This is a genomic window from Streptomyces aquilus, from assembly GCF_003955715.1.
Classification (GTDB): domain Bacteria; phylum Actinomycetota; class Actinomycetes; order Streptomycetales; family Streptomycetaceae; genus Streptomyces; species Streptomyces aquilus.
In genome coordinates this window covers 4107484-4164839 of sequence record NZ_CP034463.1, presented here as the reverse complement: position 1 = coordinate 4164839, position 57356 = coordinate 4107484, and the positions used below count along the sequence as shown (strand labels likewise).

Below are 57356 nucleotides of genomic sequence, written 5' to 3'. Positions count from 1 at the left end.
CACCGGCACCCCTGCCGCGGCCACCGTCTCCTTGGCGCGGATCTTGTCGCCCATCAGGGAGATGGCGTCCGCGGGCGGGCCGATGAAGACCAGCCCGGCGTCGGCGCACGCGCGCGCGAAGGCGGCGTTCTCGGCGAGGAAACCGTAGCCGGGGTGGACGGCCTGGGCGCCGCTGCGGGCGGCCGCCTCCAGCAGCCGCTCCACCGACAGATAGCTCTCGGCGGCCGGCGCCGGGCCCAGTCGTACCGCCGTGTCGGCCTCCCGGACGTGCCGGGCGTCCGCGTCGGCGTCGGAGAAGACGGCCACCGAGCGCACGCCCAGGGCGCGCAGGGTCCGGATGACGCGGACGGCGATCTCGCCCCGGTTGGCCACAAGTACCGTGTCGAACATCCTCGTAAAACCCCTCATCACATCCGGAAGACGCCGAACTGGGGGTCACCCAGCGGGGCGTTCGCACAGGCGGTCAGGGCCAGGCCCAGCACCTGGCGGGTCTCCAGGGGGTCGATGACCCCGTCGTCCCACAGGCGGGCCGTCGCGTAGTAGGCATTCCCCTGGCGGTCGTACTGCGCACGGATCGGGTCCTTGAAGGCCTCCTCGGCCTCCGCGGGCCAGTCCTCGCCCCGGGCCTCCAACTGGTCCCGCTTGACGGTAGCGAGGACCGAGGCGGCCTGCTCGCCGCCCATGACGGAGATCTTGGCGTTGGGCCACATCCACAGGAAGCGGGGCGAGTAGGCCCGGCCGCACATGGAGTAGTTGCCCGCGCCGTACGAGCCGCCGACCACGACCGTCAGCTTCGGTACGCGTGTGCAGGCGACGGCCGTGACCATCTTGGCGCCGTGCTTGGCGATGCCACCGGCCTCGTACGAACGCCCCACCATGAACCCGGAGATGTTCTGCAGGAACACCAGCGGGATGCCGCGCTGGTCGCACAGCTCGATGAAGTGGGCGCCCTTCTGGGCGGACTCGGAGAACAGGATGCCGTTGTTGGCGACGATGCCGACCGGGTGGCCGTGGATGCGGGCGAAGCCGGTGACCAGGGTCTGCCCGAACTCGGACTTGAACTCCGCGAAGCGGGAGCCGTCGACCACGCGCGCGATGACCTCGCGGACGTCGTAGGGGGTGCGGGAGTCGACCGGGACGGCGCCGTAGAGGCCGTACGGGTCGACCTTCGGCTCGACGGCCGGCTCGACGGACCACGGGAGCGTCCCGCGCGCGGGGAGCGTGGCGACGATGTTCCGCACGATCCGCAGCGCGTGCGCGTCGTCCTCCGCGAGGTGGTCGGTCACCCCGGACACGCGCGCGTGGACCTCACCGCCGCCCAGCTCCTCGGCCGTGACGACCTCGCCGGTGGCGGCCTTCACCAGGGGCGGGCCGCCCAGGAAGATCGTGCCCTGGTTGCGGACGATCACGGCCTCGTCGCTCATCGCGGGGACGTACGCGCCACCGGCCGTGCAGGAGCCGAGGACGGCGGCGATCTGCGGGATGCCGGCGCCGGACATCCGGGCCTGGTTGTAGAAGATCCGCCCGAAGTGCTCGCGGTCCGGGAAGACCTCGTCCTGCATCGGCAGGAAGGCGCCGCCGGAGTCCACCAGGTACAGACAGGGCAGGCGGTTCTCCAGGGCGACTTCCTGGGCGCGCAGGTGCTTCTTCACCGTCATCGGGTAGTACGTGCCGCCCTTGACGGTCGCGTCGTTGGCGACGATCACGCACTCGCGCCCGCTGACCCGCCCGATCCCGGCGATCACGCCGGCGGCCGGGGCCTGGCCGTCGTAGAGCCCGTCGGCGGCGAGGGGGGCCAGCTCCAGGAACGGCGAACCCGGGTCGAGGAGCGTGTCCACCCGGTCGCGCGGCAGCAGCTTGCCGCGCGCGGTGTGCCGGGCACGCGCCTTCTCACCCCCGCCCAGGCGGGCGGCGGCCAGCTTGCCGCGCAGCTCCCCGACGAGCGCGAGGTGCGCCTCCTCGTTGGCCCTCCAGGCCTCCGACGCGGGGTCTGCCGCGCTCGTCAGCTCCGGTGCCTCGTGCATCCTGCGGTCCCCTCACCCAGTGGTCGACTGTTAATGAGCGTTAACCATTTCCTTCAGGTTAACGACCGCTAACCTCCCTGTCTAGAATTGCTTTCATGGCCACCAGAACCGACGCCCCCACCCGCCGCGAGCAGATCCTCAAGGAGGCCGCTCGACTCTTCGCCGAGCGCGGCTTCCACGGCGTCGGCGTGGACGAGATAGGGGCCGCCGTCGGCATCAGCGGCCCCGGCCTCTACCGGCACTTCGCGGGCAAGGACGCGATGCTGGCGGAGCTGCTGGTGGGGATCAGCGAACAGCTGCTGCGGGGCGCGAGGCGGCGGCTGGCCGAGGCGGACGGTTCCTCGGCGGCGGACGTCCTCGACTCCCTCATCGAGGGCCACATCGACTTCGCCCTGGACGACCGGCCTTTGATCACCTTGCACGACCGCGAGCTGGACCGCCTCCGCGACAGCGACCGCAAGCTGGTCCGCCAGCTTCAGCGGCAGTACGTCGAGCTGTGGGTGGAGGTCGTCCGCGAGGTGTACCCGGCCCTCGCGGAACCCGCCGCCCGGTCCGCCGTCCACTCGGTCTTCGGCCTGCTGAACTCGACCCCGCACCTGGGCCGCCCCGGGGCCCTGCCGGGCCGCGCGGTCACGGCGGGGCTGCTGCACCGGATGGCCCGGGGGGCGTTCGGAGCCGCGGGGGAGTGACGAGCGTTACGGACGGGTTCCCCTGGACGGCCCTCCCTACCGGCCGGTACCTTTGTCTTCTGAGCAAGCGCTTAGACAAGCGACCCTGAGCCAGGTGGAGGTGGCGGCGGTGCGCCGTACGGTGTTCAACGAGGATCACGAGGCGTTCCGGGAGACCCTCCGGGCCTTCATCGAGGCCGAGGTCGTCCCCGTCTACGACGAGTGGTTCGCGGCCGGTCAGGCGCCGCGCGAGTTCTACTACAAGCTCGCCGAGCTGGGCCTGTTCGGCATCAACGTGCCGGAGGAGTTCGGCGGCGCCGGCATCGACTCGTACAAGTTCGAGGCCGTGATGTACGAGGAGACCGCCCGCGCGGGCGTCCACTTCGGCGGCTCCGGTGTGCACGTGCTGCTCGCCCTGCCGTACATCAAGATGCTCGCCACCGACGAGCAGAAGAAGCGCTACCTGCCCAAGTTCGTCTCCGCCGAGGAGATGTGGGCGCTGGCGATGACCGAGCCGGGCACCGGTTCCGACCTCGCGGGCATGAAGACCACCGCCAAGCTGAGCGAGGACGGCACGCACTACGTCCTCAACGGCGCCAAGACCTTCATCACCGGCGGCGTCCACGCCGACCGCGTGATCGTGGCCGCCCGTACCGCCTCCTCCACCCCCGAGGACCGCCGCCACGGCATCTCCCTCTTCGCCGTCGACACCAAGGCCGAGGGCTACTCCATCGGGCGGAAGCTGGACAAGCTCGGTCTGCGCACCTCCGACACCGCCGAGCTGGCGTTCGTCGACGTGAAGGTTCCGGTCGAGGACCTGCTCGGCGAGGAGAACAAGGGCTTCTACTACCTCGGCCACAACCTGGCGTCCGAGCGCTGGGGCATCGCCTTCGGCGCCTACGCCCAGGCCAAGGCCGCCGTCCGGTTCGCCCAGCAGTACGTCACGGACCGCACGGTCTTCGGCAAGCCCGTCGCCACCTTCCAGAACACCAAGTTCGAGCTGGCCGCCTGCAAGGCCGAGGTCGACGCCGCCGAGGCGGTCGCCGACCGCGCCACCGAGGCGCTGGACGCGGGCGAGCTGACCCCGGCCGAGGCCGCCTCCGCGAAGCTGTTCTGCACCGAGGTCGCGCACCGCGTCATCGACCGCTGCCTCCAGCTGCACGGCGGCTACGGCTTCATGAACGAGTACCCGATCGCCCGCCTGTACGCGGACAACCGCGTCAACCGGATCTACGGCGGCACGAACGAGATCATGAAGACGATCATCGCCAAGGACATGGGCCTGTAAGGTCCCCGCAATCGCTGACCAGTAGAAATGACTGCATGAGTCAGGCACTACAGGGTCTCCTCGATCTGCTCGACCTGGAGCAGATCGAGGAGAACATCTTCCGCGGCCAGTCCCGGCCCGCCATCGTCCCGCGCGTGTTCGGCGGTCAGGTCGCGGCCCAGGCGCTCGTCGCCGCCGGGCGCACGGTCCCCGAGGACCGTCTCGCCCACTCCCTGCACGCGTACTTCCTGCGCGCCGGGGACCCGGGCGCGCCGATCGTCTACACGGTCGAGCGCATGAACGACGGCCGCTCCTTCACCGCCCGCCGGGTCGTCGCCGTCCAGCACGGCCAGCCGATCTTCGCCCTGTCGGCGTCCTTCCAGAAGCACGAGGAAGGCTTCGACCACCAGGCCCCCATGCCGGCCGCCCCCGACCCCGCCACGCTCCCCACCTCGCAGGAGCGGCTGCGCGGCTACGACCACATCGCGCCGGACGTCATCGAGAAGTTCCTGGAGGCCCGCGAGGCGATCGACCTGCGCTACGTCGACGAGCCGCCGTACGGGAGGTTCGGCGAGCCGCGCGAGCCGCACTCGCAGGTCTGGTTCCGCACCAACGGCAAGCTCTCCGACGACCCCCTCCTGCACGTCGTCCTCGCCACCTACGTCTCCGACATGACCCTCCTCGACTCGATCCTGCTCGCGCACGGCCGCGGCGGCTGGGCGACCGGGGACGTCGTCGGCGCCTCCCTCGACCACGCGATGTGGTTCCACCGGCCCTTCCGCGCCGACGAATGGCTCCTGTACGACCAGGAGTCGCCGTCCGCGCACGGCGGCCGCGGGCTCGGCCAGGCGCGCATCTACACGCAGGACGGGCAGCTCGCCATCTCGGTGATCCAGGAAGGCGTGGTCCGGGCTCCTCGGCAACACTGAGGGGCATGACGGAAGCGGAAACAGCGGAACAGGGCGGCGGCGAGAGCACCTTCACGGTGATCGTGGCCGCCGTCGCCAACCTCGGCATCGCCCTCGCCAAGGCGGTCGCCGGTGTCATCAGCGGCTCCAGCGCGATGCTCTCCGAGGCCGCGCACTCGGTCGCCGACACCGTCACCGAGGTGCTCCTGCTCACCGCCCTGAAGCGCAGCGAGAAGCCCGCCGACGAGGACCATCCGCTCGGCTACGGCCCCGAGCGCTACATCTGGGCGATGCTGGCCGCCGTCGCGACCTTCGTCGGCGGCGCGGTCTTCTCCCTCTACGACGGCATCCACACCCTCGTCGAAGGCGAGGAACTCGGCGACCCGCTCGTCTCCTACATCGTCCTCGGCGTCGCCTTCCTCCTGGAGGGCTACTCGCTGCGGACGGGACTGAAGCAGGCGCGCGGCGAGGCGGCCCGCTTCCGGGCGCCGTTCAGGCTCTACCTCCGGAACACCCCCGACACCGCCGTGAAGGCCGTCGTCCTGGAGGACTCGGCCGCGCTGATCGGCCTGGTGCTCGCCGCGGGCGGGCTGCTCGGCGGGCAGCTCACCGGCTCGGGCGTGTGGGACGGGGTCGCCTCGCTGCTCATCGGGCTGTTGCTGCTGTGCGTGGCGTGGGTGCTCGGGCGGTCCAACGCCGAGCTGCTGATCGGCCGCCCGCTGCCCAAGCCCATGCGGGAGCGGATCAGGGCCGAGCTGGTGGCGGTGGAGCACATCGAGGCCGTACTGGAGCTGACGACGCTGGTCCAGGGGCCGCGGGAGGCGCTGGTCGCCGCCAAGGTCGACTTCCGGGACGTGTCGACGGCGGCGCAGATCGAGTGGGCCTGCGAACAGGCCGAACTGCGGCTGCGGGCCGCGTTCCCCGGCGTGACCAGGGTGTACCTGGACCCGACGCCGGGACACGCGCAGCAGCGGACGGAGGGGCTGAACCCCTGGCCGTAGAGGTGTAGGGGGCTACGGGAGGAGTCCCGCCTCCGCCAGCAGATACGCCGTCATCGGGTCGTAGTGGCGCGGGCTGACGACGTGGTCGTCGAGGGGGACCGTCACCTGGACGGTGCCCTCCGCCTCGCCGACGAAGAGGGCGGGGTCGTTGCAGTCGGCGTACCCGACGGAGTCCACGCCGTGCTGCCCGGCGTACCCCGCCCACCCGTGGTCTGCGACGACCAGGTCCGGCAGCGGACGCCCCTCGCGCTCAAGTCCCGTCAGGATGGCCTTCATCGGATCGCCGGAGTGGGTGTGCCACAGCGTGGCGCCGTGCTCCAGGACGGCCACGTCCGCGAACTGCATGACGTACCCCTCCTCCGTCTGGAGCCCCTCCGGGATGACGACGATCTCGCAGCCGGCGGCCCGCAGCGCGGCGGCCGTGGAGTGGTGGACCTCCAGGAGCCCGCCCGGGTGACCGGTGGCGAACAGCACCCGCTGCTGCCCCTCCGCCGCCTTCCGCAGCCGCGCCGCCATCCGCTCGAGCCCGTCGACCGTCAGCTCGGGGTCGATGGTGTCCTGGCCGTACCGGTACTCGGGATCGTCGTTGACACCCACCCGCTCCGCCATCACCGCGAGCACGTCCTGCTCGTCGCTCCAGCGGTCGCCGAGCTCCAGGCCGAGCCAGTAGTGGCGGTTGCCGTTCGCGAGCTGACGGTAGTGGGAGAGGTTGTTCTCTCGGGGCGTCGCGACGTCGCCCGCGATGCGGGTCCGTACGAGGTGGTCGACGAGCTCGGCGCGGCTGGGAGTCCCGGGTATCGGCATGGGGTCCATTGTGAGGCAGGCGACTGTGCGCGTGCGGGGTGTCCCGGACGCTGGGACACGGGTCACTCACGCAGGGCGAACCACAACTCCATGCGTACGTCGGGGTCGTCGAGGTCGGCGTCGAGCAGCGCCGCGCACTTGGCGACCCGCTGCCGCACGGTGTTGCGGTGCACGGCCAGGGCGACCGCCGTCCGGTCCCAACTGCCGTGCAGGGACAGCCAGGTGCGCAGGGTGTCGAGCAGGGCGGGGGAGCCGGCGATCGGCGCGAGGAGGGCGCGGGAGTGCGCCTCGGCGGCGTCGGGCGCGACCAGGGCGGCCAGGCGCGGGCGGCTGTCATGCCGGACGAGGGCGGCGCGGGTGGCCCGGGCGCGGGCCAGGGCACGGGCGGCCTGGGTGTCGGCGGCGACCCAGTCACGCGGTTCCACGGCGGCGCTCACGCCCAGGGTCCAGCCGGGCTGCGGCGAGGCCGGCTCCCGCTCGGCGGGCACGAGCACCCGTACGACGTCCTTCGCGAGGTCGACCAACGACGACCCGAGCGCGGCACCGAGCGCCGAGGCCGCCACGGCGTCCGGCGTCTGCGCATCGGGGCGGGCGTGCACCACGACCCACCTCCCGGCCCCCAGCAGCACCGCGACCTCCTCCGGCGAGGCGCCCAGCAGCAGCCGTACCAGCGCCGAGGACCGGGCCGCTCCCGCGCCGCTCTGATGCTCGCCGGTGAGGAGCGAGAGCAGGACGGCGGCGACCGAGGCGATGGTGTGGTCGCCGGGCTCACGGGCCGGAGCGGCCACCCCGAGGACGAAGCCCTGACCGGCGCCGAGGGCGTAGGCGGCGAGATGGGTGCCGGCGGTGCTGTGGGTGGCGGAGGTGGGGGTGCCGGGGCCGGAGGGGCGGACGACCTGGGCGAGCTCGGCCAGCGCGGCCCCGGCGGCGTCCTGCACCACGCGCCCCGCGCTCGCGATCTCCGTCCCCTCCGGCCCGTACAGCACCGCCCGCCCGGCGAGCCGCTGGGCCAGTTGCCGCAGCACGGACGGCACCGGGTCCGGGCGGGACGCGGCGGCGGCGAGGCTCTGCTGGGCCTCCGTCACCCGGCGCAGTTCGGCGAGGCGGGCCTGGGCCATGAGCTGCCAGACCGCGCGGGCCACCCCGGAGAACGTGGTCTGCGGCGGGACCTCGATGAGCGGGAGCTCGTACGCGTCGCAGGCCTCCACCAGGGCGCGCGGGACCGTGTCGTGCACGGGCGCCACACCGAACCCGAGCGCCGCCCCGCCCGCCGCGACGATCCGGGACACGTAGTCGTCGAAGTACGCCCCCGACCCCGCCGCCTCCGGCACGTGCACGCCCGCCGTCAGCAGCAGCTCGCCGCCCAGCAGATACGGGTACGGGTCGGCCATCTCCGAGGTGTGCGCCCAGTGGATGACGGCGGCGGGGTCCACGGGGCCCGCGATCTGCCGCAGCGCGAGGTCCTCGCGGGCCAGCAGCGCGGCCAGCGGGACGGGTGGGGTGGGCGGGACGGCCGGGTCCGGCATGGTGTGCGTTTCCTTCACTCCGAACGGCCTCGATGGATGAAACGTACACTTCGCAGCCGCTTTCCAGCCACCTACTGTCGGTGCTCGTCACCCGCCGGCGACACCGACACCGTGAGCGAAGGAGGCCCTCCATGGCCATCGACTACACAGTCATCGTCGTCTATCTGCTCGGCATGCTGGCCATGGGCTGGTGGGGCATGCGCCGCGCCAGGTCCAAGAGCGAGTTCCTGGTCGCGGGCCGTCGTCTGGGCCCCGCCATGTACTCCGGCACCATGGCCGCCATCGTCCTCGGCGGCGCGTCCACGATCGGCGGCGTCGGCCTCGGCTACCAGTACGGGCTGTCCGGCGCGTGGATGGTCTTCACCATCGGCCTCGGTCTGCTGGCGCTGAGCGTCTTCTTCTCGGCCCGCATCGCCCGCCTGAAGGTCTACACCGTCTCCGAGATGCTGGACCTCCGCTACGGCGGCCGGGCCGGCGTCATCTCCGGCGTCGTCATGTGGGCGTACACCCTCATGCTCGCGGTGACCTCCACCATCGCCTACGCCACGATCTTCGACGTCCTCTTCGACATGAACCGGACCGTCGCGATCGTCCTCGGCGGCTCGATCGTCGTCGCGTACTCGACGCTCGGCGGCATGTGGTCGATCACCCTCACCGACATGGTCCAGTTCGTGGTGAAGACGGTCGGCGTCCTGCTCCTGCTGCTCCCGATCGCCGTCGTCAAGGCGGGCGGCTTCGGCGAGATGAGGGACCAGCTGCCGACCTCGTACTTCGACCCGCTCGGCATCGGCGGCGAGACGATCTTCACCTACGTCCTGATCTATACGTTCGGCATGCTCATCGGTCAGGACATCTGGCAGCGCGTCTTCACCGCCCGCAGCGACACGACGGCCAAGTGGGGTGGCACGGTCGCGGGCACCTACTGCCTCGTGTACGCCCTCGCCGGCGCCGTCATCGGCACGGCGGCCAAGGTCCTCTATCCCAAGCTGGGCAGCGCCGACGACGCCTTCGCCACCATCGTCAAGGACGAACTCCCGGTCGGCGTGAGGGGCTTGGTGCTGGCCGCCGCGCTCGCCGCCGTGATGTCGACGTCCTCCGGCGCGCTGATCGCCTGCGCCACCGTCGCCAACAACGACATCTGGTCGCGCCTGCGGGGCAAGGTCACCGGCGGCGAGCGCGACGAGGTGGCGGGCAACCGCGCCTTCATCCTCATCATGGGCGTCGGTGTCATCGGCACGGCGATCGCCCTCAACAACGTAGTCGAGGCGCTGACGGTGGCGTACAACCTGCTCGTCGGCGGACTCCTCGTCCCGATCCTCGGCGGTCTGCTGTGGAAGCGCGGCACCGTCCACGGCGCGCTCGCCTCCGTGATCGTCGGCGGCCTCGCGGTCATCGGCCTGATGGCGGGCTACGGCATCCTCGCCAACGAGCCCGTCTACTACGGCCTGCTGCTCTCCCTCGCCGCCTATGTGGCGGTGTCCCTGGCGACCCCCGCGACCGACGAGGCGGTCCTCACGGCCTGGCGCGAGCGGCTGGCCGGCCGGGGCGCCCCCGAACTCGTGTCCGAACCCGTCCCGGCTCCCCAGTAGAGTCGACAACACATTCCGCATATACGCGATGAAGCGTAGGAAAGAAGGCATTACCTCATGAGCAGCAACGAGACGCCCCGCGGCCCCGTCGACTCCTCCCGCATCCCGCGGTACGCCGGCCCCGCGACCTTCGCCCGGCTGCCCCGCCTCGACGAGGTCGGCCGCGCCGACGTCGCCGTGGTGGGCGTGCCGTTCGACTCGGGCGTCTCGTACCGGCCGGGCGCCCGCTTCGGCGGCAACGCGATCCGTGAGGCGTCCCGGCTCCTGCGCCCCTACAACCCGGCGCAGGACGCCTCCCCGTTCGCGCTCGCGCAGGTCGCGGACGGCGGGGACATCGCGGTGAACCCGTTCAACATCAACGAGGCCGTCGAGACGATCGAGGCCGCGGCCGACGACCTGCTCGGCACCGGCGCCCGCCTGATGACCCTCGGCGGCGACCACACCATCGCGCTGCCGCTGCTGCGCTCGGTCGCCAAGAAGCACGGCCCGGTCGCCCTGCTGCACTTCGACGCCCACCTCGACACCTGGGACACCTACTTCGGCGCCGAGTACACGCACGGCACGCCGTTCCGGCGCGCGGTCGAGGAAGGCATCCTCGACACGTCCGCCCTCTCCCACGTCGGCACGCGCGGCCCGCTCTACGGCAAGCAGGACCTCACCGACGACGAGAAGATGGGCTTCGGCATCGTCACCTCGGCGGACATCTACCGCCGCGGCGCCGACGAGGTCGCCGACCAGCTGCGCCAGCGCATCGGCGACCGCCCCCTCTACATCTCCATCGACATCGACTGCCTGGACCCGGCCCACGCCCCCGGCACGGGCACGCCCGAGGCGGGCGGCATGACGTCCAGGGAACTCCTGGAGATCCTGCGCGGCCTGGCCTCCTGCAACCTGGTCTCGGCCGACGTCGTCGAGGTGGCCCCCGCGTACGATCACGCGGAGATCACGTCGGTGGCCGCGTCCCACACGGCGTACGAACTCACCACGATCATGTCCCGTCAGATCGCCCAGGAGAAGGCAGCGAAGTGACCCACGACCACGACCTGGTGCTCCGCCCCACGGAGGCCCAGACCGCCGCCGCCCTGAACCCGCCCGCCGGCCGGAACGGCGGAGACCTGGTCGTGGAGACCCTGGCCGCGCTCGGCACGACGACGGTCTTCGGCCTGCCGGGCCAGCACGCGCTCGGCATGTTCGACGCGCTGCGGCGCAGCGATCTGCGCTATGTGGGCCTGCGCGTGGAGAACAACGCCGGGTTCGCGGCGGACGCGTACGGCCGGATCACGGGCGAGGCGGCCCCGCTGCTGCTGTCGACGGGCCCGGGCGCGCTGACGTCGCTCGCCGCGCTCCAGGAGGCGGCGGCGGCCTCGGCCCCGGTCCTCGCGATCAGCAGCCAGATCCCTTCCGCCGGCCTCGGCGGCGGCCGCCACGGCTACCTCCACGAACTCCCGGACCAGTCCGCGTCCTTCCGGGGCGTGGTGAAGTCGGTCCACACCGTGCGCACCCAGTCCCAGATCCCGTCCGCGATCGAGGCGGCCTGGAAGTCGGCCCTGACGGCCCCGCACGGTCCGGTGTGGGTGGAGATCCCGCAGGACGTGCTGCTGGCCGAGACGTCGATCCCGGTGGTGACGGGCGGCGACGCGTTCCCGGAGGAACTGCCGCCGCGCGTCGAACTGACGGCGGTGGCGGCGGACCTGCTGTCGAAGGCGGCCCGCCCGGCGATCATCGCGGGCGGGGGAGTCGTACGGTCGGACGCGAGCGGGAAGCTGCGGCAGCTGGCGGAGCTGGTGCAGGCCCCGGTGGTGACGACGCCGGGCGGCAAGGGGGCGTTCCCCTGGACCCACCCCCTGTCCCTCCAGTCCTGGATCGAGGACCGGTACGTCACGGACTTCCTGGAGGAGGCGGACGTACTGCTGGTGGTCGGCTCGGGCCTCGGCGAACTGTCGTCGAACTACCACACGTTCAAGCCGCGTGGCCGGGTGATCCAGATCGAGGCGGACCTCGGCAAGCTGGAGTCCAACCACCCGGCGCTGGGCATCCACGCGGACGCGCGGCTGGCGTTGCAGGCGCTGCTGGAGACGGTGTCCCCGAGGACGGACGAGACCGCGCCGGAACGGGTCCGTGAGGTCCTGACCCGCGTCGCGGACCGCATCGCCGCCCAGGAACTCACCCTGGAACAGGACGTGTTGGCGTCGGTACGCCGTGCCCTCCCCGCTGACTCCCCGTCCTTCTGGGACATGACGATCCTGGCCTACTGGGCCTGGTCCGCCTTCGACGCCAAGGGCCCCAACCTCCTCCACTCCGCCCAGGGCGCGGGCGGCCTCGGCTACGGCTTCCCGGCGGCGCTGGGCGCGGCGGTGGCCGACGGTTCGCGGCCGGTGCTGGCGGTGTCGGGGGACGGGGGTGCGCTGTACTCGATCGCCGAGCTGGCGACCGCTCGCCAGTACGACCTGAACGTGACGTGGCTGATCGTCGACGACGGCGGTTACGGCATCCTGCGCGAGTACATGACGGACGCGTTCGGCGAGGCCACGGCGACGGAACTGACGCGGCCGGACTATGTGGCGCTGGCGGAGTCGTTCGGGGTGCCGGGGGTGCGGACGTCGGCGGAGACGCTGGAGACGGACCTGACGAAGGCGCTGTCCGAGCCCGGGCCTTCGGTGGTGGTGCTGCCGGCGGTACTGCGGATGTTCGCGGCTACGCATTCGGAGTGACTTCGACTGGTCGGCCAGAACAGGTGGGGACCGTGCCATGACATGGACTTCCTGAGCGCAACCGGAGAGGCGTCGAACTCCCCATGGGAAATGGGGAGTTCGACGCCTCTTCCGCAGCGGCTGCCGGCTACCAGATCGCCTCGACCCACTCCGGGTGGTCGATGAACGGGTTGCGGTTGTGCTGGTAGGTGTCGTAGATGACCTGGTTGCGGCGCTCCTCGAAGGCACTCGGCGGGTCCGCCTCGTTCCAGGCCTTGAGGACGGAGAGCTTGCCCATGTACGGGTTGGAGCCGTTGCCGACCTTCTCGTTGGGTTCCAGGTCGGCGAAGCCGTCGTCACCCTCGTAGCGCACGGCCATGTAGAGGATCATGCGGGCCACGTCGCCCCGGTCCGCGGCGCGCGGCGCGAAGGAGTCGGAGTCGACGGTGGAGCCGCCGCCGTTGGTGACCGCGCTGCCGCCGTTGTCGAAGTCCAGGTTGCCGCGGGTGCTGTTGACCTGGACGTCACAGGCGCGCAGATGGTGCAGGTCGGTGCCCGGGCCGACCACCTCGCCGAAGTCGCCGTGCGACTTGGCCCAGGTGTGCTCACGGTTCCAGTCGCCGACGTCACCGCCGTTGAGGGACTTGCTGCGCGAGACGCCGCTGTACAGGAGCAGGACGTTGCTGGTGTTGTTCGGGTCCTGGTCGGTGACCTTGAGCGCGTCCCAGACCGCGGAGTACGAGATCTTCGAGACGTTGGCGCTGATGATCGTGTGCAGGGACGACTTCAGGCTCGTGCCCGTCTTGCCGATCGCGTTCTTGTAGTACGTCGAGTCGTACGCCGTGGTCGTGGCGGCGGCCGGGGTCGCGGTGAGCGCCGGGGCGCAGAGGCCGGCCATGACGGCGGCCGTGGCCAGGGCCACCGACTTCCAGCGCCGTATGCGTGTCGCCAGCATAAAGAGGGTCCCATCTACGCGGGTTGAATGGAGGCGGCAAGCGAGAGAGTGACATGGACATGCGGCCCTGTAAATGGAATCTGCGTGTCCATTGGGTGACCGGGAACGGCAAATCGGCCCTTGTCTACGCGAGTTGACGTGCCAGAACGGCCCCCGACCGGATGGGCGGGGGCCGTTGAGGCCGTACTTCAGGTCCTGCGTCTGGCCGTACGTCAGGTCGTCAGCCGACGTCCGACGGGTCGAGGCGGTAGATCGTCGACGTGGCGGAGTCGGAGGCGGAGTCGGAGGTCGACTCCGTCGTCGAAGTCGAGGCGTACTCGCTCGCCTTCACCGCCGTGCCGTTCTTCTGCACCCAGCTGGTGATCTCCTGGTTGAGGCTGCTGTTGCCGCCCATGCCGCCACCGCCGAGCTGGATGTAGTGCAACTCGCCCTTCTTCACCAGCTCCTTGAGCTTGGCCAGGGTCATCGCCTGGTCGGAGCCGGTGAAGCCCCACATGGAGATGACGGGCTTGTGGGTGCTCAGGATCAGCTGGCCCGCGCTCTGCGAGTTGGAGACCGCGAGCAGCCACTTGGCGCCGTCCTGGTGCTTCTCCAGGTACGCGATCAGCTCGCTGTCGACGCTGCCGCCGCCCATGGGGCCGCCACCGCCGCCATCGCTACCGCCACCGCCGAAGCCGCCGCTGCGAGCGCTGTCACCGCCCGGGAACTCCCCGTTCGCGCCGCCCGGTGCGCCACCGCCCTGCGGAAGCTCGCCGCCACCGCCACCGGGCTGCATCCGGCCATCGCCACCGGGGAACTCCCCGCCCGCCTGACCGCTGCCCTGCCGGGCGCCGTCCGGCATGCCGCCGGGGCCACCTCCGTCGCCGCCCCGGCCGCCACCGGGCCCGCCCATGCCGTTCCCGGTCGACGGGCCCGCCGTGGGATTGGTGCCTCCCATGCCGCCGGAAGCGGAGTCGAAGGCCGGCGAGGCGGCGTACGCCGTCGGACCGGCGAGGCCCGCCACGACCGCCGCGGCCAGGGACACGGCCAGCAGCCGGGCCCGGGTCCCGGAGCCCGCCGTACGGAAGACGAACAGGCCCACGATCGCGAGCGCCATGACCACGCCGACGACCGGCCACAGCCAGGTGTTCCAGCCGGTGGCCCGGCGCAGCAGCACGACCGCCCAGACGCCGGTGACCGCGAGGCCCGCGGGCAGCACCCACGACCAGCGGGCGTCGCCACCGCGGAAGGCGCGCCACAGCATCACGCCGCCGCCACCGGTGAGCGCCGCGATGCCCGGGGCGAGCGCGGTCGTGTAGTACGGGTGCATGGTGCCCTCGGCCAACGCGAAGGTCAGGTAGTGCAGCACCAGCCAGCCGCCCCACAGCACGAGCGCGGCCCGCGTCGGGTCGGTGCGCGGGGCCCGGCCGCGCAGCACCAGACCGGCGGCGAGCGCGAGGAAGGCGAAGGGGATCAGCCAGGAGATCTGGCCGCCGAGGACGTCGTTGAACATCCGCCCGATGCCCGCGGTGCCGGCGAAGGTGCCGCCTCCGCCGCCTCCGCCGCCGCCCCCGCCGTTGCCCTCGCCACCGAGGACCCGGCCCAGGCCGTTGTAGCCCATGATCAGGTCCCAGGCGGAGCCGTCGGTCGAACCGCCGATGTACGGCCGGTCGTCGGCCGGGACCAGCGAGACGGCCGCGGCCCACCAGAAGCTGGCGACGGCCAGCGCGACGGCGGCCAGGGCCAGGTTGACGGCCTTCTTCCGCCAGCCGGGCTTCGAGGCGTACACGTACACGGCGAAGACGGCGGGCAGGGCGATGTAGCCCTGGAGCATCTTGGTGTTGAAGGCGAGCCCGAACAGGACCGCGGAGCCGATGAGCGGCAGCAGCCGGTCGGTGCGCAGGGCGCGCAGCGCCAGGGCCGCGCCGCCGACCATCAGCAGGACGAGGATCGTGTCGGGGTTGTTGTCACGGTTGATCGCGACCGTGATCGGGGTGAGCGCGAGGACCAGCGCGGCGATCGCGGCGGCGGCGTGCCCGAAGGCCCGCTTCACGGAGCTGTGCAGGATCCAGATCGTGCCGAGCGCGGCAGCGATCTCGGGCGCCATCATCTGCCAGGTGCCGAAGCCGAGGACGCGGCACGACAGGCCCATGACCATGAGGGCGAACGGCGGCTTGTCGACGGTGATGAAGTTGCCCGCGTCGAGCGAGCCGAAGAACCACGCCTTCCAGCTCTGCGTACCGCTGTAGACCGCCGCGCTGTAGAAGCTGTTCAGGCTGCTGCCGGACAGGTTCCAGGCGTACAGGACGCCGGCCAGGACCAGGATCGCGAGCAGCGCGGGCAGTGACCAGCGGGGGGCTTGGTCCGGAGGTGCCGCCGGTGGGCCGGGTGGCGGCCGGTCGGGAGAAACGGCCGTGGTCTCGGGGTGGGGGTGTGGATCGGTGGCAGATGTCACCCGAGCATGGTGCGGAGCCGGGGTGGGTGCGGGCTGTGCCGTACCTGGGCCCTGCCTGTGAACTCCTCCTAGTGTGCTGCGTCACTTTCGAACACGCATGCAACCTTTCACTCCCGTCCGTGAGTCAAGAGGGCATGACTCACGGCATATCCAGACGCGCCAGATGGGTGGCGGGGGGCGCGCTCGTCGCGTGTGTGGCCGCAGCCGCCCCCGCCACCGCCGCCACGGCCCCCACCGTCAGCTGTACGTCGTCCAAGGCGGGCCTCGCCGACAAGCTGAAGCGGGACATCACCTCGGCCCTCGCCAACCGCAAGGGCACGATCGCCGTCGGCCTCTACGACCGCAGCACCAAGACGACCTGCACCCTGCGCGCTTCGTCGGCCTACGACTCCGCGAGCGTCGTCAAGGTCACCGTCCTCGCCACGCTGCTGTGGGACGCGAAGCTGCACAACCGCTACCTGACCGACCGCGAGACCACCCTCGCCAAGGCCATGATCACCAAGTCGGACAACAGCGCCACCAGCACCCTGTGGAAGCAGCTGGGCCTGACGAAGATCAAGGGCTTCCTGAGCGCGGCCGGCATGACCCAGACCAAGCCCGGCGCCGACGGCTACTGGGGGCTGACCCAGATCACGGTCACCGACGAGCAGAAGCTCCTCAAGCTGATCACCGCGTCGAACACGGTCCTGAGCGACAACTCCCGCACGTACATCCGCAAGTTGATGAGCCAGGTCATCTCCTCGCAGCGCTGGGGCACCCCGTACGGCGCCCCCTCCGACGTCACCGTGCACGTCAAGAACGGCTGGCTGCAACGCTCCACGCACGGCTGGCGCGTCCACAGCGTCGGCACCTTCAAGGGCGGCGGCCACGACTACATGATCACGGTGCTCACGCACGACAACAGCACCATGAAATACGGCATCACGACCATCCAGGGCGTCGCCAAGGTCATCCACAGGGACCTCGCCGCGAGCTGACCGCACCCGGAGGCGCGCGGGTTACTCTGGGCGTGGTGGTTCCGGCCGCCTCCGGGTCCGCGGGCAGGGCTGCAAGCTCACCGGTGCACGGCGATGATCGACCACCGGTCTTTCCTGCCCGACGTCGCGGACCCGCGGGCGTGAGGAAGGACTACGGTGTCCGATCGCTCCCGTTCCCTGCCCGGCCGCCCGAGCCTGCGGTATCTCAAGATCGAGGCCAAACGCCGGTTGCGTGCCGGTGAGTTCACCACCCTGGACGAGGCGCAGCTGACGATCGCCCGCGAGCACGGAGCGCCGAGCTGGACGGCGCTCAAGCGGCTCGTCGAGAACCGCGTCACTCCCGGGCGACGACACGCGAGCCGGCAACTGCGGTGGATCGCCGCACGGTTCGCGGACGCCGACGCACCCGCCTGGCACGCGCCCGCCGAGGAGGAGCTGCGCGAGCACTTCCACGAGCAGCTCCTCGAAGCGACGCCGCCCGAGGAACTGCTGCCGAGGCTCATGAAGCTCGCGCCGCGTCTGCGCGGCCCCCGCACCGGCGCCCTCGCTCTCGTCGAGGACACCCCCACCCACGCCCTGGCCCGGCTCGACTCCGCCGACCTGGCGGCGGTCACCCAGATGCAGGCCGTCGTCGAACGCACCCCGCCGTACCGGCTGGTGGAGCTCCGCGTCCACCCCACCGCCGAGATCGACGACCCGCGGCTGACCGCGCCGGGCACCCGTACCGAAGGCCGGGTCCCCACGCCGGCCTCGGAGGTGGCGGCGCAGGTCTTCGCCGAACTCGGCCTGCCGGGGCTGGCGTTGGCGGCCGCCGACCCGCGAGGCACGGTCTGGGCCCTCGCCCGCGGCTGGTCCGCCCTCGATCCGGTCGAGCCGCTGACGACCCGGCACCGCTTCCCCGCCGGTTCCGTCACCACGCTGGTGACGGCCACCGCCGTGCTGCGCCTGGTCGCCGACGGCCGCGTCGGCCTGGACGACCCCGCCGACCGGAACCTGCACACCGTCCGCCTCGCCGACCCCGCCATCACCGTCCGGGAGCTGCTCGGCCACACCGGCGGCGTGGACACCCCGTCCGAACGGCTCACCGACCAGGTGCCGGACCCCCTCGCCCTGTTCGGCCCGGTCATCCCCTGCGGCGGACCGCGAGGCCGGCACGCGCGCAGCGACGCGGGCTACGCCGCGCTCGGTCTGCTCGTCGAGAACCTCACCGGATCGCCCTTCCCGCAGGCCGCCGCCGACCTCGTACTGCGGCCCCTGGGCATGACCGACTCCTTCTTCCCGGCCCACCGGCCCGCCGCGTCCGGCGAGACGCACACGGTCACCGGGTACGTCGCCTTCGAGGACGGCACTCTCATCCCCGTACGGGAACGGGTGAGCACCATGCCCGCCGCGGCCGGCCTGTGGACGACGGCACCCGACCTGGTGCGCTTCGGCCTCGGCTGGCACACCCTCCTCCCCGACGATCTGGCGCGCCAGGCCCTCACCCCGCAGACCGCCCTCCCCGGCGCGGGCCACGCCGGCCTGGGCTGGGAGCTGGACCCGAGCGGGGAGGTCGCGGGACGCACCGGCCACCTCCCCGGCGCCTCCGCCTCCCTCGCCGTCCACCTGCGCGACCGGCGGGTCCACGTCGCCCTGACCAACCGGAGCACGCCCCTCGAACCGGTCAACGGCCGCATCCTGCGCGCCCTCGGCTGAGAGTCTGTGGCGCCCCCGGAGCCGGGCTCCCACGGCTCGGCAGGGGGGTGCGTTTCGGCGGACTCGTGCGGTCTGGCGGGCTCGTGCGGTTCGGCAGATCTGCACACCTGCCGGACTCCCGCCCGTCACCGACCCGCCCTACGGTGGCGCCCATGCGCCTGAGAACCGTACTCGCGACCACCACCGCGGCCCTGGCGGCGACCACCTGTCTGTCCGCCGCCGGGCCCGCCAACGCCTCGACCACCCACGCCTGTTCGCCCTCCGTGTCCATCGACCGCTTCTCCGACGCGCTCGACAAGACGTCGTACGACGGGACGTTCGTCGGGAACTTCTCCGCGCTGGCGGTGGACCGGGACGGCTCGCTCGCGGCCCTCTCCGACCGGTCGTCGCTGTTCTCGTTGGACGCGCGGACCCTCGCCCCGAGGGGTGTGGTGGCGCTCGCCGACGAGAACGGCGCCGCCCTCGACTCCGAGGGCCTGGTGATCGACCGGGACGGCACCCGGCTGGTGACGTCGGAGACGGAGCCGTCCGTACGCCGGTACAGCACGGACGGCCGCGTCCTCGACCGCCTGCCGGTGCCGGACGCGCTGCGGGTGGCACCGGCGGGGCGGGCGGTCGCCAACGGCACGTTCGAGGGGCTGACCTGGTACCGCGGGGGCCGGTCCTTGCTGGCGTCGATGGAGTACGCGCTGTCCGGTGACACCTCGGGCGCGGTCCGCTTCCAGACCTGGCGCCGGACGGGTGCGGGCTTCGCCCTGTCGACCCAGTACGCCTACCAGCCCGACGCAGGCCTCGGCGTCCCCGAGGTCCAGTCCCTCCCCGACGGCCGCCTCCTCGTCCTGGAACGCGGCTTCACCTCCGGCGTCGGCAACACCGTCCGCCTCTACCTGGCCGACCCGCGCCACGCGACGGACACGAGCGGGGTGGAGAACCTGACGGGCCAGGACGGCGTACGGCTGGTGAGGAAGACCCTCCTCACGGACATCGCCACCTGCCCCACCCTCGGCGCCACCGCCAAGCAGCCCCAGCCGAACCCACTGCTCGACAACATCGAGGGCATGACGATCACGGGCCGTGGCAAGGGAGCGTGGAAGGTGCTGCTGGTCAGCGACGACAACCAGAACGCGGTGCAGACGACGCGGTTCTACTACCTCAGCGTCAAGCCCGCGCGCTGACGGGCCCGCACTCGGACGCCACCCCGTCCCCTCCGAAATATTGCGGCGGGATGAAATCCCCGCCCTTCCGCGTTGTCCCCTTCCGGCAGACCAGCAGAGCGGAGGACGGGCACGTGAGACAGCGGGGATGGGCACGGCGGCTGGCCGGATACGCCTGGCGGTATCCGAAGGACGTCGTCCTGGCCCTCGGGTCCAGTCTCGCCGGTATGGCGGTCATGGCGCTCGTGCCGCTGATCACGAAGGTGATCATCGACGACGTCATCGGTGATCACAGCCGGGACATGGCCCCCTGGGCCGGGCTGCTCATCGCCTCCGCCGTGCTCGTGTACGTCCTCACCTACATCCGCCGCTTCTACGGCGGCCGTCTCGCCCTCGACGTCCAGCACGACCTGCGGACCGAGATGTACGGCACGATCACGCGGCTCGACGGGCGGCGGCAGGACGAGCTGTCGACCGGGCAGGTCGTGGGGCGGGCCACCAGCGACCTCCAGCTGATCCAGGGGCTCCTCTTCATGCTGCCGATGACCATCGGCAACTTCGCCCTGTTCCTGATCTCCCTGGTCGTCATGGCCTGGCTGTCCATCCCGCTGACCCTGGTCGCCCTCGCGGTCGCGCCCGCCCTCGCCTGGATCGCGAAGCGCTCCCGCAGCAAGCTGCACCCCGCCACCTGGTACGCCCAGGCCCAGGCCGCGGCCGTCGCCGGGGTGGTCGACGGTGCCGTGGGCGGCGTGCGGGTGGTCAAGGGGTTCGGGCAGGAGGAGCAGGAGACCGGGAAGCTGAGGGAGGTCGGGCGGCGGCTCTTCGCGGGGCGGCTGCGGACCATCCGGTTCAACAGCAAGTACACGCCGGCGCTCCAGGCCGTCCCCGCCCTCGGGCAGGTCGCCATGCTCGCGCTGGGCGGCTGGCTGGCCGTGCGTGGGCACATCACCCTCGGTACCTTCGTCGCCTTCTCGACCTATCTCGCCCAGCTCGTCGGGCCGGTCCGCATGCTCGCCATGGTCCTCACCGTCGCCCAGCAGGCCCGCGCCGGCACCGAGCGGGTCCTGGAGCTGATCGACACCGAGCCGTCCATGACGGACGGGCGCAAGGAGCTGCCCGCCGACGCGCCCGCGACCGTCGAGTTCGACGACGTGTCCTTCGGGTACGAGGACGCCTCCGGCAAAACCAGCCCCGTCCTCCAGGGGCTCTCCTTCGAGATCCGGCCCGGTGAGACCCTCGCCGTCGTCGGCTCCTCCGGCTCCGGCAAGTCCACCGTCTCCCTCCTCCTCCCGCGCTTCTACGACGTCACGCACGGCGCCGTCCTCGTCGGCGGCCACGACGTCCGCGAGCTGACCCTCGACTCGCTGCGGGCCGCCATCGGGCTCGTCCCCGAGGACTCCTTCCTCTTCTCGGACACCGTCCGCAACAACATCGCGTACGGCCGTCCCGAGGCCACTCAGGAGCAGATCGAGACCGCGGCCCGCGCCGCCCAGGCCGACCGGTTCATCAGCGAGCTGCCCGAGGGCTACGACACCAAGGTCGGCGAGCACGGCCTCACCCTCTCCGGCGGCCAGCGCCAGCGCATGGCGCTCGCCCGCGCGATCCTCACCGACCCGCGCCTCCTCGTCCTCGACGACGCCACCTCCGCCGTGGACGCCCGCGTCGAGCACGAGATCCACGAGGCGCTGAAGCAGGTCATGGAGGGCCGGACCACCCTGCTCATCGCGCACCGGCGGTCCACCCTCAACCTCGCCGACCGCATCGCCGTCCTCGACCAGGGCCGGCTCGCCGCCATCGGCACCCACGCCGAGCTGGAGAAACGGTCCGCCCTCTACCGGCGCCTGCTCACCGACCCCGACGAGCTCGGCGGCGTATCGCCCGGCCACGCCCAGCCCCTCGCCCCGGCCGAGGACACCTCCGTCCGCGACGAACTGGACGCCGAGTTCGACGCCGAACGCGGAGTGACCCCGCGGCTGTGGACCGGCGACCGGGAACGGAAGGACGTCGCGCTCTCCGGCACCCCGGCCACCCCCGAGCTGCTCGCCCAGGTGGAGGCGCTGCCCCCGGCGACCGACACCCCGGACATCGACGAGGCGCGGGCGGTCATGCCGGAGGAGTCGTACGGCCTGCGCAGGCTGCTGCGCGGGTTCGGCACCCCCCTCCTCATCAGCCTCGGGCTCGTCGCCGTCGACGCCGGCATGGGGCTGCTGCTGCCGATCCTGATCCGGCACGGCATCGACAGCGGCGTCAGCGAGATGGCCCTCGGCGCGGTCTGGGCGGCGTCGCTGCTCGGGCTGCTCACCGTCGGCGTGCAGTGGGCGGCGCAGGTCGGCGAGACGCGGATGACCGGGCGGACCGGCGAGCGGGTGCTGTACTCGCTCCGCCTGAAGATCTTCGCGCAGCTCCAGCGGCTCGGACTCGACTTCTACGAGCGAGAGTTGACCGGCCGGATCATGACCCGCATGACGACCGACGTCGACGCGCTCTCGACCTTCCTGCAGACCGGGCTCGTCACCGCCTTCGTCTCCGTCGTCACCTTCTTCGGCATCATGGTCGCCCTGCTCGTCCTCGACGTGCAGCTGGCCCTGGTCGTCTTCGTGACGCTGCCGCCGCTGATCGTCGCCACGTACTTCTTCCGCAAGGCGAGCGTGAAGGCGTACGAACTCGCCCGTGAGCGGGTGTCGGTGGTCAACGCCGACCTCCAGGAGTCCGTCGCCGGGCTCAGGATCGTGCAGGCCTTCCGGCGCGAGCGGGACGGCGGGGCGCGGTTCGCGGAGCGCAGCGACAGCTACCGGCAGGCGCGGATCCGGGGACAGTGGCTGATCTCGGTCTACTTCCCCTTCGTGCAGCTGCTGTCCTCGGTCGCCGCCGCGGCCGTCCTCATCGCGGGCGCCGGACGGATCGACGACGCGACCCTCACCACCGGCGCACTGGTCGCGTACCTCCTCTACATCGACCTGTTCTTCGCGCCCGTGCAGCAGCTCTCCCAGGTCTTCGACGGCTACCAGCAGGCCACCGTCTCCCTCGGCCGCATCCAGGAACTGCTCCAGGAGCCGACCTCGACGAAGGCGGCCGACGAGCCGCTCGAAGTGCTCTCCCTGCGGGGCGAGATCGCCTTCGAGGACGTGCACTTCGCGTACGGCGACGACGAGGAGGCCATCGGCGGGATCGACCTGCGCGTCCCCGCCGGGCAGACCGTCGCGTTCGTCGGCGAGACCGGCGCCGGCAAGTCGACCGTGGTGAAGCTGGTGGCGCGGTTCTACGACCCGACCGGCGGCCGGGTCACCGTCGACGGCACGGATCTGCGGGACCTCGACCTCACCTCGTACCGGCACCGGCTCGGGGTCGTCCCGCAGGAGGCGTACCTCTTCCCGGGCACCGTCCGCGACGCCATCGCCTACGGCCGCCCCGACGCCACCGACGCCGAGGTGGAGGCGGCGGCCCGCGCGGTCGGCGCGCACGAGATGATCGCCACCCTCGACGGCGGCTACCTCCACGAGGTCGCCGAGCGCGGCCGCAACCTCTCGGCCGGCCAGCGCCAGCTGATCGCGCTGGCCCGCGCGGAACTCGTCGACCCCGACATCCTGCTCCTCGACGAGGCGACGGCCGCCCTGGACCTGGCCACCGAGGCCCAGGTCAACCAGGCCACCGACCGGCTCGCGGGCCGCCGTACGACCCTCGTCGTCGCCCACCGGCTGACGACCGCGGCGCGCGCGGACCGGGTGGTCGTGATGGACCACGGGCGGGTCGCGGAGGACGGCACGCACGACGAGCTGATCGAACGCGACGGTCTCTACGCCTCGTTGTGGCGCACGTTCGTGGGGGAGGACGAGCCGCTGGCCGCCTGAGCGACGGCCTGCCGCAGCGCCGGACGGAGTCCGGCCAGTCGTCTCGAAGCCTGTGAGGCCCGCCAGGGCCGATCGGCGCGAGAGCGACATCGGGAGGTTCAGCCCACGGGCGGGTCGCGGAGGACGGCACGCACGACGAGCTGATCGAACGCGACGGTCTCTACGCCTCGTTGTGGCGCACGTTCGTGGGGGAGGACGCCCCGGTGGTCGCGTGATGGCCTGATCCCGTGACGGCCGTGCAACCATCCGACATACGTCGTGCGTCCGTACACCAGTACGCTCATCGCCGGGGTACGGGAGGGACCACAGTGGACCGAGGGACTGGTGCGATACGGCGGCGTGCCGCGGCCGTGCTCGCCGCGCTGACCGCTTCCGGGCTGCTCGCGATCGCGGTGCCGGGTCAGGCGCAGGCCGCGTCGGCGGACTCCTGCGAGGGCCGGAAGATCCGCACGTTCACCTTCTCCACCGGCTCCGTCCGGCTCTACAAGGACGGTGGCTGGCTCTGCGCCATGACGTTCCCGAAGAACACCGGCGGCGGCAAGCGCATCATGATGGTCAGCATCCAGGCGCGCGGCTTCGGGGCCGTCGTGGACAAGGACGAGTACACGCACCACGCCGGGCCGGTGAAGACGTACGCCGGCACCCGCAAGGTGTGGATCAAGGGCCAGGTGGGCCGGGGGAAGTACGAGTCCAGCAGCTGGAAGCGGTACTGAGAAACCCACCCGGCTCCGGCGCGCGGGACGCACCGGAGCCGGATGTCGGAGCTACGGACGGAGCGTGGGCTCGCGCTCCACGTCCCGCACGTCCAGCTTCCTGTCGAACCTCGCGAGCGGCTTCGCCTCGGCGACCGTGGCGGCCGACAGGCCGGCCCAGTCGAGGATGCGGGCCGTCGCGAAGGCCTTCTGGTCGGCGACCAGACCGGCCACGTTCGCGCCGTGGTTCATGCCGGGGGCCGTGAACACGTAGGAGTCCTTCGCGCCCTTGTCGACCCGGAACCGCTCGCCGCCCCACGGGTCGTTCTGGCCGTAGACGTAGAGCATGTGCCGGGCGTGGTGCCGGATCCAGGTGTCGACGTCCCGCATCGCGTACGGCTGGAACTTCGTCGGGATGTCACGCGGGACGAAGTTGCGCGGCGGCTGGTAGCCGTAGCGGACGTACTTCTTCTCGATGTACGGGAAGTGGATCGTGGGGGCGCCGAGCTGGGTGGCCGCCTGGTAGTAGTACGGCGTGTACGGTTCCAGGCCCTGGTCCGTGTAGAAGGAGAACCCGGAGATCGTGTCGACCGAGTTCCAGATCTGGTCGTCGGTCGCGGTCTTCGCGTCCGGCGGGATCAGCTCGTCGTCACCGCAGTTGGCCAGCAGGTTGTACTGCCAGAAGCCCCAGACGTAGTCGAGGACGACCGCCTCGTACGCCTTGTCGAGGCTGCCGACGGTGGTGAAGGTGAAGCCCTCCGCCGCCGCGTAGGCCGCGTACTTCTTCTCCAGGGACTCCCGGCGCACCAGCGCCTCGCGCTGCACCGCGTTCAGCCGGTCGCGGCACTCCTTGGTGCCGACGGAGGCGAAGAAGCGGTCGTAGGCCGAGTCCTCGTCGTTGACGACGTCGTTGGGGGCCACGTACGCCACCACGCCGTCCATGTCCTTGGGGTAGAAGCGCTCGTAGTAGGTGGCGGTCATGCCGCCCTTCGAGCCGCCGGTGGCGATCCAGTTCTTCGCGTAGATCGGCTTCAGCGCCTTGAAGACGCGGTGCTGGTCGCTGGCCGCCTGCCAGATGTCCAGCTTGCTCCAGTCGGCCGGGTCGGGCCGGGAGGGCGTGAAGAAGCGGTACTCCAGGGAGACCTGGTTGCCGTCCACGATCTGGGTCGGCTCGCGGCGGCTCGGTGTCGTGGAGACGTTGTAGCCGCCGGTGTAGAAGACCGTCGGGCGGCTGACGTCCTTGTGCAGCACGGTGATCCGCTGCTGGAACGTGCCCTTGGACGGGTGCCGGTGGTCCACCGGCTGGGTGTAGTTGAGGACGAAGTAGCGGTAGCCGGTGTAGGGCTTCTCCTCGATCAGGCTCATGCCCGGTATGGACAGCAGCTGTTCCTTGATGTCGGTGCCGGCGGCCGGGGTCTCCGGCTCGGCGGCGGTGGCCGCCCCTGCCGTGCTCAACGTGCCTATCAGCACCGTGAGCGCCAGCAGCCATCTGAGCGCCTTGCGCATACATGCTCCCCTGTGAGACAGCTGTGCGAGCGGAAGCTATCGGAGCAACTCCCCTGCGCACCAGGGGAGATCGGGAAAAGATGGCGCCCGTGTCCTCAGACCGGGCGGGCGCAGCCGACCGGTTCCTCGCCGCCGAGCTGGACGTACAGCGCCGTGGACAGCGGGCACCGGCTGCGTCGGGAAACCGCCTTCGTCACCTTGAACTCCGGCTTCTTCTCGCCCTTTCCGTCGCACGCGGTCTCGCGGACCTGTCCGTCGCCGGAGCTGTAGACGCAGTCGCCGACGATGGTGCGCGGCCCGCCCCCGCCGCCCGGGTCGCCGGGATGCGGGGCGGAGAGGTTGCGCATACAGGCGTAGCCCTGCGGGACCGCACCGTCGCCGTCCTCGTCGGAGGACGGGGCCTGTTCGCTGATGTGCAGCACGAAGTCGGTGGTGCCCGGGCAGAGCGGGCCGTCGGCGCTGGTGCCGTCGAAGCGCGCCACGACCCGGGCCGCCGCCCGCTCACTGGTGCAGGGCACCTCGGTGAAGCTGGTGGTGCCGAAGGAGCTGCACTCGTCGACGTCGAGGAACACCGTCCCGTACCCGGAGGGCCGGGTCGGTGTCACCTCGTTGCTGATGTGTCCGTCGCTCTCGGTGCCGCTGTCCGGCGTGCTCTGGCAGGCGGTCAGCAGGGCCGCGAGCAGCACGGCGAGCAGGGCGTACACCGCCCCTGCCGACCATTTCTCGCGCATCGCATCCCCCCGGACACCCCGGACCAGCGTGACCCGCCGTGGCGGGGACACGCCAGCCGTGCGGGGTGCTTTGCGCCCTTTGACGGGTGTGCACCGGGTGCGTGGCGTACGTGCGCTACGTCGGATACGAGAGCCCGTGGCCGATCGGATACAGCACCTGTGCCGGATCGTCGGCCTTCTGCACCGGCACCGGCAGCTTCCCGCGCGGCGCCGCCGCGCCCGCGATCACCCGCGCGGCGGCCCGCAGTTCGACGTCGGTCCAGGAGTACGCCGCCAGGTAGGCCGGGACGCCGGGCAGTTGGGCCACGTCGTACGGATTGCGGATCGCGATCGCCACCACCGGTTTCCCCGTCGCCAGCAACTGCTCGACCAGCGTCTTCTGCGCGGCGTTCAGGTTGTACGTCCCCACGACGACCGCGTCCGCGTTCTGCGCCGCCGCGACCGCCTTGGCGACGGTGGCGGCGGAGGGTGCCGTGCCCGTGGACAGGGCGGTGGCCGTGAAGCCGAGCTCGGTGAACGCGGTCGCGAGGACCCCGGTGGGCGGGCCGGTGGTGCCGGACGGGGAGGCCGGATCGGCGCCGCACACCAGGAGTGCGCGCGGGGACAGGGGCAGCAGGCCGCCCTTGTTGACCAGCAGGGTCGTCGTCCGCTCGGCGACGCGGTCGGCCGCCGCGAGGTGGGCGGGGGCGCCGACGGTACGGCTGACACCGGCCTGGCTGACGTACGGCTTCTCGAACAGCCCCAGTTTCGCCTTCAGCCGCAGCACCCGCAGGATCGACTCGTCGAGCCGCGCCTCGGTCAGCTCGCCGCCCCGCACGGCGTTCAGCACGGCGTTCCAGGCGACGTCCAGATTCGGCGGGTTGAGGAGCTGGTCCACCCCGGCCTTCAGGGCGAGCACGGGGACGCGGTCGTCGCCGTACTTCGTGCGCACGCCCTCCATGCCGAGGGAGTCGGTGACGATCACCCCCTCGTAGCCGAACTCCTCGCGCAGGATGCCGTGCAGGATCGGGCGGGACAGGGTCGCCGGGTCGCCGGAGTCGTCGAGGGCCGGGACCATCAGGTGGGCGGTCATGATCGAGTCGATGCCGGCGGCGATCGCGGCCCGGAACGGCGGGGCGTCCAGCTCCTCCCACTGCTCGCGGGTGTGGGTGATGACCGGGAAGCCGTAGTGGCTGTCGACGGCGGTGTCGCCGTGCCCGGGGAAGTGCTTGGCGGTGGCGGCGACCTGACGGCCGTGCTGGTACCCGCTGACCTCGGCGGCGACGAGTCCGGCCACCGCGTGCGGGTCGGCTCCGAAGGAGCGGACGCCGATGACCGGGTTGGCGGGGTTGACGTTGACGTCGGCGACGGGGGAGTAGTTCTGCCGGATGCCGAGAGCCCGCAACTCCTGCCCCGCGACACGGCCGAGGGTGCGGGCGTCCTTGCGTGAGCCGCCCGCGCCGATGGCCATCGCGCCCGGGAAGAGCGTGGCGGGCTCGCCGACCCGGCAGACGATGCCGTGCTCCTGGTCGGTGGAGATCAGGACGGGCAGGCCGCGCGGCCTGCTGAGGGACGCCTTCTGGATGCCGTTGGAGAGGTCGGCGATCTGGTGCGGGTCGCGGGTGTTGTGCGCCCAGGTGAAGTAGATGATGCCGCCCACGCGGTACTTGGCGATCAGCTCGGCGGCGCTGCGGACGCCGATCTCCTTGAGGTTGGCGTCGATGTCGGCCTGGTCGGGGGCGGTGGCGGAGTGGCCGTAGACCCGCATCACGAAGAGCTGGCCGACCTTCTCCTCAAGGGTCATACGGGAGATGAGGGAACGGAGCTTCTTGTCGTCGTGGCCGGCGGCCCGGGCGTCGGTGCCGAACGCCAGGGCCGCGGTGACGCCCGCGCCGGCGGCGAGGACGGTACGTCTGGAGGGCAACGTGCGCTCCTTCCGGAGGTGATCCGCTGAAGGAAACTTCCGAGAAGACAGAGGTATCCGGGAAGTTTCTGCCAGTCAAGGGAGTGCGCACCGTACGACATGGAGGGGCCGCCATCGGCGCTGTTGGAGGGGGGCGCGCCGATGGCGGCGTGCTGCCGGCCGCAGTACGGAGGAGAGGGTAGGTCAGCGTTCGCAGCCAGCAGCGAGGCCGACACCGCACCGCGGTGACTCTCCGACAGCTCGCGGGTTGGACGAGCGGGGGCGGAACGGGGTTCCCGGGCGGGGCCCGAATCCCGGAAGTCGGGGGGCGAGGGGCGGGCGGGGTGGGTGGGGCGGTTCACCGGGGCCGGTGGGGCGGTCGGGGTGGCTCGGCGGGGGCGCCGGGGCGGCCCGGCTTGTTCAGCGGGGTGGGGTGGACGCGGTCTTGGGCCAGTGGTTCTGGAGGGTGCGTACCGTCTCCGTGATCGACGGGCGGCCCGCCGCGCCCGTGCGCCACAGGGCGTACAGGCGTCGTACCGGGGTGGGGTCGAGGTCGACCTCGACGACGCCGGCCGGCAGCGGGCCGCGGCCGAGGCGGGGGATGAGGCAGATGCCGAGTCCGGCGGCGACGAGCGCGACGAGGGTGGGGTTCTCGTCGGCCTGGTGGATGATCTCCGGCTCGTGCCCGGCGCTTCGCAGGGTGCGTACCAGCCAGTCGTGGCAGACCCGGCCCGGCGGCTGGCACACCCACCGCTCCCCGCCGAGGTCCTCGCGCCGCACCTTCGCCCGCCCGGCGAAGGCGTGCCCCTCGGGCACGAGCAGCGTGCACCGGTCCTCGCCGATCACCGCCTGCTCCACCCCGGGCGGCACCGGCAGCGGCGAGATGTCCCAGTCGTGCACGACGGCCATGTCCAGCGCGCCCCGCGCCACCAGCCCCACCGACAGATGCGGGTCGATCTCGGAGAGCCGGACGTCGAGGGCGGGGTGCCGCTGGGCGAGGTCGGCCAGCACGCCCGGCAGCAGCCCGCGCGCCGCCGACGCGAACGCGGCCACCGTCAGCCGCCCCGCCGGGGTGTTGCGCCGCTGCTCGATACCGGTCTCGGCGCGCTCGACGATGGCGAGCAACTCCTCTGCGGTGTCGACGAGTTGCAGCGCCTCAGCGGTGAGCCGCACCCCACGCCCCTCCCGCTCGAGGAGCACGGTCCGGGTCTCCCGCTCCAGCTTGGCGATCTGCTGGGACACGGCGGAGGGCGTGTAGCCGAGCGCGGCGGCGGCCGCGCCGACGGTGCCGTGGACGGAGACGGCGTGCAGGGCGCGGAGGCGTTGCAGGTCGAGCATCTCCCGGCTCCCAATCGTTAGCGTCGCTTCATCCAACCATGCAGCAATCATCGCTGGTGCTACATGGTCGCCGCGGGTGATCCTCGACGCATGCGTCCCGCCCACATCGCCCTCGCCGTCCTCGTCGCCGCCGTCTGGGGCGTGAACTTCACCGTCATCGAGATCGGCCTCGACCACTTCCCGCCGCTGCTCTTCTCCGCCCTGCGCTTCCTGGCGGCGGCCCTGCCCGCGGTGTTCTTCGTGGGCCGCCCGAAGGTGGCGTGGAAGTGGATCGTGGCGGTGGGCCTGGTGCTGGGGGTCGCGAAGTTCGGCCTGCTGTTCGTCGCGATGGACGCGGGGATGCCGGCCGGACTGTCCTCCCTGGTGCTCCAGATCCAGGCGGTGTTCACGGCGGTGATCGCGTTCGCGGTCCTGGGCGAACAGCCGTCCGGAGTACGTGCGTTGGGCATGGCGGTGGCGCTGGCGGGCATCGGCGTCGCGGCCGTCGACGAGGGCACGTCCGGCCCCCTCGGCGCCTTCGCCCTGTGCGTCGCGGCGGCGGCCTGCTGGGGAGCTTCCAACGTCCTCACCCGCAAGGCGGCACCCCCGGACGCGCTGAACTTCATGGTGTGGGTGAGCACGGTCCCGGTCCTGCCCCTCCTCGCCCTCTCCCTCCTGACCGAGGGGCCGACGCGGGACTACGACGCGCTGCGCGCCCTCGACTGGCAGGGCGCCGGCACGGTCGTCTACGTCGCCTGGGTCACGACGGTCCTCGGCTTCGGGGCCTGGGGTTGGCTCCTCCGCCACCACCCGGCATCCACGGTCGCCCCCTTCTCCCTCCTGGTCCCGGTCTTCGGCATGTCCTCGGCGGCCCTGTTCCTGGGGGAGAGCGTGAGCGGTCTGCGGTGGTGCGCGGCGGCGCTGCTGGTGGGCGGGGTGGCGCTCGCGTCGGTGACGGTGCGGCGGCCGGCGGTCCACCCGCTGGACGCCCCGGCGCCGGAAACCGTCCGCGTCCGATCATGACGGCATGCCCGCAGTCGCCATCCCCGGTTCCAAGTCCATCACCGCCCGCGCCCTGTTCCTGGCGGCGGCGGCCGACGGTGTCACGACGCTCGTACGGCCCCTCCGCTCCGACGACACGGAGGGGTTCGCCGAGGGGCTGAGCCGGCTCGGGTACCGCGTCGGGCGGACGCCGGAGAGCTGGCAGGTCGACGGCCGGCCCGAGGGGCCCGCCGTGGCGGAGGCCGACGTCTACTGCCGGGACGGCGCGACGACCGCACGCTTCCTGCCGACGCTGGCCGCGGCCGGCCACGGCACCTACCGCTTCGACGCCTCCGCCCAGATGCGCCGCCGCCCCCTGCTGCCGCTCTCGCGCGCCCTGCGCGACCTGGGCGTGGACCTGCGCCACGAGGAGGCCGAGGGCCACCACCCGCTGACCGTCCGGGCGTCCGGCGTCGAGGGCGGCGAGGTGGTGCTGGACGCCGGTCAGTCGTCCCAGTACCTGACGGCACTGCTGCTGCTGGGTCCGCTGACCCGGCGCGGGCTGCGGATCCGCGTGACCGACCTGGTCTCCGTGCCGTACGTGGAGATCACGATCGCGATGATGCGGGCGTTCGGCGTCGAGGTCGCCCGGGAGGGGAACGTCTTCGTCGTCCCGCCGGGCGGCTACCGGGCCACCACGTACGCGATCGAGCCGGACGCCTCCACCTCCAGCTACTTCTTCGCCGCGGCGGCCGTCACCCCCGGCGCCGAGGTCACCGTCCCCGGCCTCGGGACGGGCGCCCTCCAGGGGGACCTGGGCTTCGTGGACGTCCTGCGCCGGATGGGCGCCGACGTGTCGGTGACGCCGGAGGGCGCGACCGTCCGCGGCACCGGCCGACTGCGCGGCCTCACCGTCACCATGCGGGACATCTCGGACACCATGCCGACCCTCGCGGCCCTCGCCCCCTTCGCCGACGGCCCCGTCCGTATCGAGGACGTGGCGAACACCCGGGTCAAGGAGTGCGACCGCCTGGAGGCCTGCGCGGAGAACCTGCGGAGGCTGGGGGTGGAGGTGGCGGTGGGCCCGGACTGGATCGAGATCCGGCCGGGGCTGGACCCGGCGACCGCGGGCGCCGAGATCAAGACGTACGGCGACCACCGCATCGTGATGTCCTTCGCGGTCACCGGGCTGCGGGTGCCCGGTATTTCGTTCGACGACCCCGGATGCGTGCGGAAGACTTTCCCCGGTTTCCACGAGGCGTTCGCCGCACTGCGAAGGGACATCGGGCATTGAGCTTCAAGCTGGAGGGACCGCTCCTGGAGGGCGGGCTGGTGCGCCTGGAACCGCTGGAGCACCGGCACGCGCCCGGTCTCGCCGCGGCGGCCGAGGAGGACCGCGACACCTTCGCGTTCACCTGGGTGCCGCGCGCCCACGAGGTCGCCGGGTACATCGACGCCCAGCTCGGCCGGGCCGCGGACGGCAAGCTCGCCCCGTACGCCCAGATCTCGACGGCGACCGGGCACGTCGTCGGCACCACCTCCTACTGGGAGCCGCGCAGTTGGCGGTCGCCGGACCGCCTCGACGCCATCGAGATCGGCTTCAGCTGGCTGGCGAGGTCCGCGCAGGGCACCGGCGTGAACGCCGAGTCCAAGTACCTGCTGTTCCGGCACGCCTTCGAGGAGTGGGGCGTCGCCCGCGTCGACCTCAAGACCGACGCCCGCAACGCCCGCTCCCACGCGGCGATCGCGAGCGTCGGCGCCCGCTTCGAGGGCGTCCTGCGCAACTGGTCGCGCTCCTGGGCACCGGGCGAGGACGGCCGGCTGCGCGACTCCGCGATCTTCTCCGTCACGGCGGAGGAATGGCCGCGGATCCGGCCGGCCCTGGAGGCGCGGGTGGCGCGGTTCGCGGCCCGCCGGGCGAGCTGAGCCGGGCCCGTCACCGTCCCGTCAACTCCTCCGCCGCACGCCGCAGTTCCTCCCGTACGGCGGCCAGCACCGGGTCGTCCTCCGACCCCGTCCGCACCGCCGCGAACACGTTCCGGGACGGCGGCTCGCCCTCGGTCCGCAGCACCGCGAGCCGCCGGCCCTCGTACAACGGCCGTACCAGGCGCGGGATCAACGCCACCCCGGCCCCCGCCTCGACGAGCGCCGCCACCGCCGCCCAGTCGTTCACGGCGTGCCGGATGTCGGGCGTGAAGCCGGCCGTCGCGCACACCGAACGCGCCACCGCCCCCACACAGCTGCGCGGATGGCCCACGATCCAGGCGTCGGCGGCCAGTTCGCGCAGGGGGACGTCCCCGTCCCGCCCCGCCAGCCGGTGGCCTTCCGGCACCACCAGGTCCATGACGTCGGTGAGCAGGTCGACGCGGCTGTAGCGGCGGTCGGTGTGCGGCGGCCCCGCGGCGAAGTCCACCGCCACCGCGAGGTCCACCTGCCCTCCGTCCAGCGCGGTGAACAGATCCGGCGGCTCGGACTCGACGACGTCCACACGGACGTGCGGCAGCCGCGCCCCCAGCCCCCGCAGGGCCCCCGGCAGCAGCCCCAGGATGCCGCTGGAGAAGCAGCCGACCGTCACCGAGCCGCGCCCGCCCTCCCCGTACGCCGCCAAGTCGGCGCGGGCGCGCTCCAGTTGGGCGGCGATCAGATCGGCGTGCGCCAGCAGGACCCGGGCCTGGCCGGTGAGCCGTACGCCCCGGCCGTCCCGTTCGGTGAGGGGCGCGCCCACCTCCCGGGCCAGCGCGGCGATCTGCTGGGAGACGGCGGACGGGGTGAGGTGGAGGGCCTCGGCGGTACGGGCGAGACTGCCCCGGCGCTGGAGTTCCCGCAGGACGGTCAGGCGGCGCAGATCGACGGTGAAGGTCTCGCTTACCTGTTCCATCGAGAAAGATTAACTGGACCGGGGGAGAGAGGATCGGAAACGATCAGGGTCATGACCGCCTACCTCATCCTCCACGGCTGGCAGAACCACCGCCCCGCCGACCACTGGCAGCACTGGCTCGCCGACCGCCTCACCGAGCTCGGCCACCAGGTCACCTACCCGCAGCTGCCCGATCCGGACGACCCCTCGCTGGAGGTGTGGCTGACCGAGCTGGCCCGGTATCTCGCGGAGGCGCCGGATGTCGTGGTCGCCCACAGCGCCTCCGCCGTGCTGTGGCTGCACGCGGTGGCGCGGGGGACGCCCGGGGTCGGGGACGTGGAGCGGGTGCTGCTGGTGGCGCCGCCGTCCGCCCCGGTCCTGGCCCGGTATCCCGAGGTCGTCGAATTCACCGCGCCACCCCTGGACTTCACCCTCCCGGGGCCGACGCTGCTGGTGGCGGGCGACGACGACCCGTACTGCCCAGGTGGCGCGCAGGCCGCCTACGGCGACCCGCTGGGCATCCCCACCCGGCTCCTCCCCGGCGCCGCCCACCTGGATCTGGACGCCGGGTACGGCTCCTGGCCGTCGGTGCTGGAGTGGTGCCTGGACCCGGAGGCCGAGTTCAGGAGCCGGTAGGCCCGGAGGCCGAGTTCAGGAGCCGGTAGGCCCGGTGGCCGAGTTCAGGGCCCGGGAGGTGCGGTGGCCGAGTTCAGGGTCCGGTAGGCGCGGTGGCCGGGGGCTCCCCGGGGGCGGCGGCACCGGCCGCGCGCAGCTCCGGTGTGGTGACACCGACCGCCGTCACCGCCGCCAGGCACATCAGCCCGCCGGCGATCAGCGCGGTCGCTCCGGAGCTCCAGCCCGCGACCAGGCCGCCGCGGAGGTTGCCCAGGTGGGGGCCCGCCTGGCCGACGATCGTCTCGGCCGCCGTGACCCGGCCCAGCAGGGCGTCGGGGGTGCGGGTCTGGACGATGGTCGTACGGGAGAGGACGGCGAGGGCGTCCGCCGCACCGGCCAGCGTGAGCAGACCGAGGCCCAGCCAGGCGCTGGTCGTCAGTCCGAAGAGGAAGAGGCCGACGCCCCAGCAGGCGGACGCGCACAGCATCACCGGGCCGGGGCGGGCCAGCCGGGTCACCGGGCCGGAGAAGGCGGTCGCGGCGACTCCGCCGACGGCCAGCGCGGACAGGAACAGCCCGAGGGTGCGGGGGTCGCCGCCGAAGCGTTCCTCGTTGACCAGCGGGAAGAGGCTGGTCGGCATGGACAGCAGGGTGGCCGCCAGGTCGGTGACCAGGGCGCCGCGCACCACCCGGTGGCCGACCAGGAAGCGCAGGCCGTCCAGCACCCCGTGGATCCCGGGGCGGGACTTGGCGCCCTCGGGCGGCAGCGCGGGCAGGCCGTAGGCGCCGTAGAAGGACAGGGCGAAGCTCAGGGCGTCCAGGAGGTAGCAGACGCCGATCCCCCACCAGCCGAGGACGAGACCGGCGACGGCCGGGCCGACCAGCATCATCGCCTGGCCGCTGACCTGCTGGAGGGCGAGGCCGGCGGCCACCTGGTCCTTGGGCAGCAGCCGCGGCACGAACACCCCGGCCGCGGGGGCGCCGAGCGCGGCGAACGACGTCTGGACCGCGACCAGGACGAGCACGACGGCCACCGGCGCATGCCCGGCGAAGCCCTGCACGGCCAGCAGCACGGAGCACACCGCCGAGCCCACGGTGCCGGTCAGATACAGCCGGCGGCGGTCGACGCGGTCGGCCCAGGCGCCCGCGAACAGGCTGACGCCGACCATCGGCACCGCCTGCGCGACCCCGACCGCGCCGCTCCAGAACGCGCTGTGGGTCATGTCCCACACCTGGTACAGGACGGTGACCATGGTCATGAAGCTGCCGAGCACGGAGACCGTGCGCCCGAAGAGCAGCCGCCGGAAGACGGGGGAGGTGCGCAGGGGCCGTACGTCGAGCAGCGCGTCGGACAGGCTCATGAGAGCGGGAGCGGGAGCGGGAGCGGGGGCGGGGTGGGCTGATGCACCCCGGGACGTTATCCGGCGACGGCCCCCCGGGCCACCGAATTAGTCACGCGCTGTCGTTCAGAAGGCGCGCCAGGTGCTCGCGCCCCCGCCCGAGCAGCCCCGGAAGCGGCGCGGCCCCCTCGTACCAGCGCTTCTCGTACTCCCAGCACAGCCAGCCGTCCCAGCCGTGCCGGGAGAGGATCTCGACGCACTCGGCGATCGGCAGGACACCGGCGCCGAGCCGCAGCGGGGTGGTGTCCTCGGCCGAGGCGATGTCCTTGACCTGGACGTATCCGAGGTACGGGGAGAGCGCCGCGTAGGTCTCGCTCGGCTGCTCGCCGCCGAGCCAGGTGTGCATGACGTCCCACAGCGAACCGACGTTGCGGTGGCCGACCAGGCCCAGGACGCGGATCGCGTCGGCGCCGGTGCGGTGCGAGTCGTGGGTCTCCAGCAGAATCCGTACGCCGAGGTCGGCGGCGTACTCCGCGGCCGTGCCGAGCCGCCGGGCGGCCGTGGCGTCGGCCTCCTCGGGGGACTGCCCGTGGGCCGCGCCGGGGAACACGCGGATGTAGGGGGCGCCCAGGTCGCGGGCGAGGTCGAGGAGCCCGCGGATCTCCTCGATCACGGGCGCGTCGTCCCCGGGCGCGGCCACGCGCACGTACCCGGCCACGCTCAGGATCTCCACCCCGGCGGCCTTGAACTCGCTCACGACGTCGGCCCGTTGCTCCGCCCCGATCCCGGGATGCACCGGCTCCTCGGGATGCGCGCGCAGCTCGACCCCGTGATACCCGTGCGCGGTGGCCAGCCGCAGCACCTCGGGGACGGGGAGACCGGGGACACCGAGAGTGGAGAACGCGAGTTTCATGGTTTTGGACTTTACGCGTCACTCCCGGGTGCCGTGCAGGTCCAGCCGCCAGTCCTGGCCGACCAGATCCTTGCCGAAGGACCGGTGCGGCTTCTCGGCGAGCAGCACGAAGCCGTGGCGCTGGTAGATGTGGCGGGCGGAGCTGAGGATGTCGTTGGTCCACAGCACCAGGTCCCGGTAGCCGACCTCGCGGGCGAAGCCGATGACGGCCGTGACCAGCCGGTCCCCGATGCCGAGGCCGCGGGCGTCCGGCTCGACCAGCAGCAGCCGAAGCCGGGCCGTGGCGGGCGCCTCGTCGCGCACGCACATCACGCAGCCCACCGGCCGCCCGTCCAGCTCGGCGATCCACACCCGCTCCAGATGCGGATCGTGATCCTCCGCGAAGTCGGCGACGATCCGCGCCACCAGCCCCTCGTAGTCGGCGTTCCAGCCGTACTCCGCCGTGTAGAGCGCGGCGTTGCGCTGCACGATCCAGCCCAGGTCACCGGGCCCTGGCTCGCGCAGCAGCACGTCCTCACGGCGGGGCGGCCGCCCCTCGGAGAGGAGGTCGCGGACGGTCCGCATGGCCTCCGCGAGCCGCGGCCGCTCGGCGGCGGGCACGGTGGCGAGGAGCGCGCCCACCGATTCGTCCGCCCGTTCGGCGAGCAGCGCTGCGGTCTCCCGGCCCCGGACGGTGAGCGTGACGCGCCGCCGCCGGGGATCCCGCCGCGAGGCCGTCCGCTCGATCAGCCCGTCCTCCTCGAACTTGTTGAGGATCCGGCTCAGATAGCCCGCGTCCAGCGAGAGTTCGGTCCGCAGGTCGGCCGCGTCGGTACGCGGGGAGTGCGCGAGCTCGTACAGGACCCGGGACTCGGTGAGGGTGAACGGGGCGTAGAGCCGGCGGCTGTAGTCGAGGGCGCCGATGACGTTGGTGTAGAAGCGGTTGAAGGCGCGGATGTCCTGGACGGTCATGGCGGGCGACCCCCGGGTGGCGAGGCGGACAGGGCGGCTCGGATAGTTGACTCAGTCAGAGATAACCGTACGACCGCCCCGCCCCGCCGTCCAGATCCCCGCCCCGCCCTCCGGACCCCGGCCGCGCCGGCTCGGTCCCGCGTCGGCTCAGTCCCACCAGAACCGCCACTGCGTCCGCCCGATCAGCCCGCTCGCGTACTCGGGGAAGGGCGTGGGCGGGTCGTCCACGATGTTGTCGGCGGTGGACAGCAGGTGCTCCAGGGCGAGCCGGTCCGCGCTCGCCCGGTCGAGGGGCGGCCGGGCGACGGAGACATGGACGTCACCGCCGTAGGCACCCACGACACGCGCCCCGAAGCGGTCCTCCCAACTGCGCAGCAGGGCGGTGAGGAGGGGGATGGGCGGACCGCCGTCCCAGCCGATGACGGCGACCACGTCGGCGGCGCGGCGGGCGGGGACGAGGGTGAGCGACGGAGTGAAGTACTCGGTGGAGAGGAGATCGGCGACGGTACGCCGCGCGGCCTCCTCCGGCGTCGTACCGGGACCACCGTCCCCCGACGGCGGACCGGCGGGAGCGAGTCCCGGCCAGGTCTCGAAGGGCGGTCCGGGGTCGTGCGGCCAGGGCTCGACGTCCTCGGGAAGGTCGTCCGACGTCTCCTCGGAGGCCGGGGCGGACCAGTAGGGCAGCCGCTCCTGCCGGTACGCCGCGAAGTCGGCCGCGAGGACCTCGTCCAGGCGTATCGCGTCGGCGGCGGCCGGGTCCTCCGGCCGGTCGTGCGGGTCCGGCCAGCAGAGGTGCGGATACAGGCCGGTGACGGCGGCCTGCCGCAGCAGCTCGCCGAACAACACGTCGACGTCGTCCGGCAGTTCGTCGCAGACCCAGATCTCGGCAGGGCCACGGCGCTCGAACCGCCCCGGGGGCAGCCCGGCGGGCAGGGAGAAGACCATGGCGTGACGATAAGGGCGAGCACTGACAATGCCGCGTGCCGAGAGCGAACCGGGGTTTGTGCGGGACGGCGTGTTCCCAGCGTCATAGGTATGACGACGACAGCGGCGTACGACGACCACGCGGACTGGTACAACGACTACATGTCGCCCGACGCGGGCGGCGACTACATCCGCCAGGTGCACGGCACACTCGGCGACCTCCTGGGCCCCGGCGCGGGCGTCTGCCTGGACGTCTGCTGCGGCACCGGCGCCCACGCGGGCGTGCCGGCGGACCTCGGCTGGACCCCGGTCGGCATCGACCTCTCACGCGGCCAGCTCCGCCACGCCGCCGCCCGGCTGCCGGTGGCGGTCGCCGACGCGACGGCCCTCCCGCTGGCCGACGGCTCCGTACCGGCCGCGGTGTGCGTGCTGGCCAGCACGGACGTCCCCGACTACGCCGCCGTGACCGGGGAGATCGCCCGCGTCCTGGCTCCCGGCGGCCGGTTCGTGCACCTGGGCGTCCACCCCTGCTTCGTCGGCGCGTTCGCGGACCGGGGTGAGCCGGGGCGGGTGGTGCTGGGGGACGGGTACGCGGACCGTTCCCGGACGCTCGGCGGCTGGAACCCGGCGGGCGTACGGGCCCGGGTCGGCGCCTGGCACATCCCGCTGGCGGACCTGCTGAACGCCGTGCCGGCGGCCGGTCTGCGGCTGGAGCGGACGGTGGAGAGGGGGCGGGAGGGGGTGCCGGAGCTGTTCGGTTTCGCGGCGGTGAAGGGCGGGGTCCCGGGGCGCTGAAGGCCCGTTGAAAGCCCCGCCAAAAGAAACGCTTGCGTTTCGCTAAGAGGCTCCGTAGCCTATCTGTACGAAACGGTTTCGTATTGATGCGGTCGGGCGTGGGCCCGGCCCGGCGAGGAGGTGGGCCCGATGACAGCGTCCCCGGTGCTGCTGGCGGTCGCCCTCTCCCTCATCTCGGCGGTCTGCTACGCCACGGCCGCCGTCGTCCAGGAACGGACCGCGGCGGCCACGCCGGGCATGCGCGGCGCACTGGCCCGCGGCGCCTGGTGGGGGTCGGTGGCCCTCAACGCGGGCGGCGCGCTGCTCCACGTGGTCGCCCTGCGCTACGGCCCGCTGACCCTGGTCCAGCCGCTCGGCGCGCTGAGCCTGGTGCTCGCGGTGCCGCTGGGCTCGCTGGCCACGGGCCGCCGCACCTCCGGCACCCAGTGGCGGGGCGTCGCCTACACCCTCGTAGGCCTGAGCACGCTGCTCCTGGTCACCGCGACGGGTGGCGCGCCGCACGACACGCTGGGCACCGCCGAGGTCCTGGCCGTCGCGCTCTTCGCGGCGGGCGCGGTGGCGGTGCTGGTGAGCGCGGGCACGGGAGGCCTGGCGTTCGCCGCGGCGTCCGGCATCGCCTCCGGTGTCGGCTCCACGCTGTCGCAGAAGCTCGCGGTGGGCCCGACGGTGTCCTGGGGCACGGCTCTGGTGGGGGTCCTGACGGTGGGCTTCGCGGTCGGCGGCCTGCTGCTCTCCCAGCAGGCGTACCGCAGCGGCCTCGGCGGCCCCCTCGCCCTCCTCACCCTGGTCAACCCGGTCACCGCGTCCGCCATCGGCATCGCGCTCCTGGGCGAGGGATTCCAGTACGGCGGCACGGGCACGCTGCTCGCGCTGGCAGGGGCAGCGGCGGCGGTGTACGGCGTGACGCTGCTGAGCCGCGCACAGGAGGCACCGAGCACGTCGGGCGCGTCGAGCACGTCGAGTGCCCCGCGCACCCTCCGGGCGCCCCGCACCCCCCACACCCCGAACCGGACGGTACCGGTCGCGGTGGTGGCCCCCCGCCCGTCCCTCACCCCCGCAACCGTCGAACTGACCGGCCCCGCCCGGTCGTTGTGAAAGGCAGACCCCGCACATGACGATCCTGCGACTGCGCCCCCGTACCGCCGTCATCCGCCCGGCCGGCCTGGTCGACGTACCGGCGGTGGTCCGCCTGATCACCCCGCCGTCGCCCGTGCTCCGCTCGGGGGAGTGCCTGGCCGGCGACTGGGACCAGGCGCAGCGCGCCATGCGCCTGCTGCTGGCTCACCACGCGTTGGAGGAGGGCCAGGTGTGGGTGGCCGAGCGCGCCGACGGCGAGCTGCTCGCGGCCGCCGTCTGGATGCCGCCGGACGCCGGCGCCGAGCCTCCGCACGCCCGCCTGGGCTCCCTGTTCGCCCGCGAACTCGCCGTCCGCCCGCCCGAGAGCCCGCTCCTCCCGGCGGCCCTGAAGAAGGCCGGCCCCGCCGAACCGCACTGGACGGTCGTCACCGTCTGCGCCCAGGACGACACGGAGGCCTGGGAGCCGACCCTGGTCGCCGACCTCCTCGCCCCCGGCCTCGCCGAGGTGGACGCGGAGACCGCCACGGCGGTGGCCCTCACCCTCGCGGTCCGCCACACCGACCAGCTGCGCTCCCTGGGCTTCCGCCATCCCCGGCACGTCCCCCTGACACCGGGCCTCGGAGTCTGGCTGACGACGCGCTTTCCGGAGCAGCGCCTGGCGGCGTGAGCCGACACGACGACCTCGACGCCGGCACCCCGCAACCGGCGTGCGGGCGACTCCATCTCGGGCCGGGTCCCGGAGAGCTCCCCGCCGAGGACCCGCTCCAGCACCGCCCTGACCTCCGCGAGCCCGAACCCCGCGCGGAGAATCGCGGCACGGCGCCCCGATGCCCTGCGAGCAGCAACTCCCGTACGTCGTGGGACAGTTCTCCACCACGCTCGGCCACCGCGAACCCAAAGGAGACGCCGGTCGCCCCGCGCCGCCGCCGGTCGCCCCGCGCCGCCGCCGGTCGCCCCGCGCCGCCGCCGGTCGTCCCGCGTCACCTACGACGCGATCAACCCCGCGGACCCCCCGTGGACCCCCGCACCATCAACTCCCCCCGAATCACGGCAATCCCCCCGGGCGGCGGCTCCTCCCGCCCCATCGCGATCCGCCCCGCCCGAGCCCCCGCCTCCGCGAGCGGCAACCGCACCGTCGTCAACGCCGGCACCGCGTCGATGCTGAACGGCAGATCATCGAACCCGGCGACCGACACGTCGTCCGGAATCCGCAGCCCCGAGTCCCGCAGGGCGGCGCACGCCCCCAGCGCGACGGAGTCGTTCGCCGCGACCACCGCCGTGAGCGACGGGTCCCGCCGCAGCAGCTCCAGGGTCGCCTCGTACCCGGCCCGACGGTCGTACGGCCCGTGCACGGTCCACCGCGGGTCCTCCTCGATCCCCGCGTCGGCGAGCGCGGCCCGGTGCCCCTCCAGCCGGTGCCGGGTGGTCGTCCGCTCCTCCGGGCCCGCGATGTACCCGAGCCGCCGGTGGCCGAGCCCGATCAGATGCTCGGTGAGCTCCCGCCCGCCCCCACGGTTGTCGAAGGTCAGCGCGATGGCCGAGGTGTCCGGCACCGCGGGCCGCCCGCACAGCACCACCCGCGTCCCCGCCTCGCCCAGCTTGCGCAGCTTCGCGGCCACGGCCGCCGCGTGCGGCGCGTCCTCGACGGCGCCACCGGTCAGCACGACGGCCGCCGCCCGCTGTCTCTGGAGCAGCGTCAGATAGGTCAGTTCGCGCTCCGGGGAGCCGCCCGTGTTGCAGGTCACCGCGAGGCGCTCACCGCCCGCGCGTCCGCCCGGACCGCCGATCTCCGACTGGATGGCGCTCGCCATGATCCCGAAGAAGGGGTCGGCGATGTCGTTGACGAGAATCCCCACCAGGTCGGACGTGGCCGCGGCCAGCGCGCTCGCCGGTCCGTTCAGCACGTAGTCCAGCTCGTCCACGGCGCGCAGCACCCGCTCGCGGGTGGAAGCGGCCACGGGGTAGTTCCCGTTCAGCACGCGCGACACCGTCGCGGGCGAGACCTGTGCGCGCGCCGCCACGTCCGCCAGGGTCACCGTCATCTCGTCGTCCTCCGGTCGCGCATCTCAGTCGTACCTCGTTGTACACGCACAGGCGCAAGGCATTGGTTTCGTACGGGCCACAGGGCCCCGCAGGGCACACGACCCCGCAGGCCACGCAGTCCCCCAGGGCCACGCAACCCCCAAGGCCACGCAACCCCCCAGACCTTAAGGCCCCCGACCCCCGTTGTTCGCCCCCTCGAACAACTCAACCCCGTCACGGTCTTGTCCAGACCGCTGGTCAGAGGCTAGCTTCTTCGTAGATAGAAAGCGCTTGCTGTATCGCTCACCAGTCGAGGCGTACGCGGCGCGCACAACCGCGTACGGAATGCGCAGGGAACGCTGCGTACGACGCCTACGAAGGGACCGACGTGACACGCAAGACGGTGCGGATCGCCATGAACGGCGTGACCGGACGCATGGGCTACCGCCAGCACCTGGTCCGCTCCATCCTGGCCCTCCGCGAGCAGGGCGGCCTCGACCTCGGCGACGGCACCGTGCTGTGGCCGGAGCCGATCCTGGTCGGCCGCCGCGAGCACGCGCTGAAGGCGCTCGCCGAGCAGCACGGTCTGGAGCACTGGGCGACCGACGTGGACGAGGTCCTCGCCGACCCGACCGTCGACATCTACTTCGACGCCCAGGTCACCTCGGCCCGCGAGGAGGCGATCAGGAAGGCGATCGCGGCGGGCAAGCACATCTACACCGAGAAGCCCACCGCCACCGGCCTCGACGGCGCCCTGGAGCTGGCCCGCCTCGCGAACGCGGCGGGCATCAAGCACGGCGTGGTCCAGGACAAGCTCTTCCTCCCCGGCCTGCTCAAGCTGAAGCGCCTCATCGACGGCGGCTTCTTCGGCCGGATCCTCTCCATCCGCGGCGAGTTCGGCTACTGGGTCTTCGAGGGCGACTGGCAGCAGGCCCAGCGCCCGAGCTGGAACTACCGCTCCGAGGACGGCGGCGGCATCGTCGTCGACATGTTCCCGCACTGGGAGTACGTCCTCCACGAGCTCTTCGGCCGCGTGAAGACCGTCCAGGCCCTCACCGCCACCCACATCCCGCAGCGCTGGGACGAGAACGACAAGCCCTACGACGCCACCGCCGACGACGCCGCGTACGGCATCTTCGAGCTCGACGGCGGCGCCATCGCGCAGATCAACTCCTCCTGGGCCGTCCGCGTCAACCGCGACGAGCTCGTCGAGTTCCAGGTCGACGGGACGGAGGGCTCCGCCGTCGCCGGTCTGCGCAACTGCCGTGTCCAGCACCGCAGCGCCACCCCCAAGCCGGTCTGGAACCCGGACATCCCCGCCACCGAGGTCTTCCGCGACCAGTGGCAGGAGGTCCCGGACAACGCCGAGTTCGACAACGGCTTCAAGGCGCAGTGGGAGCTGTTCCTCAAGCACGTCTACGCCGACGCCCCCTACCACTGGGACCTCCTCGCCGGCGCCCGCGGCGTCCAGCTCGCCGAGCTGGGCCTGAGGTCCTCGGCGGAGGGCCGCCGTCTCGACGTACCGGAGATCGCGCTGTGACGATCCGACTCCCCGACTTCAAGGGCGGCTTGAGGGCGTACGAGCCCCGCACCGAGCCGCTGCCGGTGAAGACCGGCACGCCTTTCACCTCCCGTACGGTCTTCTCGGCGGCGCACGTGGTGGCCGACCCGTTCGCGGACACGACCCCCGACTCCCCGGCCGCCGTCGACTGGGACGCTACCCTCGCCTTCCGCCGCCACCTGTGGTCCCACGGCCTCGGTGTGGCGGAGGCGATGGACACCGCCCAGCGCGGCATGGGGCTGGACTGGGCGGGCGCGGCGGAGCTGATCCGCCGGTCCGCCGCCGAGGCGAAGTCCGTCGGCGGCCTGATCGCCTGCGGCGTCGGCACCGACCAGCTCACCGGCCCGGCGACCCTGGCCGAGGTCCGCGCCGCCTACGAGGAGCAGCTCGCCCTCGTGGAGGAGTCCGGAGCCCAGGCCATCCTGATGGCCTCGCGGGCGCTGGCCGCCGCGGCCTCCGGCCCCGAGGACTACCTGGAGGTCTACGGCCACCTCCTCCGCCAGGCGTCCGAGCCGGTGATCCTGCACTGGCTGGGCCCCATGTTCGACCCGGCGCTGGAGGGCTACTGGGGTTCGTCCGACCTGGACGCGGCCACGGACACCTTCCTGGAGGTCATCGCGGCCCACCCGGACAAGGTCGACGGCATCAAGGTCTCCCTCCTGGAGGCCCAGCGCGAGATCGACATCCGCCGCCGCCTCCCGCAGGGCGTCCGCTGCTACACCGGCGACGACTTCAACTACCCCGAGCTGATCGCGGGCGACGAGAAGGGCTTCAGTCACGCCCTGCTCGGCATCTTCGACCCGCTGGGCCCGCTGGCGGCGGAGGCGGTCCGCGTCCTGGACACCGGGAACGTGGCCGGCTTCCGCGAACTCCTCGACCCCACCGTCGAGTTGTCCCGCCACCTCTTCCAGGCTCCCACCCGCTTCTACAAGACGGGCGTGGTCTTCCTGGCGTGGCTGGCGGGCCACCAGAGCCACTTCACGATGGTCGGCGGCCTCCAGTCGGCCCGCTCCCTCCCGCACTTCACCCGCGCCTACGAACTGGCGGACGGCCTGGGCCTGTTCCCGGACCCGAAGCTGGCGGAGGAGCGGATGAAGACCCTGCTCGCCCTGTACGGAGTGGTCCAGTGAGCACCGGACTTGAACGCTTCTCCATCAACCAGATGACGGTCAAGCAGCTGTCGATGCCGGAACTGGTCGACGCCTGCGGCCAGTTGGGCATCGCCAACGTCGGCCTGTGGCGCGAGCCCGTCCAGACGTACGGCCTGGAGGCGACCGCCAAGCTGATCCGCGACGCGGGCCTGACCGTCACGACCCTGTGCCGCGGCGGCTTCTTCACGGCGATCGAGCCGGGGGAACGTTCCAAGGCGCTGGACGACAACCGCCGCGCGATCGACGAGGCGGCGACGCTGGGCACGGACACGCTGGTGCTGGTCTCCGGCGGTCTCCCGGCCGGTTCGAAGGACCTGCATGGCGCCCGGGAACGGATCGCCGACGCGCTGAGCGAGCTGGGCCCGTACGCGGAGGAGCGCGGTGTGAAGCTGGCCATCGAGCCTCTCCACCCGATGTACGCCTCCGACCGCTGCGTGGTCTCGACGCTCAAGCAGGCCCTCGACCTCGCGGAACGCTTCCCGGCCCACCAGGTCGGCGTCACGGTCGACACGTACCACATCTGGTGGGACGACAACGCCCCCGCCCAGATCGCCCGCGCGGGCGCGTCGGGCCGTATCCACACCTTCCAACTCGCCGACTGGACCACCCCGTTGCCCGAGGGCGTCCTCAACGGCCGCGGCCAGATCGGCGACGGCGCGATCGACATGCGCGAGTGGCAGGGCTACGTCGAGGCGGCCGGGTACACCGGCGCGATCGAGGTGGAGCTGTTCAACGACGGGCTGTGGGCGCGGGACGGGCGGGAGGTGCTGGCGGAGACGGCGGCACGGTTCGTGGAGCACACGGCATAGCAGGACGGGCTTCGGAACGCCGACGGGATTCGTGCCGTCGGCGTTCCGAAATCACCGATGGTCATTGTCACTCACGCAATATCCGGATAGATCGTTGCAATCCGGTCATCGATCGGTATGTGTTCCTCACGGGAGCCTCTTAGTCTTTGCGGTCGCATTACCGCCCATTGACCAAAGGCCGCAACAAAACATGCGCATACCGAAGGCCGGTACCACCGGCCTGGTTCTCCTGTCCGTCCTGCTGCCGGCCGGCCCGGTGCACGCCGCGGCGCATCGCACAGGCTCCCCGGTGGAGGCGCTGTCCGAGCGCGCCGAGACCTCGACCACCTGGGTGCACGGGGACGGCTCCCTGACGACCGAGCTGACCGCGGGCCCGATCCGCTTCGAACGCGACGGCCGCTGGGTCCCGGTCGACACCGACCTGACCGCCCGCGCGGACGGCACCGTGGCGCCCAAGGCCCACCCCGCCGGCCTCACGCTCGCCGGCGAGGGCGGCGACATCGCCGACTCGCTCGCCGAGGCCCGTACCGCGAAACCCCGCGACCTGGCTACATCGAGCGCGTGATCATCCTGCGCCCCAAGCCGAGGAGCTGAGAATGATCCGCACCCTGCGCCTGCCCGCCCTGGCCCTCGCCCTCGGCGCCCTGCTGACGGCATGCGGCGACGACAACGGCCCGACGGAGTACCAGACCGCCTACACCAACCACCGCCCCCTCCAGGTCACCGGCCACCCCTCCACCGGCAGCCTCGGCACCGTCCAGCAGATCGTCTGGCACCTCGCCGACCAGGACGCCGAGGCACTGGCCGCCCTGCACACCGAGGACGGCGACGGACGCCCGCAGGCCCGCGCCTGGATCAAGACGTACGCCGCCGACGCCGGCGGGAAGGTGACCGCGGACTTCCTCGACGAGGGGTCCGTACGCCAGGACGTGGTGCTGCACTTCGCCAAGTCCCGCCGCACTCAGGAACTCACCGTCCGGATCGGGGACGACGACAGCTGGGGCGTGGTCCTCGCCGACCCGCATCCGGTGCCTGAGCCCCGCTAGAGCGGCCCGGTGAAAATTTCTCGAGAAGCCGTACAACCCTCCCCGCACCTGCCGTGTCGTACTTGGCATCAGGACTTCTGGGGAGGGGATCTGGGGGGATCGCGGGGGTTCTGATCTGGAGGGGGAAAGGCCGAGGGGGCCTGGTCGACGGACCAGGCCCCCTCGAAGCATCCGGCGCGGTTCACTCGCGTCCGGCGGGTTCAGAAGAACACCCCGCAGCGCAGCAGCACATTCGCGTACGGCCGCGCCTCGCCCGTCCGTACGACCAGCCGAGCCCCCGCCGACAGCTCCTTGAGCCGCTCATGGGAGACGAACTCCAAGCCGGTGAGGGAATCGCCCAGCAGCTCCGCGGCCGCCGGGTTCGCGTCGCGCACCTCGGAAGCCGCCGTGGCCCCCTCCACCACCAGCTCCGCCAACAGCCCCTCCAGCACCTCCGCGAAGGACGGCACCCCCGCCCGGAAGGCGAGGTCCACCACCCGGGGCCCGTCGGGTATCGGCATGCCGGCGTCGCAGACCAGGACGCCGTCACCGTGCCCCAACTCGGCCAGCGCGCCGGACAGATGACGGTTCAGGATTCCCGCCTTCTTCACAGCGCGTCGACCTCCTCGGCCGTCGGGAAGGACACCTGCGCGCCCTCCTTCGTCACCGCCGCCGCCCCGACCCGGGCCGCGTACGCCGCCGCCTCCTCCAGGGACGCCCCCGTGCCCAGCCGGTAGGCCAGCGCCGCCGTGAACGCGTCGCCCGCGCCCGTCGTGTCCACCGCGTCGACCTTCACCGACGCCACCCGGCTCACGCCGTCCCGGGACGCCACCAGCGCGCCCTCCGCGCCCAGGGTCACGACCACCGACCGCGGGCCCTTCGCCAGCAGGATGCGCGCCCAGTCCTCCGGGTCGTCCCCGATCGCCGAGTCGCCCAGGATGACCTTCGCCTCGTGCTCGTTGACGATCAGCGGGTCGCAGGCCGCCAGCAGCACGGCGGGCAGCGGGCGCGGCGGAGAGGGATTCAGCACGAAACGGCTGTCCGGCGACAGGCTCGCCGCCACCGCCACGACCGTCTCCAGCGGGATCTCCAGCTGCGCCGACACCACCCGGGACGCGTGGAACAGACTGCCCGCGGCCCGCACGTCCTCCGGCGTCAGGCGGCCGTTCGCGCCCGGTGAGACGACGATGCTGTTGTCGCCCGACGGGTCCACCGTGATCAGCGCGACCCCCGTCGGCGCCCCGCCGACCAGCACGCCCACCGTGTCGACGCCGGCCGAGCGCAGCGAGTCCAGCAGCAGCCGGCCGTGCCCGTCGTCGCCGACCCGGGCCAGCAGAGCCGTGCGCGCGCCCAGCCGGGCGGCCGCGACGGCCTGGTTCGCGCCCTTGCCGCCCGGGTGGACGGCCAGGTCGGAGCCGAGCACGGTCTCCCCGGCCGCCGGCCGGCGCTCGACACCGATCACCAGGTCGGCGTTGGCCGACCCTACGACCAGGAGGTCGTAGTCGTACATGAAGTTGCTCCCCTATGAGATGACGTGAGCCGGCGGGCGCCCGTGAGAGCGCCCGCCGGCCGTTGGTCTCAGCCCGCGAAGTCGGCCACGTTCTCCTTCGTGACCACCTTCACCGGCACCATCACCGACTTCTCGACCTTGCCGCCCTCGGCCACCTTCACCGCGTTCCGCACGGCGATCCTGCCCAGTTCCGCCGGCTGCTGTGCCACCGACGCGTACAGCGTGCCTGCCTTGACGGCGTTCAGGCCGTCCGCGGTTCCGTCGAAGCCGATGACCTGGACGGACTTCCCGGCCTTGGAGCCGAGCGCCTTGATCGCGCCGAGCGCCATCTCGTCGTTCTCGGCGAAGACACCGTCGATGTCCGGGTTGGCCTGAAGGAGGTTGGTCATGACGTCCAGGCCCTTGGTGCGGTCCCAGTCGGCGGGCTGCTTGGCGACGACCTCGATGCCCGGGTAGGCCTTGAGCCCCTCGGTGAAGCCGGCGCCGCGCTCCCGGCTGGCGGAGGTGCCGGCCTGGCCCTGAAGGACGACGATCTTCCCCTTGCCGCCCAGCTTCTCGGCGAGGTCCTTGGCGGCGAGCTTGCCGCCCGCCACGTTGTCGGAGGCGACGAGGGCCGCGGTGTCCGCGTTGTTGACGGCCCGGTCGACGGCGACCAGCGGGATGCCCGCCTTGTTGACGCCCTTCGCCGCCGGGGTCACCGCGTCGGAGTCGACGGCGTTGACGATGATCGTGCCGAGGCCCTCGCTGGTGAAGTTCTGCAACTGGTTGGCCTGCTGCGAGGCGTCGTTCTGCGCGTCGGTGACCGTCAGGTCCACGCCCAGCTTCTTCGCCTCGGCCTGCGCACCGGCGCGGATCTGCACGAAGAACGGGTTGTTGAGGGTCGACAGCGACAGGCCGATCTTCTGGCTCTTCGCCTCCGAGGTGCCGCCGTGGAGGAGCGACGTGGCGCCGACGATCGCCGCCGCGACGACCGCCGCGAGCACGTAGGTCGCCGCCTGCTTGCCCTTGTTGCCGCCCGTACCGGCCGCGACCGGGGTGGCCCCCGCCTTGCGGCGGACCGTGTCGAGCAGCACCGCCAGCGCGATGACGACACCGATGACGACCTGCTGCCAGAACGCCGACACGGACAGCAGGTTCAGGCCGTTGCGCAGCACCGCGAGGATCAGCGCGCCGATCAGCGTCCCGGACGCCTTGCCCGTACCACCGGCCAGCGACGCGCCGCCGATGACGACCGCCGCGATCGCGTCGAGCTCGTAGCCCTGCGCGGCCTGCGGCTGCGCGGAGGAGAGCCGGGCGGCCAGCACGATGCCGGCCGCGGCGGCGAACAGCCCCGAGAACGCGTAGATCGCGAGCTTCTGCTTCTTCACCCGCAGGCCGGAGAGGCGGGCCGCCTCCTCGTTGCCGCCGATCGCGTACATCGAACGCCCGATGTACGTCCGTCCGAGCACGAACGCCGTGATCAGACCCATGCCGACCATCACCAGCACCGGCACGGGCAGCCAGCCGCCGAGGGTGTCACCGAGGTGCGAGACGGAGGACGGGAACGCGATCGGGGAGCCCTGCGAGATCACCAGCGACAGACCGCGCGCCACCGACAGCATGGCGAGCGTCGCGATGAACGGCGGCAGTTTGCCGTACGAGATCAGGAAGCCGTTGACCAGACCGCACGCTATGCCGGTCGCGATCGCGAGCAGCACGGCCAGGACGACCGGCATGCCCTGCGACGTGGCGCTCCAGGCGAGGACGGTGGCCGACAGGGCGGCGACCGAGCCGACCGACAGGTCGATGCCCGCCGAGACGATCACGAAGGTCACGCCGAAGGCGAGGATGGCGGTCACGGCCGCCTGGACGCCGACGTTCAGGAGGTTGTCGGTGGTCAGGAAGTCGCCGGACAGCGCCGACATCGCGATGACGAGGACGATCAGCGCGGTCAGCGCGCCGTTGTCGAGGAGCAGCCGGCGCAGCCCTGAGGCGCCCGTCGTGCTCTTGAGCGTGTCAGTGGCCACGGGGGGCCTCCTTCTCAAGCGTGGTGGGGTTGCTGACGGCGAGCGCCATCACGGCGTCCTGGGTGGCTTCCGCGGCCGGGAGTTCACCGGCGATCCGGCCCTGGGCCATGACCAGGACCCGGTCGCTCATGCCGAGGACCTCGGGCAGGTCGCTGGAGATCATGAGCACGGCCGCACCCTGGGCGGTCAGCTCGTTGATCAGCTGGTAGATCTCGACCTTCGCGCCGACGTCGATGCCACGCGTCGGCTCGTCGAGGATCAGCACCTTGGTGTCGGCGAGCAGCCACTTGCCGATGACGACCTTCTGCTGGTTGCCGCCGGACAACGTCCGTACGTGCTGGCCGAGTCCGGCCATCCGCACGCCCAGCTGCCCGGCGATCCGGGCGGCGGCCTCCCGCTGCCCCTTGAGATCGACGAGCCCCGCGCGCGTGGCCGAACGCAGCGTCACCAGACCGAGGTTCTCCTCGACGGACGCGTCAAGGACCAGGCCCTGGCCCTTGCGGTCCTCGGGGACGAGCCCGATGCCCGCCGCCATGGCCGCGTTGACGTCGTGCCGCCGCAGCGCGGCTCCGGCGACCTTCACCGCGCCCTGGTCGTACGGGTCGGCGCCGAACACCGCGCGCACGACCTCCGTACGCCCGGCGCCGACCAGCCCCGCGATGCCGACGACCTCACCGGCGTGCACCTCGAAGGACACGTCGTGGAAGACACCGTCCCGGGTGAGCCCCTCGACGGTCAGCAACGCGGCGCCCTTCTCGGGCTGTTCGCGCGGGTACTGCTGCTCGATGGAGCGCCCGACCATGAGCCGTACCAGCTCGTCCTCCGGGGTGGAGGCGGGGACCTGGCCGACCGACCTGCCGTCCCGGATGACCGTGACCCGGTCGCCGAGGGCGGCGATCTCCTCCAGGTGATGCGTGATGAAGACGATCCCGACGCCGTCCTCGCGCAGCGTGCGCACGATCGCGAAGAGCTTCTCGACCTCCTCGGAGGTGAGCACGGCGGTCGGCTCGTCCATGATCAGCACGCGCGCGTTCAGGCTGAGCGCCTTGGCGATCTCGACCATCTGGAGGCGGGCGATGCCGAGTTCACGCACCCGCGCGCGGGGCGAGACGTTCACCCCCACACGCGCGAGCAGGACCTCGGCGTCGGCCTCCATCCGCTTCCGGTCGATCATGCCGAGGCGGCGCGGCTGGCGGCCCAGGAAGATGTTCTCGGCGACCGTCAGATCGGGGACGAGGTTGAACTCCTGGTAGATCGTGGCGATCCCGAGGCGCTCGGAGTCCTGGGCGCCATGGATGCGCACCTCCTCGCCGCCGGCCAGAATGCGGCCCGCGTCGGGCGTGTAGGCGCCGGAGAGCATCTTGATGAGGGTGCTCTTGCCCGCGCCGTTCTCACCGAGGAGGACGTGCACCTCGCCGCGGCGCAGGTCGAAGTCGACGCCGTCCAGCGCGACCACGCCCGGGAAGGTCTTCCGAATGCCCTCGATGCGCAGCAACTCGTCCGCGTTGCTCACGACTGGCTCCTGTTCTGTACGGGGGCCGGCTCGGGGAAAGCCGGCTGCTCGCCGCACGAGCGGCGTACGACGAGACGGGCGGGGAGGGTGACGGACTGCGGGGGCCGTCCCTCGATGCGGTCGACCAGGGCCCGCACGGCGGCCCGGCCCAGCTCGCCCGTCGGCTGGGCGACCGCGGTGATCGGCGGATCGGTGTGCACGAACCACGGGATGTCGTCGAACGCGGCGAGCGCGATGTCCCGGGGGGCCCGCAGCCCTCGCGCGCGGATGGCGTCCAGCGCGCCCAGCGCCATCAGGTTGTCCGCGGCGAACACGACCTCGGGCGGCTCGGGCAGGTCGAGGAAGCCCTCGGTGACCCGCCGCCCGCTCTCGGCCTGGAAGTCGCCCTGCCCGATGTAGGCGTCGGGGAGTGCGAGACCGTACTCGGCCAGGGCCTCCCTGAAGGCCTCCACGCGCTCGCGGCCGGTGGTGGTGGCCGCCGGGCCCGCGATGATCGCGAGCCGCCGGTGGCCGAGGGAGTGCAGGTGTGCGACGAGGTCACGCACCGCGCCCCGCCCGTCGGACCGCACCACCGGCACGTCCACGCCCGGGATCCACCGGTCCACGAAGACCATCGGCGTCCCCGCGTGCGCGGCGTCCAGCATCAGCGGGGAGCCGCCGTCGGTGGGGGAGACCAGGAGGCCGTCGATACGGCGGTCGAGCAGGGTCCGTACGTGGTGGTCCTGGAGGTCGGGCCGTTCGTCGGCGTTGCCGATGATGACGCTGTAGCCGAGCGCGCGGGCCTCCTCCTCGACGGAGCGGGCCAGTTCGGTGAAGTACGGGTTGAGCACGTCGCTGATGACCAGGCCGAGGGTGCGGGTCTGGTCGGTGCGCAGCGACCGGGCGACGGCGTTCGGGCGGTAGCCCAGGGCCGCCACGGCGGCCAGCACGCGGGTGCGTGCGTCGGCGCTGACCGACGGATGGTCGTTCAGGACGCGCGACACCGTGGCGACGGACACTCCCGCCTCGGCGGCCACGTCCTTGATGCTCGCCATCGCCGTTCCACCTCCCTGTGGATCGATCGTGTGCAGCCGGGCAACCGGTTCATGGAATCGATTACATCGGCGTGTACGGAGGATTGGAATCGATTACATGCGGGTTAATCAAGCCCTCGACCGACCTCTGAGACCGGATCGTGATGAAGGGTGCTCAGCTGAGCGGAACGGCCGCCCCGCTCAGCTCAACGGCAGCCGCATGATCGTCAGGTCCAGCCAGCGCCCGAACTTGATGCCGACCTCCCGGACCGTCCCCGCGTGCTCGAAGCCGTACCGCTCGTGCAGCCGGACCGACGCGGCGTTCCCGGCCTCGATGCCGGCGACCATCACGTGGTGCCCCGCGCCCCGGGCCGCGTCGATGACGGCGGCCAGCAGGACGGAACCGATGCCCCGGCCGTGGTGCCCCTCGCGGACGTAGACCGAGTTCTCCACGGTGTGGCGGTAGCCCTCCTTCTCGCGCCAGGGCCCGTAGGTCGCGAAGCCCACCACCTCCCCGCCGGCCTCGGCGACGAACGCGGAGCCGCGCTCCAGATGGGCGGCCAGCCAGTCCGCCCCCTCCGCGGCGGACAGCGTCCGGTCCGTCCACAGGGCGGTGGAGTGCTCGATCGCGTGATTGCGGATCTCCCGGACGGCCTCGGCGTCCCCGGGGAGCGCCGGACGCACGGTCACCCCTGGGGCGGCCTTCTCGTATATTGGATTCATGTCCAACATAGTAGATCCGCTGGTCCGCCGGATCGCCGCACGCGTGCGTGCCGAGCGCGAGCGCCGTCGCTGGACCCTGGCCCAGCTCGCCGAGGCCTCCGGTGTCTCGCAGGCGATGATCAGCCGGATCGAACGGGAGGAGAGCAGCCCCACGGCGGTCGTCCTCGGCAAGCTGTCGGCCGCGTTCCGGCTCAGCGTGTCGTCGCTGCTGGCGGGCGAGGGCGAGGGCGAGGGCGAGGGCGAGGGTGAGGGCGAGACTGCGACCGAGACCGGTGCGGGGCGGGTGCGGCGGCAGGCCGACGCGGCGGAATGGCGCGACCCGGAGACCGGCTACCGGCGCCGCCAGATCACCACCCCCCGCTTCCCCGCGGAGATCGCCGAGATCCGCCTGCCCCCCGGGGCGCAAGTCCCGTACCCGGCGGCGGCGTTCGCGTTCATCCGGCAGCTGGTGTGGGTCCTCGACGGCCGACTGACCTTCCACGAGGGCGACCTGGTGCACGAACTCCACGCGGGCGACACCCTCGAACTCGGCGAACCGGCCCCGCGCACCTTCGTCAACAACACCGGCACGGAGTGCCGTTACGTCGTCGTCCTGACCCGGCACCAGCAGCCATGAGACGGCAGCCGCGACTCGCGCGACGCACCCCCCGCGTCACCGCCGGCCCCGAGCCGTCACCCGCCTTCGGCACCGCACGCCCGCCTTCGGCACCGGAGCCCGGCGGCCGTCGGGGCCGTACCGTCCTGCTCGCCGTCGTCGCCGGCACCGCGATCGCCAACAACTACGCGATCCAGCCCGCGCTCACCGACATCGCCGCCGAGCTCCACGTCCCGCTGTCGGTGATCGGCCTCGTCCCCACCGCCGCCCTGCTCGGCTGCATGACCGGCTTCGTGCTGCTGCTCCCGCTGGCCGACCGCGTGGCGCCGAACCGTCTGCTGCCCGCCCAGCTCACCGCCCTCGCCGCCGCCCTCACCCTGGCCGCGGCCGCCCCCGGCGCGGGCGTCCTGCTCGCCGCCTACCTCCTCGTCGGCGCCACGGCCGGCGTCGCCGCGCAGGCCGGCGCCCTCGCGGGCCGCCTCGCCCCGCACGGGCGTCGCGCGCGTGCCGTGGCCGGCGTCGCCGCCGGGATGTCGGCCGGCATCCTGCTCAGCCGCCTCGTGGGCGGAGCCCTCGCGGACGGCCTCGGCTGGCGGACAATGCTGCTGGTCTTCGCCGCCGCCGTACTGCTGTGCGCGACCGCCGCCGCGTGGCTGCTGCCGGGGGAGCGGCCGCCCGCGCGCGGCACGTACCCGGCCGCCGTCCGCGCACTGCCCCGTCTGCTGCGCCAACACCCCGGCCTGCGCCGGGCGGTGGCCGCGGGAGGCCTGTGGTACCTCGCCTTCAACCTGGTCTGGGTCGCCCTCGCCCTGGCCCTCGGCCGCCCGCCGTACTCCCTCGACCCCACCGCCATCGGCCTCTACAGCCTGGCGGGCCTCCTCGGCTTCGTCGCGCTGCCCGTCACCGGCCGCCTGGCCGACCGCCACAGCCCCCGTACGGTGATCACGGCCTCGCTGGCCACCGCCGCGACCGGCACCGCCCTGCTCGCCACCGGCCTCGGCGATCCCCTGGTCACCGTCGTCGGCCTGGCTCTCTTCGACGCGGGCGCGTTCGCCGCCCAGGCGGCCAACCAGAGCAGGGTCATGGCCCTCGACCCCGAGCGCGGCGGCAGCCTCAGCGGCGTGTACCTGGTGCTGTACTTCGCGGTGGGAGCCGTCGGTACGACGATCGCGGCGCCGTTGCTCGAAGCCGTCGGCTGGACCGGCACCGCGCTCACGGCGCTGGCCGCGCTGGCGGCCGCCGCCGGCGTCGTACGCACCGGGGACGGACAGGGGCGAGACGCCGTCAGGAAGAGCCCGCCCCGCTGACCGGCGCCCCCCACGCGCGGGCGACGCGCTCCGCCACGGTGTACGCCTCGGCCGCGTGCCGCTGCTCACCGAGGAACCGGTACAGGTCCCCGAGGGCCCGGGCGAGGGGACGCGTGGCGTAGGCCCCGCCGGCCGTCCCGGCGAACTGCTCCCGCAGCGGCAGCAGATGGCCGACCAGCATGCGGGCGGTGTCCCGGTCGCCCAGCAGGACCGCGAGCTGACTGCGGTAGTCGAGCTCCAGCCCGTAGAGATGGTCCGTCACCGGCCGCGCCGGGAACTCGACGGCCCGCGCCTCCGCGAGCCGTCCCAGCCGGGCCAGGACGAGCGCGAGGGCCACGGCGACGGGGGCGCCGACCGCCGCGTGGACGGCACGGACGTCGGCCTCGATCTCCGCCTCGCGGCCCTGCGTGAGCCGGATCGTCCACAGGCCCAGCGTGCGCGGCCCCGTGGCGTGTTGCGTGCCGACCCGCTGGAAGAGCCCCTCGGCCTCGGCGTACCGGGCCTCCGCCTCCTCGAACCGGCCGGCGACCGCGGCCAGCATGGCCGAGGTGGCGACGTTGATGCCCTGCGCCCAGCGCATCCGGTAGCGGCGGGCGAGTTCCAGTCCGGCGGCGGTGTGCCGGCGTACCGCGTCCGGGTCGTTGCGGGTCGCGGCCGTCAGACCGTCGAGGTGTTCGCAGACCCAGCGATGGGCGGGCAGGTCGTGGGCCCGGGCCAGCTCGCGCAGTTCGGCGACGAGCGGGGTGCGGGCCGTGCCCTGCGTCTCGTGCGGCAGCACCCGCGCGGACGTCATCAACGCCGAGGCCAGCAGCCGGGGTTCGCCGTCGGCCCGGGCCAGCGCCAACTGGCTGCGTGCCGCGTCGAGGGCCCGCGGCGCGTCCTCGCCCGCCACCGCGTCGGCCAGGACCTGGAGCACGCGCGCGCGGGTCGGACCGTCCAGCGCGGGGTCACGGGCGAGCCGCTCCAGATGGGCCAGGTCGGTCCGGTCCAGGAAGCCCTCCAGGCGGCTTCGCCACGGGGAGGGTTCGGTCCAGCCGCCGTAGACCGCCGCGGCGAGATCGTCCCGGCCCGCCCGTACGGCCAGGTCGACGGCCCGCCCCCGGGTGCGCCGGGCGGCGTCGGTGGCACCGGCCCGCACCTGTGCGCCCAGCAGCCGCACCAGCAGCGCGACGGTGCCGTCCGGATCGTCCTCGGGATCGGCGGTCGCCGCGGTGTGCGCCTCCAGCGCCTGCTCGATCAGTCCCACGGCCACGTCGTGGGCGTACCGCCGCTCGGCCCGCTCGGCGGCCCGCAGCGCGTAGTCGACGGCCAGGGGAGCGTTCGCCGTACGGCCGGAACGGGCGAAGTGGTGGGCCAGCGCGGCGAGGTCGTCGGGGCGGTGGCGGCGCAGTTCGACGGCGATCCGGTCGTGCAGGCGGGCCCGCCGGGTGCCGGACAGGTCCGTGTAGACGGTGTCGCGGACCAGCGCGTGCACGAACCGCACCCGCCCCGGCCCCGGCTCGGTCAGCAGATCTGCGGCGACGGCCGCCTCTAGTCCCGCCAGCACGGTCTCCTCGTCCGCCTCGGCCGCGTCCGCGAGCAGCGCGACGTCGGACTCCAGCCCCGCCACCGCCGCGAGCCGTACGGCCGCGAGCGCTTCGGCGGGCAGCAGGGCGAGCCGCCTGCGCAGCACGTCCCGTACTCCTTGCGGCACTTCGGACACGGCGACCAGGGCGCCCTCGTCGGCCAGCAGCCGCGCGCTCTCCCACACGTAGAACGGGTTGCCGCCGGTGCGCTCGGCGAGCGCCGTCACCGTGGCCGCGTCCACGGGCCCGCCGCGGACGGCGGTGACGACGGTGGCGATGTCCCGCTGCGACAGGCCGCCGAGGGCGATCCGGTGCGGGAACCGGGGCGCGAGGTGGGCCAGGCTCTTGGCCAGATGCCCGTTCACCTCGGCCGGCCGGTAGCAGGCGACGGTGAGCAGCGGCACCCCGGTGATCGCGGCGGCCGCTTCGAGCAGGG

Annotated in this window: 49 protein-coding genes (2 of these 49 only partly in view); 26 read left to right on the top strand and 23 right to left on the bottom strand. The window is 72.5% G+C overall.

What is annotated here, in order from left to right; genetic code table 11:
* Together EJC51_RS19145 and EJC51_RS19140 are read right to left on the bottom strand one after the other, a co-directional pair.
* Positions 1–390, bottom strand: partial view of an ATP-binding protein gene (locus tag EJC51_RS19145; RefSeq protein WP_126272205.1) — the 5' end (the start) only. The gene continues 1599 nt to the left of window position 1, outside the view; the window shows 390 of its 1989 coding nt (coding positions 1–390); it begins with the start codon at positions 388–390; its stop codon lies off the left edge, out of view.
* A gap of 17 nt (positions 391–407) precedes the next feature.
* Positions 408–2024, bottom strand: coding sequence for a carboxyl transferase domain-containing protein (locus EJC51_RS19140; RefSeq protein WP_126272204.1), 1617 nt, complete (start codon positions 2022–2024; stop codon positions 408–410).
* A 95-nt stretch (positions 2025–2119) separates the two neighbouring features.
* Here EJC51_RS19140 and EJC51_RS19135 point away from each other — a divergent pair, with 95 nt between their 5' ends.
* The 4 genes from EJC51_RS19135 (at position 2120) to EJC51_RS19120 (ending at position 5868) form a co-directional block, all read left to right on the top strand.
* The gene (locus EJC51_RS19135; protein WP_126272203.1) at positions 2120–2713 is read left to right on the top strand and encodes an SACE_7040 family transcriptional regulator; all 594 of its coding nucleotides are present in this window, start codon (positions 2120–2122) and stop codon (positions 2711–2713) included.
* A gap of 109 nt (positions 2714–2822) precedes the next feature.
* Positions 2823–3980, top strand: a complete 1158-nt coding sequence (locus EJC51_RS19130; protein ID WP_059192237.1) for an acyl-CoA dehydrogenase family protein — start codon at positions 2823–2825, stop codon at positions 3978–3980.
* A 35-nt stretch (positions 3981–4015) separates the two neighbouring features.
* Positions 4016–4888 carry an acyl-CoA thioesterase gene (locus EJC51_RS19125; RefSeq protein ID WP_126272202.1) on the top strand — a complete coding sequence of 291 codons (873 nt, stop codon included), beginning with the start codon at positions 4016–4018 and terminating at the stop codon, positions 4886–4888.
* A gap of 5 nt (positions 4889–4893) precedes the next feature.
* The gene (locus EJC51_RS19120; RefSeq protein WP_126272201.1) at positions 4894–5868 is read left to right on the top strand and encodes a cation diffusion facilitator family transporter; all 975 of its coding nucleotides are present in this window, start codon (positions 4894–4896) and stop codon (positions 5866–5868) included.
* Positions 5869–5880: 12 nt separating this feature from the next.
* On the opposite strand, the gene EJC51_RS19115 is transcribed toward EJC51_RS19120, so the two are convergent.
* Together EJC51_RS19115 and EJC51_RS19110 are read right to left on the bottom strand one after the other, a co-directional pair.
* Positions 5881–6672, bottom strand: coding sequence for a phosphatase (locus tag EJC51_RS19115; protein WP_126272200.1), 792 nt, complete (start codon positions 6670–6672; stop codon positions 5881–5883).
* Positions 6673–6734: 62 nt separating this feature from the next.
* A complete protein-coding gene (locus EJC51_RS19110; protein WP_208870724.1) occupies positions 6735–8198 on the bottom strand; it encodes a PucR family transcriptional regulator in 1464 nt (487 codons plus the stop codon).
* 131 nt (positions 8199–8329) lie between these two features.
* On the opposite strand from EJC51_RS19110, the gene EJC51_RS19105 reads away from it, so the two are divergent.
* From EJC51_RS19105 to EJC51_RS19095, 3 genes are read left to right on the top strand one after another with little or no spacing between them, the layout of a single operon-like run.
* Entirely contained in the window at positions 8330–9787 is a 1458-nt protein-coding gene (locus tag EJC51_RS19105; RefSeq protein WP_126272198.1) for a sodium:solute symporter family protein, read from the top strand.
* A gap of 57 nt (positions 9788–9844) precedes the next feature.
* Positions 9845–10816: an agmatinase gene (gene speB / locus EJC51_RS19100; protein WP_126272197.1), complete on the top strand. Its 972-nt coding sequence runs from the start codon at positions 9845–9847 to the stop codon at positions 10814–10816.
* On the top strand, positions 10813–12498 hold the full coding sequence (locus tag EJC51_RS19095) for a thiamine pyrophosphate-binding protein (RefSeq protein ID WP_126272196.1): 1686 nt from the start codon (positions 10813–10815) through the stop codon (positions 12496–12498). Before speB ends, EJC51_RS19095 begins: the two co-directional genes overlap by 4 nt.
* A gap of 127 nt (positions 12499–12625) precedes the next feature.
* Here the strand turns inward: EJC51_RS19095 and EJC51_RS19090 are convergent, their stop codons facing one another.
* Both EJC51_RS19090 and EJC51_RS19085 read right to left on the bottom strand, forming a co-directional pair.
* On the bottom strand, positions 12626–13432 hold the full coding sequence (locus EJC51_RS19090; RefSeq protein ID WP_059191943.1) for an endonuclease I family protein: 807 nt from the start codon (positions 13430–13432) through the stop codon (positions 12626–12628).
* A 220-nt stretch (positions 13433–13652) separates the two neighbouring features.
* Positions 13653–15866: a mannosyltransferase YkcB-related protein gene (locus EJC51_RS19085; RefSeq protein ID WP_126272195.1), complete on the bottom strand. Its 2214-nt coding sequence runs from the start codon at positions 15864–15866 to the stop codon at positions 13653–13655.
* Between the two features lie 134 nt (positions 15867–16000).
* On the opposite strand from EJC51_RS19085, the gene EJC51_RS19080 reads away from it, so the two are divergent.
* From EJC51_RS19080 to EJC51_RS19060, 5 genes are all read left to right on the top strand, one after another.
* Positions 16001–16843: a serine hydrolase gene (locus tag EJC51_RS19080; protein WP_126272194.1), complete on the top strand. Its 843-nt coding sequence runs from the start codon at positions 16001–16003 to the stop codon at positions 16841–16843.
* Between the two features lie 156 nt (positions 16844–16999).
* Complete coding sequence (locus EJC51_RS19075) at positions 17000–18538, top strand: serine hydrolase domain-containing protein (RefSeq protein WP_126272193.1); 1539 nt, start codon at positions 17000–17002, stop codon at positions 18536–18538.
* A gap of 152 nt (positions 18539–18690) precedes the next feature.
* A complete protein-coding gene (locus EJC51_RS19070; RefSeq protein WP_126272192.1) occupies positions 18691–19713 on the top strand; it encodes an esterase-like activity of phytase family protein in 1023 nt (340 codons plus the stop codon).
* 113 nt (positions 19714–19826) lie between these two features.
* A complete protein-coding gene (locus tag EJC51_RS19065; protein ID WP_126272191.1) occupies positions 19827–23540 on the top strand; it encodes an ABC transporter ATP-binding protein in 3714 nt (1237 codons plus the stop codon).
* A gap of 308 nt (positions 23541–23848) precedes the next feature.
* A complete protein-coding gene (locus tag EJC51_RS19060) occupies positions 23849–24253 on the top strand; it encodes a hypothetical protein (RefSeq protein WP_126272190.1) in 405 nt (134 codons plus the stop codon).
* 51 nt (positions 24254–24304) lie between these two features.
* Here EJC51_RS19060 and EJC51_RS19055 read toward each other — a convergent pair whose 3' ends face one another.
* The 4 genes from EJC51_RS19055 to EJC51_RS19035 form a co-directional block, all read right to left on the bottom strand.
* The gene (locus EJC51_RS19055; RefSeq protein ID WP_126272189.1) at positions 24305–25738 is read right to left on the bottom strand and encodes a S28 family serine protease; all 1434 of its coding nucleotides are present in this window, start codon (positions 25736–25738) and stop codon (positions 24305–24307) included.
* 95 nt (positions 25739–25833) lie between these two features.
* A complete protein-coding gene (locus EJC51_RS19050) occupies positions 25834–26469 on the bottom strand; it encodes a hypothetical protein (RefSeq protein ID WP_126272188.1) in 636 nt (211 codons plus the stop codon).
* Positions 26470–26584: 115 nt separating this feature from the next.
* Positions 26585–28372, bottom strand: a complete 1788-nt coding sequence (locus tag EJC51_RS19045) for a glycoside hydrolase family 3 protein (protein WP_126272187.1) — start codon at positions 28370–28372, stop codon at positions 26585–26587.
* Positions 28373–28771: 399 nt separating this feature from the next.
* Complete coding sequence (locus EJC51_RS19035; protein ID WP_126272185.1) at positions 28772–29689, bottom strand: LysR family transcriptional regulator; 918 nt, start codon at positions 29687–29689, stop codon at positions 28772–28774.
* A gap of 90 nt (positions 29690–29779) precedes the next feature.
* Here EJC51_RS19035 and EJC51_RS19030 point away from each other — a divergent pair, with 90 nt between their 5' ends.
* The 3 genes from EJC51_RS19030 to EJC51_RS19020 are packed head-to-tail and all read left to right on the top strand — an operon-like array spanning position 29780 to position 32575.
* Complete coding sequence (locus tag EJC51_RS19030; RefSeq protein ID WP_126272184.1) at positions 29780–30691, top strand: EamA family transporter; 912 nt, start codon at positions 29780–29782, stop codon at positions 30689–30691.
* 4 nt (positions 30692–30695) lie between these two features.
* Entirely contained in the window at positions 30696–31943 is a 1248-nt protein-coding gene (gene aroA, locus EJC51_RS19025) for a 3-phosphoshikimate 1-carboxyvinyltransferase (protein ID WP_126272183.1), read from the top strand.
* Entirely contained in the window at positions 31940–32575 is a 636-nt protein-coding gene (locus tag EJC51_RS19020; protein WP_126272182.1) for a GNAT family N-acetyltransferase, read from the top strand. The genes aroA and EJC51_RS19020 overlap by 4 nt, the downstream gene beginning before the upstream one ends.
* A 10-nt stretch (positions 32576–32585) precedes the next feature.
* Here the strand turns inward: EJC51_RS19020 and EJC51_RS19015 are convergent, their stop codons facing one another.
* Positions 32586–33527, bottom strand: coding sequence for a LysR family transcriptional regulator (locus EJC51_RS19015; protein WP_126272181.1), 942 nt, complete (start codon positions 33525–33527; stop codon positions 32586–32588).
* A gap of 51 nt (positions 33528–33578) precedes the next feature.
* Between EJC51_RS19015 and EJC51_RS19010 the strand changes: the two genes are divergently transcribed.
* Positions 33579–34142: an RBBP9/YdeN family alpha/beta hydrolase gene (locus EJC51_RS19010; RefSeq protein ID WP_126272180.1), complete on the top strand. Its 564-nt coding sequence runs from the start codon at positions 33579–33581 to the stop codon at positions 34140–34142.
* A gap of 73 nt (positions 34143–34215) precedes the next feature.
* On the opposite strand, the gene EJC51_RS19005 is transcribed toward EJC51_RS19010, so the two are convergent.
* From EJC51_RS19005 to EJC51_RS18990, 4 genes are all read right to left on the bottom strand, one after another.
* A complete protein-coding gene (locus EJC51_RS19005; protein WP_126272179.1) occupies positions 34216–35481 on the bottom strand; it encodes an MFS transporter in 1266 nt (421 codons plus the stop codon).
* Positions 35482–35572: 91 nt separating this feature from the next.
* On the bottom strand, positions 35573–36373 hold the full coding sequence (locus tag EJC51_RS19000; RefSeq protein ID WP_126272178.1) for a sugar phosphate isomerase/epimerase family protein: 801 nt from the start codon (positions 36371–36373) through the stop codon (positions 35573–35575).
* Positions 36374–36391: 18 nt separating this feature from the next.
* On the bottom strand, positions 36392–37324 hold the full coding sequence (locus tag EJC51_RS18995) for a bifunctional helix-turn-helix transcriptional regulator/GNAT family N-acetyltransferase (protein WP_126272177.1): 933 nt from the start codon (positions 37322–37324) through the stop codon (positions 36392–36394).
* 147 nt (positions 37325–37471) lie between these two features.
* Positions 37472–38269 (bottom strand): DUF4253 domain-containing protein, encoded by a 798-nt coding sequence (locus EJC51_RS18990; protein WP_126272176.1) that lies wholly within the window; start codon positions 38267–38269, stop codon positions 37472–37474.
* Between the two features lie 90 nt (positions 38270–38359).
* On the opposite strand from EJC51_RS18990, the gene EJC51_RS18985 reads away from it, so the two are divergent.
* From EJC51_RS18985 to EJC51_RS18975, 3 genes are all read left to right on the top strand, one after another.
* The gene (locus EJC51_RS18985) at positions 38360–39043 is read left to right on the top strand and encodes a class I SAM-dependent methyltransferase (protein WP_126272175.1); all 684 of its coding nucleotides are present in this window, start codon (positions 38360–38362) and stop codon (positions 39041–39043) included.
* 129 nt (positions 39044–39172) lie between these two features.
* Positions 39173–40138, top strand: a complete 966-nt coding sequence (locus EJC51_RS18980; RefSeq protein WP_126272174.1) for a DMT family protein — start codon at positions 39173–39175, stop codon at positions 40136–40138.
* 16 nt (positions 40139–40154) lie between these two features.
* The gene (locus EJC51_RS18975; protein ID WP_126272173.1) at positions 40155–40787 is read left to right on the top strand and encodes a hypothetical protein; all 633 of its coding nucleotides are present in this window, start codon (positions 40155–40157) and stop codon (positions 40785–40787) included.
* A gap of 328 nt (positions 40788–41115) precedes the next feature.
* On the opposite strand, the gene EJC51_RS18970 is transcribed toward EJC51_RS18975, so the two are convergent.
* A complete protein-coding gene (locus EJC51_RS18970) occupies positions 41116–42162 on the bottom strand; it encodes a LacI family DNA-binding transcriptional regulator (RefSeq protein WP_097264370.1) in 1047 nt (348 codons plus the stop codon).
* A 368-nt stretch (positions 42163–42530) separates the two neighbouring features.
* On the opposite strand from EJC51_RS18970, the gene EJC51_RS18965 reads away from it, so the two are divergent.
* The 5 genes from EJC51_RS18965 to EJC51_RS18945 all read left to right on the top strand — a co-directional run bounded on the left by EJC51_RS18965 (position 42531) and on the right by EJC51_RS18945 (position 46709).
* On the top strand, positions 42531–43682 hold the full coding sequence (locus tag EJC51_RS18965) for a Gfo/Idh/MocA family protein (RefSeq protein WP_126272172.1): 1152 nt from the start codon (positions 42531–42533) through the stop codon (positions 43680–43682).
* Entirely contained in the window at positions 43679–44833 is a 1155-nt protein-coding gene (locus EJC51_RS18960; RefSeq protein WP_126272171.1) for a dihydrodipicolinate synthase family protein, read from the top strand. Before EJC51_RS18965 ends, EJC51_RS18960 begins: the two co-directional genes overlap by 4 nt.
* Positions 44834–44865: 32 nt before the next feature.
* Entirely contained in the window at positions 44866–45663 is a 798-nt protein-coding gene (locus EJC51_RS18955; protein ID WP_126277038.1) for a sugar phosphate isomerase/epimerase family protein, read from the top strand.
* Positions 45664–45853: 190 nt separating this feature from the next.
* Entirely contained in the window at positions 45854–46228 is a 375-nt protein-coding gene (locus EJC51_RS48235; protein ID WP_207924745.1) for a hypothetical protein, read from the top strand.
* Positions 46229–46259: 31 nt separating this feature from the next.
* Positions 46260–46709 (top strand): hypothetical protein, encoded by a 450-nt coding sequence (locus EJC51_RS18945; RefSeq protein ID WP_126272170.1) that lies wholly within the window; start codon positions 46260–46262, stop codon positions 46707–46709.
* A gap of 200 nt (positions 46710–46909) precedes the next feature.
* On the opposite strand, the gene rbsD is transcribed toward EJC51_RS18945, so the two are convergent.
* From rbsD to EJC51_RS18915, 6 genes are all read right to left on the bottom strand, one after another.
* Positions 46910–47299, bottom strand: a complete 390-nt coding sequence (gene rbsD, locus EJC51_RS18940) for a D-ribose pyranase (protein ID WP_126272169.1) — start codon at positions 47297–47299, stop codon at positions 46910–46912.
* Positions 47296–48198 carry a ribokinase gene (locus EJC51_RS18935; RefSeq protein WP_126272168.1) on the bottom strand — a complete coding sequence of 301 codons (903 nt, stop codon included), beginning with the start codon at positions 48196–48198 and terminating at the stop codon, positions 47296–47298. Before EJC51_RS18935 ends, rbsD begins: the two co-directional genes overlap by 4 nt.
* A gap of 68 nt (positions 48199–48266) precedes the next feature.
* Complete coding sequence (locus EJC51_RS18930) at positions 48267–50204, bottom strand: ABC transporter permease/substrate-binding protein (protein ID WP_126272167.1); 1938 nt, start codon at positions 50202–50204, stop codon at positions 48267–48269.
* Complete coding sequence (locus EJC51_RS18925) at positions 50194–51717, bottom strand: sugar ABC transporter ATP-binding protein (RefSeq protein WP_126272166.1); 1524 nt, start codon at positions 51715–51717, stop codon at positions 50194–50196. The genes EJC51_RS18930 and EJC51_RS18925 overlap by 11 nt, the downstream gene beginning before the upstream one ends.
* Entirely contained in the window at positions 51714–52751 is a 1038-nt protein-coding gene (locus tag EJC51_RS18920; protein ID WP_126272165.1) for a LacI family DNA-binding transcriptional regulator, read from the bottom strand. Before EJC51_RS18920 ends, EJC51_RS18925 begins: the two co-directional genes overlap by 4 nt.
* 180 nt (positions 52752–52931) lie before the next feature.
* A complete protein-coding gene (locus EJC51_RS18915) occupies positions 52932–53453 on the bottom strand; it encodes a GNAT family N-acetyltransferase (RefSeq protein WP_126272164.1) in 522 nt (173 codons plus the stop codon).
* Here EJC51_RS18915 and EJC51_RS18910 point away from each other — a divergent pair.
* Together EJC51_RS18910 and EJC51_RS18905 are read left to right on the top strand one after the other, a co-directional pair.
* Entirely contained in the window at positions 53452–54069 is a 618-nt protein-coding gene (locus EJC51_RS18910; RefSeq protein ID WP_126272163.1) for a helix-turn-helix domain-containing protein, read from the top strand. The two genes, EJC51_RS18915 and EJC51_RS18910, sit on opposite strands and share 2 nt — an antisense overlap.
* Positions 54066–55355: an MFS transporter gene (locus EJC51_RS18905; protein ID WP_126272162.1), complete on the top strand. Its 1290-nt coding sequence runs from the start codon at positions 54066–54068 to the stop codon at positions 55353–55355. The genes EJC51_RS18910 and EJC51_RS18905 overlap by 4 nt, the downstream gene beginning before the upstream one ends.
* Here EJC51_RS18905 and EJC51_RS18900 read toward each other — a convergent pair.
* Positions 55333–57356, bottom strand: the 3' portion of a protein-coding gene (locus tag EJC51_RS18900) for a BTAD domain-containing putative transcriptional regulator (RefSeq protein ID WP_244362731.1). It continues 1618 nt past the right edge of the window; only the last 2024 of its 3642 coding nucleotides appear in the window; its start codon lies off the right edge, out of view — the gene reads right to left on this strand; the stop codon is at positions 55333–55335. The genes EJC51_RS18905 and EJC51_RS18900 overlap by 23 nt on opposite strands.

Bases quoted from the DNA above. Each gene is read 5' to 3' on its own strand.
- EJC51_RS19035 (WP_126272185.1), bottom strand. From the start codon at position 29,689: ATGCTCGACCTGCAACGCCTCCGCGCCCTGCACGCCGTCTCCGTCCAC.
- EJC51_RS19140 (WP_126272204.1), bottom strand. From the start codon at position 2,024: ATGCACGAGGCACCGGAGCTGACGAGCGCGGCAGACCCCGCGTCGGAG.
- EJC51_RS48235 (WP_207924745.1), top strand. From the start codon at position 45,854: ATGCGCATACCGAAGGCCGGTACCACCGGCCTGGTTCTCCTGTCCGTC.
- EJC51_RS18985 (WP_126272175.1), top strand. From the start codon at position 38,360: ATGACGACGACAGCGGCGTACGACGACCACGCGGACTGGTACAACGAC.
- EJC51_RS19135 (WP_126272203.1), top strand. From the start codon at position 2,120: ATGGCCACCAGAACCGACGCCCCCACCCGCCGCGAGCAGATCCTCAAG.
- EJC51_RS19070 (WP_126272192.1), top strand. From the start codon at position 18,691: ATGCGCCTGAGAACCGTACTCGCGACCACCACCGCGGCCCTGGCGGCG.
- EJC51_RS18935 (WP_126272168.1), bottom strand. From the start codon at position 48,198: ATGTACGACTACGACCTCCTGGTCGTAGGGTCGGCCAACGCCGACCTG.
- EJC51_RS19000 (WP_126272178.1), bottom strand. From the start codon at position 36,373: ATGAAACTCGCGTTCTCCACTCTCGGTGTCCCCGGTCTCCCCGTCCCC.
- speB (WP_126272197.1), top strand. From the start codon at position 9,845: ATGAGCAGCAACGAGACGCCCCGCGGCCCCGTCGACTCCTCCCGCATC.
- EJC51_RS19090 (WP_059191943.1), bottom strand. From the start codon at position 13,432: ATGCTGGCGACACGCATACGGCGCTGGAAGTCGGTGGCCCTGGCCACG.
- EJC51_RS18920 (WP_126272165.1), bottom strand. From the start codon at position 52,751: ATGGCGAGCATCAAGGACGTGGCCGCCGAGGCGGGAGTGTCCGTCGCC.
- EJC51_RS18995 (WP_126272177.1), bottom strand. From the start codon at position 37,324: ATGACCGTCCAGGACATCCGCGCCTTCAACCGCTTCTACACCAACGTC.
- EJC51_RS19120 (WP_126272201.1), top strand. From the start codon at position 4,894: ATGACGGAAGCGGAAACAGCGGAACAGGGCGGCGGCGAGAGCACCTTC.
- EJC51_RS19105 (WP_126272198.1), top strand. From the start codon at position 8,330: ATGGCCATCGACTACACAGTCATCGTCGTCTATCTGCTCGGCATGCTG.
- EJC51_RS19115 (WP_126272200.1), bottom strand. From the start codon at position 6,672: ATGCCGATACCCGGGACTCCCAGCCGCGCCGAGCTCGTCGACCACCTC.
- EJC51_RS18910 (WP_126272163.1), top strand. From the start codon at position 53,452: ATGTCCAACATAGTAGATCCGCTGGTCCGCCGGATCGCCGCACGCGTG.
- EJC51_RS18980 (WP_126272174.1), top strand. From the start codon at position 39,173: ATGACAGCGTCCCCGGTGCTGCTGGCGGTCGCCCTCTCCCTCATCTCG.
- EJC51_RS19110 (WP_208870724.1), bottom strand. From the start codon at position 8,198: ATGCCGGACCCGGCCGTCCCGCCCACCCCACCCGTCCCGCTGGCCGCG.
- EJC51_RS19125 (WP_126272202.1), top strand. From the start codon at position 4,016: ATGAGTCAGGCACTACAGGGTCTCCTCGATCTGCTCGACCTGGAGCAG.
- EJC51_RS19080 (WP_126272194.1), top strand. From the start codon at position 16,001: ATGACTCACGGCATATCCAGACGCGCCAGATGGGTGGCGGGGGGCGCG.
- EJC51_RS19010 (WP_126272180.1), top strand. From the start codon at position 33,579: ATGACCGCCTACCTCATCCTCCACGGCTGGCAGAACCACCGCCCCGCC.
- aroA (WP_126272183.1), top strand. From the start codon at position 30,696: ATGCCCGCAGTCGCCATCCCCGGTTCCAAGTCCATCACCGCCCGCGCC.
- EJC51_RS18970 (WP_097264370.1), bottom strand. From the start codon at position 42,162: ATGACGGTGACCCTGGCGGACGTGGCGGCGCGCGCACAGGTCTCGCCC.
- EJC51_RS18915 (WP_126272164.1), bottom strand. From the start codon at position 53,453: ATGAATCCAATATACGAGAAGGCCGCCCCAGGGGTGACCGTGCGTCCG.
- EJC51_RS18955 (WP_126277038.1), top strand. From the start codon at position 44,866: ATGACGGTCAAGCAGCTGTCGATGCCGGAACTGGTCGACGCCTGCGGC.
- EJC51_RS18905 (WP_126272162.1), top strand. From the start codon at position 54,066: ATGAGACGGCAGCCGCGACTCGCGCGACGCACCCCCCGCGTCACCGCC.
- EJC51_RS19030 (WP_126272184.1), top strand. From the start codon at position 29,780: ATGCGTCCCGCCCACATCGCCCTCGCCGTCCTCGTCGCCGCCGTCTGG.
- EJC51_RS19050 (WP_126272188.1), bottom strand. From the start codon at position 26,469: ATGCGCGAGAAATGGTCGGCAGGGGCGGTGTACGCCCTGCTCGCCGTG.
- EJC51_RS19015 (WP_126272181.1), bottom strand. From the start codon at position 33,527: ATGGAACAGGTAAGCGAGACCTTCACCGTCGATCTGCGCCGCCTGACC.
- EJC51_RS18990 (WP_126272176.1), bottom strand. From the start codon at position 38,269: ATGGTCTTCTCCCTGCCCGCCGGGCTGCCCCCGGGGCGGTTCGAGCGC.
- EJC51_RS18975 (WP_126272173.1), top strand. From the start codon at position 40,155: ATGACGATCCTGCGACTGCGCCCCCGTACCGCCGTCATCCGCCCGGCC.
- EJC51_RS19005 (WP_126272179.1), bottom strand. From the start codon at position 35,481: ATGAGCCTGTCCGACGCGCTGCTCGACGTACGGCCCCTGCGCACCTCC.
- EJC51_RS18945 (WP_126272170.1), top strand. From the start codon at position 46,260: ATGATCCGCACCCTGCGCCTGCCCGCCCTGGCCCTCGCCCTCGGCGCC.
- EJC51_RS19055 (WP_126272189.1), bottom strand. From the start codon at position 25,738: ATGCGCAAGGCGCTCAGATGGCTGCTGGCGCTCACGGTGCTGATAGGC.